Origin of the sequence: Alloyangia mangrovi, assembly GCF_002300555.2 — a bacterium.
Classification (GTDB): Bacteria; Pseudomonadota; Alphaproteobacteria; order Rhodobacterales; family Rhodobacteraceae; genus Salipiger; species Salipiger mangrovi.
In genome coordinates, this window is record NZ_NTHN02000024.1 from 1 (window position 1) to 56,467 (window position 56,467).

Sequence of the window (56,467 nt, forward strand, 5' to 3'; positions counted from 1 at the left end):
CCGCCCGCGATCTTGCCCGCGCCATCCGTGACCGGCGCTCGCGCCGCCGCCGGCAGGCCCGGCGCGGGTCCGAACTCGACATGCGGCGGATCCTGCGGGCCTCGCTGGCGCGGGGTGGTGAGCCCCTGGACCTGCACCGCAGGGCCCGCCCGGAGCGTCCCATGCGCATCGTCGCACTCTGCGACGTGTCAGGCTCGATGACGGTCTATGCGCGGGTCTTCCTGGCCTTCATCAAGGGGTTGGTGGATGCCGACACCACGGCGGACGCCTACCTCTTCCACACCCGGCTGATGCGCATCACGCCCGCCCTGCGCGACCGCGACACGCTGCGCGCCGCCGGGCGGCTCAGCCTCATGGCCGAAGGTTTCGGCGGCGGCACCGACATCGGCGCCTCGCTCGGAACCTTCGTCGAGGCCCATGCCGCCAAGGCGCTGTCGCGGCGGACGGTCGTTCTGATCCTTTCGGACGGGTATTGCACCGGCCGCCCCGAGGCGCTGGCCGCGGCGCTGGCCCGCATCCGCCGCAGGGCGGGGCGGATCGTCTGGCTGAACCCGCTGCTCGGCTGGCAGGGCTACGCGCCGGTCGCCGTCGCGATCGCGGCAGCGCTGCCCCATCTCGACGCGCATCTGCCCGCCAACACGATCGAGGCTCTGGCGGCGCTCGAACCTGAATTCGCAAGGCTCTGACGAGGAGTCTGATTAGGAAAGGGTCTCCGATGGCCGATTTCGACATCTTCGACGTGATTGACCGGCAGCGCCGGGCGGGCCGGCCGTTCTGTGTCGCCACGGTGGTGCGCACCGCGGATGTGACCTCTGCTAAGGCCGGGGCCAAGGCGGTGGTGACCGAGACCGGCGAGCTGCTTGGCCATCTCGGCGGCGCCTGCGTGAAGCGCGCAGTCTTGGCGGCGGGGCAGGAGGCGATTTCCTGCGGCCAAACCCGGCTCATCCGGGTAAAACCCTCGGACAAGGTCGTGGCGCTGACCGATGCCGACGGGGCGCAGGTGTTCAAAAGCGGCTGCCCCTCGGGCGGCACGGTGGACCTGCTTCTCGAGCCCTACGAGTTGCCGCCGCTGCTGGTGATCTTCGGCGACACGCCGATCAGCCGCGCGCTGGCCTCGCATGCGGCGCTGGCGGGCTATCGGCTGGCCCTGCCCGAGGGTGCCGAAGGGCCCGGGAGCGCGACACGCTTTCCCGACGCCGACCTCTCGGCGCTGCCGGTAGGGCCTCGGGATTTCGTCGTGGTCGCCAGCCAGGGCACGCAGGACCTTGCCTGCCTGCGCGCGGCGCTGGAGAGCCCGGCGGCCCGCATCGCCATGGTCGCCTCACGGCGCAAGGCCGAGGCGCTCTGCGCCAAGCTGGCCGATGCGGGCGTGGCGGCCGAGCGGATGGCCCGGCTGAAGTCCCCGGCGGGGCTCGACATTCGCGCCATCGATCCGCAGGAGATAGCACTTTCGGTGCTGGCCGAGATCATCCTGTGGCGCAACACCGACCGTACCCGTGCGCCTCGAGACGCGGAGCACGAGAGCCGGGCCTAGCCGGGCAACGGCGCGGAAAGGGTCATGGACGCGCTCGCCCCTTCGGCTCAGAGTTTCACCGGCTGTCCCGTGCGGATGCTCTCGTCCGCCGCGAGGCAGATGCCGAGCGAGGCGACGGCGTCGCTCATGTGGCGGGTCAGGTCAACGTCGCCCACGATGGCGCGGTAGAGGTAGTCCTGCTCGCGGTCGCAGAGCCCCTGGTGGTCCGGCTCGCCCTCCATGCTCAGCCATTCGTCCTCGCGCAGGAGTTCGCCATTCTCGCCGGTCTCGGCATGGTGGACACGCAGGCGCGAGGTCTGGGTGTGCGAGTTGATGTCCGCCGAGCCGGTCTTTTCCTCCATGACGATCGACACGGCGCCGTTCGGCGACATGACGTCCTTCACGAAATAGGCAGCCTCCGAGATCATCGGCCCCCAGCCGGCTTCGTACCAGCCGACGCTGCCGTCGTCGAAGAGCACCTGGAACTGGCCGTAGTTGTACATGCCCTCTTTCAGCCCCTTGGCGAAGGGCACGCCCATGCCGCGCACCTCGACCGGCTTGCCGTCGGTGATCTGGCACATGACATCGACGTAGTGCACGCCGCAGTCGACGATGGGCGAGGTGGTCTTGAGGATCTCCTGGTGGATCTTCCAGGCGGTGCCGCTCGACTGCTGGTTGAGGTTCATGCGGAAAGCGTAGGGGCCGCCTAGGTCGCGCGCCTCGGAGATCAGGCGCATCCACGAGGGGTGGTGGCGCAGGATGTAGCCGACGACCAGCTTGCTTCCGTGCGCCTTGGCGGCGGCGACGACGCGCTCGGCATCGGCGACATTGGCGGCGAGCGGCTTTTCCACGAAGACATGCGCGCCGGCCTCGATGGCGGTGATGGCGTAATCGGCATGGGTGTCGGTATGGGTGGCGATCGAGACCACGTCGGGCTTCAGCTCGGCCAGCGCCGTCTCGAAGTCATGGTGCAGCGGGTAGTGCGCAAGCTCCTTTGGCAGATCGCGTTTCGAGCGGTTCACCAAGCCGATGATCTCGAAGCCGGGGTGGGCATGGTAGGCGAGGGCGTGGCTCTGTCCCATCTGGCCAAGGCCCACGACCATGACGGAGAGTTTCTTGCTGGCGAGATCGGTCATCGGGTCTGTCGTCTTTCTTGCTGGGCGGCAGGGCGCGCCGCACCCGCGTATGCAGGGCGGCGCGTCAAGGTGGGTCAGGCGTCGGCTTTGGCCACGGCGCGGCGCGCTTCGGCGATCTTCTGCGCGCCGATGCTGGCCAGCGCCACGATGAAGGGCGTGGGGTTGGTGGCGGTCACCGTGGGAATGATGCCGTTGCCCGCGACATGCAGGTTTTCGAAGCCCCAGACCCGGCTGTAGCGGTCGCAGACGCTGGTGCCGTCATCCGTCTCGCCCATGCGCATGGTGCCCTGGTAGTGCAGCGAGTTGCCGGTAGGGATGCGGACCGTGGCGAAGCCGTCGAGCAGCCTGCCCAGCGTGGTGCCGATCTTCTCGGCCATCGCCTTGCCCATCTCGATGCGCTTTTCGTCGACCTCGCTGACTGGCGCGTGGATCGAGAAGCTGGGCAGGCCCTTCCAGTCGAGATTGTCCTCGTCGAAGATGATCCGGTTCTCGGGGCGGGGATCGGCGGCGACGAAGAGTCCCATGCCGACCAGCGTGCCCTCTATTTCCTCGGGGAAGGGAAATTTGGCCGGGTCATTGCCGTGGATGGTGACCGAGAAGGGGAAGTCCTCGGCGTCGACGCGCGGGATCCAGGACATCGAGGTGAGCGGACCTTCGATGTCGGTGATGAAGAAGCGGTTGATCAGGTAGTGATCGTTGATGCCGCGCCCCAGCGCCTCGGGGCGGATGCCCGATCCAAAAAGCAGCTGCGGCCCGTGCAGCGAGTCCGCCGCCACGACCACGGTGCCCGCCTCGACCCGCCAGGTCTCGCCGCTGGTCATGCTGACCAACTCGACGCCGGTGGCGATGCCGTTCTCGTGCAGGATGCGGCGGCAGGCGGTCTCGGGAAGGATGCGGAACATCTCCTCGGGCTCGTTCACCATCTCGCCGAGGATGTGGTCGGTGCCATGGGTTATGACGCCCTCTTCGGTCACCGTGTAAGCCAGCGGCATGGGCTGCACCTTGCGGTCTTCGGGGCGCCCGGGGTTGAACACCTCGCCGAGCCGGCGGCGCATTTCCTCGGAGCCCTTGCAGCCGGGGAAGGGGTGCTTGTTCGAGCCCAGAAGTTCGTCGGCCAACTGCAGCGCGGCTTCCATCTCGGCCTCGTCGATGAAGGGCACGCGCTCGGACTTCGAGGGATGCGGGCAGCCCGAGGTCCATTGCACGCCCATGCCGCCGACCGAAGCTGCGGCGAAGCCGGCAAAGGCGGTCTCGTCGGGCGTGTCGGTATTGGCGAAGAAGAGGCCCGGACGGCGCTGCAGCGAGGCGTCGTGCTTGCCGGCCTTGCGGGCCTCCCATTCGTCGCGGGTCATCGGCGCGTAGGAGATGCCGCGCTTCGGTCCCTGCGCGAGGAGCTGTGCCTCGGTGCGGGCGGCGTCGGGCAGGTTGTCGAGATGCTTGCCGATCTCGGGCGTGGCCTTGGGACCCGCCTCGACCATGAGGATGCGCGCGTCGGGCCAGTCGCGGCGGATGATCCGCGCGTAGGTGGACCCGGTCGGGCCACTGCCCACGATGACGACATCGGCGGCTCGGGTGGTCATGGTCGGAACTCCAGGTGGACGTGATGTGGGCGTGGACTGACGTAAATTCTTTTCACTTTAAGCCGCATGAACGCCGGTGAATGCTGCAAAGTCAATAAGGTTGTGTAAAATATTTTCGGATGTTAGCGTCCCGTGGAAGCCAGCCGCCACTTGCTGCGCGGCGCCTCCGTTCCCACGTGAAAACAAGGATTTGCCATGCAATTCGGCGTCAGTTCCTACAGTTTCCAGCCGCTCCTGCGGCGTCAGGAGATCACCCTCGAAGGGGTGTTCGAGCAGATCGCGGCCTCGGGCGGAACCCATATGGAATTGGCCACTCTGACCATCGGCCAGGGCCTCGAGACCATGCTGGAGTACGAGCTCTATGAGGACGCCGAAACCCGGGCGCGGCTCGAGGCGGCTGGCGCGAATTCGGGCATTGCACTGTCGGGCCTCTGCATCCCGGCAAGCTTCATTGATGAAGACGCGGCCACGCGCCGGGCGCAGATCGACCGGGCCAAGCGCTACGTCGATCTCTGCGCCGACATGGGGGTGGGGTTCCTGCGCACCGACGTCGTCCCCTGGGCGCTGCGGCCTGAGACCTACGCGCAGGTCGAGGCGCTCTTCCCGGTGATCACCGAAGCCTGTCTGGAACTGGCCGAGCACGCGGCGACCCGGGGCGTGGTGACAAGCATCGAGAACCATGGCTTCCTGATGAACTCGAGCGAGCGCTGTCGCCGCCTCGTGCACGCGGTGGGCAGCCCGAACTTCCGCATGACGCTGGATGTCGGCAATTTCCTCTGTGTCGACGAGGACCCGCTGATGGCGACGCGCAACTGCCTCGATATCGCCAGCTTCGTGCACCTGAAGGATTTCCTGCTGCGCAAACGCTATCCGGGGCCGGGCTGGCTCGAGACGCTGGGCGGGCGGCACATCGTCGGCACGGTCTTCGGTTTCGGCGACTTGGAGACGCGGGAGATTGTCCGGGCCATCGTGGGCGCGGGATTCGACGGCTACGTTTCGCTGGAGTTCGAGGGCAACGAGCCGACGCTCATGGGCTGCGACACCGGCCTTGGCAACGTCATCCGGATCTTCGACGAGGTGAAGGCCGAGCTGGTCGCCTGAGCACGGGAGCCGCTAGGCAAAAGGGGCGCGCCGGTTGTCCCGGCGGGCCCCTTCCTGTTGCGTGGGTCCTCAGAGGACGCGCAGCGCCTCTACCCGCGCCCGGATCTCTGCGAGTCGCGCGCGGCCACCGCCGGGCACCTCGACCGAGGCCCACCCGCTGTAGCCGATCCCGCGCAGCGCCGCGTTCACTGCGGGCCAGTCGCAATCGCCCTCGCCAAGCTCGATGTCGAAGCCTTTCCACGGCCCCTCGGCATCCATCTTGCTGCGGCTGTATTCCTTGAGATCGACCCGGCAGATGCGCTCGCCCAGCACCTCGATCCAGTCGGTCGGATAGCCGTTGCGGAGGATATTGCCGATGTCGAGATACCAGCCCAACAGCGGGTGGTCGAAATGGTCGAGAAAGGCCGCGGCCTCGAGCGGGCTGAGCAGGAAGTTGTTCCAGACGTTCTCGATGGCGATGCGCACGCCGGTACGCTCGGCATGGGGCAGCAGCTGCTCGACGCCGGCGATGGCCCGGTCCCAGGCGGCGGCATAGCTGACCTCGGGGCTGACTACGCCGGGCACCAGCAGCACGGTTTCCGCACCGATGGTCCGCGCGGTCTCCAGCGCCGCGACCATCCCATTTACGCCCGCGGCGCGGGTCTCGGCGTCGGGCGAGGAGAGCGGGTGGCTCCAGTGGCGCGCGTTGATCACCCCGGGCAGGGCGACGCCGCTGGCCGTGCTGGCGGCGATCAGGTCGTCCAGCGGCATGTCCGTCGGGGCGTCGATCTCGACCCCGTCGTAACCCAGCTCGGCGAGCATGGCCAAGGTCTCGGCGATGTTCAGCTCTGGGGCTTCGATCATGCTCCACTTGAGGCTGATCCGGGCGAAGGGAAGCGGGCTGGTGGGCGGTTTGGTCATCGAACGGCTCGGTCCTTGTGTCATGCGCCGGGACGGGAGGGCGCGTGTCTTTGTGCGGAGAGTGGAAATTTCTTTCATCAATTTGCGCAAATTCCGAGGAATCTATTGCCTAACTTCGCCGATCACGCCAGAAAAAAAGAAAATCAATTTCTTGGAGCCCCTGCCATGACCATTCCCGGTATCCAACGCCTCGACGCCGCCGACACCCAGGCCGGCGGCCAGGAGCGCCCCTTTTCCAAGGCCGTGCGCGCCGGGGATTTCGTCTTCGTCTCGGGGCAGGTGCCGACGCGCGACGGCGAGGTGGTCGTGGGCAATATCGCCGTGCAGACCGAAGTAGTGATCGAGAACATCAAGGAAGTGCTGGCGCTGGCGGGCTGCGGGCTCGAGCACGTGGTGAAGGTGGGGGTCTGGCTCGATGACGCGCGCGATTTCTCGTCGTTCAACGCCGTCTTCAAGAAGCACTTCAGCATCCACCCGCCCGCGCGTTCGACCGTGGAGTCGCCGCTGATGGTCGACGCCAAGGTCGAGATGGACGTGATCGCCTACAACCCGCTGAAGGGCTGATCCGCGGTGAAGATCCTGATCCTTGGGGATGCGGCGGCGGCGGCGGCGCGCGCGGCCGAGATCATCGCCGCGCAGGTCACCGCCAAGCCCGCCTCGGTGCTGGGCCTCGCGACGGGCGGGACGATGGAGGCGGTCTATGAACAGCTGATCGCGTTGCACCGCGCGGGCAGCGCCTCCTTTGCCGGTGCGCAGAGCTTCAACCTCGACGAATATGTGGGGCTTTCGGGGGATCACCCCTGCTCCTATCGCCGCTACATGGCCGAGAAGCTCTTCGACCAGATCGATATCGCGCCCGGGTCCGCGCATCTGCCCATGGGCGAGGTGGCGGACCCAGAGGCCGAGGCCGCGCGCTACGAGGCCGCCATCGCTGCGGCGGGTGATATTGACCTGCAGCTTCTCGGGCTGGGGCTGAACGGGCACATCGGCTTTAACGAGCCGACCTCGAGCCTCAGCTCTATCACCCGGCTGAAGACGCTGGAGCGCTCCACACGCGAGGCCAACAGCCGCTATTTCCCGGAGGGCGAGGAGCCGCCGCGGCTGGCGATCACCATGGGCATCGGCACGATCATGCGGGCGCGCGAGGTGCTGTTGGTCGCGACCGGCACGGCCAAGGCGCGGGCGGTGGCGCAGGTCATCGAGGGGCCGGTTTCGGCGCGATGGCCGGGCAGCGTGCTGCAGATGCACCGCCATGCGACGCTGGTGCTCGACCGGGCTGCGGCGAGCGAGCTGGAGCTTTTCGACTATTACCTCGACGTGCACCCCGAGTGAGCGGAGCGCCGGTCGAGGTGATAGGGCGGTCCTAGGGCCGCCCTTCGTGGTTCAAGAGCAGGCGCTTCAACCCCGCCACGGTGGCGGCATCGGTGCGTCGCGCGCTCTCGGGCTGGAAACCGAAGCGGGCAATGGCGCCGGTCCCCGGATCGGGTTGCGAGGCGGAGGCATGGACTTCGCTCGGTGCGAGCACCTCGAGCAGGCCGGGCAGGGTGGCGGCGGAGACCCCGGCGCCGGGCATGATGCTCAGCCGACGCCCGGCATGGGCGGTCATCCCTTGCAGCCGGGCCAGACCTTCGGTCGCCGTAGCGGCGCCGCCCGAGCTGAGGATGCGCGAGATGCCAAGTGCCGCCGCTTGATCGAGGGCTTCGAGCGGATCCTCCATGAGGTCGATGCAGCGGTGCAGGGTGAGATCGAGGCCCTTTGCCGCGGCAACCAGCCGCTGCATGACGGGCAGGTCGAGCGTCACAGAGCCCGCCTCGGAGCGCGTCGCACCGATCACCACGCCCGCGAGACCGGCGCGGGCCACGGCGGCGATCTCTACCTCCATGGTGCCGACCTCCTCTTCGCTCCAGTCGAAACCTCCGGCGCGGGGGCGGATCATTGCCATGACCGGGATCGGCGCGCGGGCGGCGAGGGAGATAAGGCCGGGGCTCGGGGTAAGCCCGCCAAGCGCCAGCGCTGCACAGAGCTCGATCCGGTCCGCGCCGCCCTCGATGGCCGCGGCAAGACCGGAGGGGCTGTCGACGCAAATCTCCAGGATGCGGGTCATGACATCTCCTCTGCGCCAAGTGACGGGATTGGGCGCCAGCGTTCCAGTGCCACGAGGCCGAGCGCCCCGGCAAGACCGACGGCAATGCCCATGAAGGCGACCGTGGAATAGCTGCCGATACTGGTGCCGAGGCCGAAGAGCCCGGCGGCGATGGCGCCCGCGAGAAAGAGGTTCAGCGAGATCAGCGAGGCCGAGAGGCCGGGGCGGTCCGCGATCAGCTCTTGCAGGTAGCCCAGCGGCAGGGTGATCAGGGCCGAGGCCGCGGTGCCTCCGAGAAAGGCGCCGGCGATGATCATGCCCGGCGAAGTGGCGAGGGCGATGGTGCCGAGGTAGCCGGTGTAGAGTGCCATGGCGATGGCCAGCGTGGTGACCGTCGAGATGTAGCGGGTGATCCGTGCCCAGGCGAGCAGGAAGACCAGCTCCATGCCGGCGACGATGCCGACGGTGATCCCCACATCGCCGGTGCTGCCTCCGGCGCGGCCGGTCATGATCAACGGCATGACGGCGGCATGCACGTGGATCGCTGAGGTGATTGCCGCGGTGCCGAGCACGCGCATCGTCACCGAGGGGCGGGCCAGCAGCCCGAAGGCGCCGAGCAGCGAGACCTTGGGCGGGCGCTTCGCCGGATCGCCGCTGCCGCCGCGGGGCATGGTCAGCTTCAGCACGATCAGGACCGCGGCGGCAGCCAGCGCCGCCACGAGGAAGGCGGGCAGCATCGAGCCGCGCCCGGCCAGCGCGAAGCCCAGCACCCCGGGCACGAGAATCCATGCCGCCGAGACCATGCCGCGCAGGACCGAGGACATGGCGGCGCGGTCGGCGCTCGGCAGCCCGTCGGAAAACACCCGCCCGGCGGCGAAGAGCATCGGTGTCAGCCCGTTGAAGATCGACACGGGCAACAGCAGGGCGAGCACAAAGACGGCGGGCTGCGGGAAGAGGAAGATCGCCCCGTAGCCGGCGATGCCGATGGCGGCGAGCCACATCAGCAGCTTGCGGTAGCCCGTGTCGCGGTCCGCCAGCATGCCGAGGTAGATCGAGGCCAGCACGTTGATGATCGCCGCAGTCAGGGTGAGCGCGGAGAAAGCGCTGTCCGAGAGACCCAGTTCGCGGATCGCCACCACCGATTTGTAGGGCGCGGTCGAGGCCGCCGCGATGCCGCAGCAGAAGACCGCCGCGGCGCAGGCCCGCAGACCTGGCGAGGCGCGAAGGGACTTGAGGATGTCGAACATCGGGCTCTCGGAGGGGCGCGGCTCGCGGGCCGCGGGGGAACGGAGGGCTCCTCGGCGCGGCTTCGTGCGCCGAGGGGCGTGATGAGCTGTCAGCTCACGCGCGGGCGGAGCGGGCGGGGGCGGGGGTAAAGGTCGCTTCCATATCCCAGGGGTAGAGGCCCGGTGCGCGGTGGCGGCTCTCGAGGCGCGGGATGTCCTGGTTCACCACGCCATCGGTCAACGCCATGAGGTTCGGGTTGGCGATCGGCGCGAGATCCGGCGACAGGTACCCCGATTTCACCACCAGCAGGCCGACCTTGCGCGGGTCGAGGCCGAGGAGATCGAAATCCTCGAAATTGTGGTAGGGCCTGCGCCGCGCTGCGAGCACGACGGTGATCCCGCCGGTCTTCACCACGGCCTGGGCAAAGGCGCCGCCGGCGCCCTCCACGAGGTTCACCACGGTGAAGCGGGCGCTGGCGCTTTCGCCTGCCGGGTCGAGCTTCGCGCCGACGGTCAACTCGAGCTCGGCGCCGAGGCCGGCGGCGAAGCAGGCGGCGACGGCCTCGGGGTCGGTGATCCCGGCGATGAGTGCGTCTTGCCAATCCCGCTCGATCAGCGCCTTCAGCACGAGCCCATTGTCGCCGACCCCGCCGCCGGTGGGGTTGTCGCCGCTCTCGGCGAGGATCACCGGCGCGGTGCCTGCCTTGGCAGCGATCTCCAGCATCTCGTCCAGCGGGCCGGTCACGGGGCCGAAGGCGAAGTCTCCGCGCGCATCCCAGTAGGCCTGCGCCAGTTCGGTCGTAACGGCCTCGGCCTCGGCGGGATCGGTGGCGGTGACGATGGCCGCCGCGGTGCCGCGCGGCTCGTCGGCCCAGACGTAGCCGACCATCTGGTCGGCGGACCAAATACCCGGGCGCAGGTCATGGCCGGGCAGGGCGGCATAGAGTGATTTCGCCGGCTGGTCCTCGGTCGAGGAGCGCTCGCCCGGCATCAGCACGGGGATCTTCGCCCAGGTGACAAAGGGCTTCTCGCCGCTGCGCAGGCAGCGCAGCAGCATCTCCCAGGCGCGCTGCATGGTCTCGGCCACGTCGATATGCGGCGCGGTGCGATAGGCGGCGAACATGTCGATCTGGTCGATGATGCGCTGGCTGACGTTGCCGTGCAGGTCGTAGCTGACCGAGATCGGCACGTCGGGGCCGACGAGATCGCGCACCGCCTTGATCCAGTCGCCTTCGGCGTCCCACATGCCGTCCACGTGCATCGCGCCATGCATGGCGAGATAGATGCCGTCGAGCGGCAGCGCCGCTTCGAGCCGGGACAGCAGGTTGGCCTTGAAGCCGTCGTAGGCGGCGCGATCCACTGGCCCGCCGGGCACGGCGCGGGCGTGCAGCAACGGCAGGATCTCGACGTCCTGCTGCGGCAGGAAGGCGAAGTGGGCCGAGGCGGTGAGTTCGTCTTCGCGCATCACGGTGAAATCCTCAGCCCGGATGAGCACGGGGTTGTAGGTCGAGCATTCGGTGTGGATGCCGCCGACGGCGATCCGTTTCTTCGTGGTCATGGGAGTCTCTGGCCTGTTGGTCTGGCGTTGCGGGGGCGGGCTGCCTTGGGTGCGGCCTCTTGCGGGCTCAGTCGCCCAGGAGCTGGCGGTCGTCGCCATCGCGGTGGCGGATCAGGCTCTCCTTGATCCGGCGCAGGGTGGCGGCGCTTTCCTTGCGGTTGGTGTAGGCGACGAGATTGGCGAGGATGTCGACGACGGCCAGCATGGCGTAGCGGGTCGAGGAGGGGCGGAAGATGTTCTCGCCCTCGGGCAGGTCGACGGCGAGCACCATGTCCGCGGCCTCGGCCACGGGCGAGCCGGACTGGGTGAGGGCGATGGTCTTCGCCCCCTGGTCGCGGGCGAGGCCGAAGGCGCGCACCAGCTCGGCGTTGCGCCCCGAGAAGGACGACCCGATCACCACGTCGCGCGGCGTGACCGCCGAGGCCTGCATCATCTGCATGCCGTGGTCGGTCGAGGTGGTGATCCGTGCGCCGAGGCGGAACAGCCGGTTCTGCATCTCGTTGACGATCATCGACGAATTGCCGCCCGAACCGAAGGCATAGATCATCTCGGCACCCGAGAGAGTCTGGGCGGCGCGCTCCATCGCCGCCATGTCGAGCGCGTCATGCATCATGAAGAGCGCCTTCTGCGCCTTGGTGACGATGTCCTCGGCCACTTCCGAGGGGGTCGAGGATTTCGCCTCGGGGCGCAGGTAGCGCAGCCCGACATAGGAGGACTTGGCCAGCGTGACCTTGAAATCCGAGAAGGAGTTGCAGCCGAGCCGCCTGCAGAAGCGGGTCACGGTGGGGGGGCGACACTTCGGCCCTTGCGGCGAGGTCTGTGATCGAGGCATTGGTGGCGAAGTCGATGTCCTTCAGCACCAAGTCGGCGATGCGCTGTTCGGAGTGCGAGAGTTTCAGCCCCTCCTGCATCAGCGTTGCAAAGATATCCATCGCCCGTCCCCTCCGGCGGCTTCATCGGCCCCTTGAGGTGGCGGAAAACACCTCGGTTCCGAAAATCATTTTCTTATTTTCGTTGACACTTTCGCATGTGACCTCAAGAGTGGCCAGTGTTTTCGGCAATCTACGAAAATAATTTGCAACATGACACGGAAAGAGGCCGCCGAGATGCGTGATCCGATGCAGAACCCCTTTGCGCCCGAGGACAGCGCCCGCCACGCCATCTGGGAGATGCTGGTGCCGCGCGACATCGACGCCTTCATCGGCGCCGACTGGGGGATGATCGAGGGCGATTTCCTCTCCGAGAACTTCATCGGGATGAACGGCAACTTCGATCCTGATCCGCAGAACTGGACGCTTTCCTTCGCCTCGCTGGAGGCTTATCGCGACGAATGGCTGCGGCAGGCCGCGGAGGGGCAGAAGACCGACTATGCCGAGGACCAACGCGCGGGCATCTTCCGCGCGACCAAACTCGAGGAGATCGAGATCGACGGGCCTGTTGCGCTGGTGCGCAAGAAGTTCGACGGCACGATCAAGCGCGCCGATGGCGGCGAGGACAGGCTGCTGTGGCAGACGCTCTATACCTGCCGCGAGACGGCGAACGGCTGGAAGATCGCCGGCTTCGTCGGCTACCTGCCCTACGCGGGGCACTGATGTCGGATCTGGCAAACATCTGGCCCGCGCCGGGCACGCCGCTTTCCGAGCTGCTGACGCCGCTGCCGGTCATCGACGAGGCGCGCATGGCGGCCAACATCGCCCGCGCGCAGACGCATATGGATAGGCTCGGCAGGTCCTTCCGCCCGCATATCAAGACGCACAAGCTGCCCGAGGTCGCGCGCGCGCAGATCGCGGCGGGAGCTGTGGGGATCAACTGCCAGAAGGTGACCGAGGCGGAGGTCTTCGCCGAAGCCGGCTTCGACGACATCCTGATCACCTACAACATCCTCGGGGCGGCCCGTCTGGCGCGACTGGACGCGCTGAACGCGCGGGTGGCGCGCCTGTCGGTGACGGCGGACAGCTCCGAGGTCGTGGCCGGGCTTGCCGCGACCTTCGGCGCGGGTGCCCCGCTGACGGTGCTGGTCGAATGCGACACCGGCGGCAAGCGCTGCGGTGTGCAGACGCCCGAGGCGGCGGCGGCCCTCGCGGCCGAGATCGCGGCGGCGGAGGGGCTGCGCTTCGGCGGGCTGATGACCTACCCGGCACCGGGCGGCGCCGCGGCGGTCGAGCGGTTTGTGACTTCGGCGAAGGCGCTGCTGGACGCGGCGGGGCTCGAGTGCCCGGTGGTGACGGTCGGCGGCACGCCGGATTTCTTTGCCGCCGGGGACATCCCTTCCGCGACCGAGCACCGCGCCGGGACTTATGTCTACAACGACCGCGCGATGGTGCGGGCGGGCCATGCCTCCCTGGAGGATTGCGCCATGCACATTCTGGTCACCGTGGTCTCGCGCCCGACGCCGGACCGTGCAGTGATCGATGCAGGCTCGAAGGCGCTGACCTCGGACCTGCTGGGCTTTCAGGACCACGGGCTCGTCGTTGAATACCCCGGCGCGCGGATCTCCGGCCTGTCGGAAGAGCACGGCGTGGTCGATCTCTCGGGGATCACGGGCGAAGGGCCGAAAGTGGGCGATGTCTTGCGGGTGATCCCGAACCACACCTGCGTCGTCACCAACCTCTTCGACCGGATGGTCTTCCACGATGGCGCGGCGGTGACCCGGGTGCTTGAGGTGGCGGCGCGCGGCACCGTCTGGTGAGAGTGTCTTGAGGCCACGGCGACCTGCTGCCTGTGGCCGCTTCGTGACAGCGTCACTGTCACAAGATAACGCCCCCGCGTGGATCGCGGGGGCGTCCTCTTTGTTTGCTCTCCTGCGCCGAGGGCGCCGCCTCTTTGGCGGGGACTACGCGGTTGCCGCGGCCGGGATCGGCATCGAGCTGTCGACCTTGCGTGTGAGCGCCATGCCCTCGGCATCGAAGAGGTGGCAGTCGGCAGCAAGGAAGGAGAGCGTCGCGGGCGTCTCCGGCGCCACCGGAGAGGAGCCCGGCAGCAGGGCGGAGATCGTGCCCACGCCCTCGAGTTCGGCATAGGCCACGGTGTTTACCCCCAGCCGTTCGACCACGGTCGGAACCACGTCGATCGACAGATCGCCGCCGGCCTGGCTCAGGTGCTCGGGGCGGATGCCGAGCGTGATCGGGTTGCCCTCGAGGCTGCGGGGCGCCTCGACCGGCACGGTGATCGTGCCGCCGGTGACGAGGTTCACCGTGGCGCCCTCGGGGCCGACCGCAGTGCAGGTGCCGGGCAGGAAGTTCATCCGCGGGTTGCCGATGAAGCCCGCGACGAAGAGGTTGTCGGGCTTGTGGTACAGCTCCAGCGGCGCGCCGACCTGGCTGATGCTGCCCCCGTCGAGCACCACGATGCGGTCGGCCATGGTCATCGCCTCGACCTGGTCGTGGGTGACATAGATCATCGTCGCCTTGAGCTTCTGGTGCAGCGCGGTCAACTCGATGCGCATCTCTGCGCGCAGCGCGGCGTCGAGGTTCGACAAGGGCTCGTCGAAGAGGAAGATCGACGGCTGGCGTACGATGGCGCGGCCGATGGCGACGCGCTGGCGTTGGCCGCCCGAGAGGTTCCCCGGTTTCTGCTGCAGTCGGTTTTCCAGTTGCAGCACCCGGGCGGCGCGCATCACGCGCTCCTTGATCTCGGCCTCGGGAAGCTTCTCGACGCGCAGCGGAAAGGCGATGTTCTCGAAGACCGACATATGCGGGTAGAGCGCGTAGGACTGGAACACCATGGCGATGCCGCGCTTGACCGGGGGCAGGTCGTTGACGCGGATCCCGTCGATCGTGCACTCGCCCTCGGTGATCTCTTCCAGCCCGCAGATCATCCGCAGCAGCGTGGACTTGCCGCAGCCCGAAGGCCCGACGAAGACGACGAATTCGCCATCCCGGATGTCGAGATCGATCCCGTGGATGACCTCAAATTTGTTGAAGCGTTTCTTCACACCGCTCAGGGCAAGCTGTCCCAAGGGAAAGTCCTTTCCTATTCAAGCGGTCCGGACCCGAAGGTCCGGACCATGAGAACCCGTGTGGGCTCGGATCATTCAGGCTGCATCACTCGAGCTCGTTGAGCGCGGCGTCGGCCTTGGCCAGCGCGTCGGCGGGCTCGGCTGCGCCGGTCACCACGGATTGCACCATCTCGATCATGACGTTCTGGAAGCCGCGATAGTCGGTGAAGAGCGGTTCCGGACCACCGAACTCGATGCCGTCGATGTAGGGCGCCCAATAGGGGTTCTCGGCGACCAGCGCGTCGATCTTAGCGGAGGGACGCAGCGGGGTGAGGCCCTCGGCAAGGTCATATTCCTCCTGCGCTTCCGGCGCGGTGAGGAACTTGGCCAGCTCCATCGCCTTTTCCTCGTAGCCGGTGCCGGAGAAGACGGCGAGGCTGTCGGTGATCAGCAGCGTGCCGGGGCCTTCGGCTTCCGGGCCGAGCGGCAGGTTGGCCACGCCCCAGTCGATGTCGGTGTCCTGCAGGCGCGAGACGGCGCCGATCGAGGCGTGCATCATCGCCACGCCGCCATCGAGGAAGATCGCGCGGACCTCGTTCTGCTCGTAGGCGGTCGGGCCTTCTTCCGAGTAGGGGACGAGGGCCTTGTAGGCTTCCAGCGCTTCGAGGTTCTGCGGCGAGTTCAGCACGATGTTGCCATCGGCGTCCACGACCTGGCCGTTGTTGGTGTACACCCAGTGCAGGAACTGGTGCATGGTGTTGTCGAAGGTCTTGGCGACGAGGCCGAAACCGGCGCTGTCGGTGTTCTCGGTGACGGCCTTGGCGGCGTCGATGACCTCGGCCCAGGTCTTGGGCGGGCTTTCCGGGTCGAGCCCGGCTTCCTTGAAGAGGTCCTTGTTCCAGTAGAAGGCCTTGGTCGAGAAGGCGACCGGCACGCCCCACTGCTTGCCCTGGTAGGTCACGGTGTCGACCACGTTGGGGAAGTAGGACGCCTTTTCCTCGTCGCTCATCGGCACCGGCTCGATCAGGCCGAACTCGGCGAATTCCTTCAGGGTGCGCGAGCCGACGTAGGCGAGGCCCACGGGGGTGCCGGCGACCGCGAGCGTGGTCACCTTGTCCTGGCACTGGCCCCAGCCGACGACCTCGGGAGCCACGGTCCAGCCTTCGTTCTCGGCTTCCCACTGGTCGATGTACTTCTGCTGGACCGGGTTCATGTTGTCGCCGCAGACGATCATCGTGATCTCTTCGGCCATGGCCGGCATTGCGGCGGTCAGCGCGACGAGCGCGGCGCCGGTGCGAAGAAGGGTCTTGGTCATTTCTGTTCTCTCCTGTTGGTGCCCTGTTGGGGCGGGCCGGTTCTTGCCGCTTGTGCGGCGGGCCTTTCTGGCTCCCCTGTCCCGGGGCGGTCTTCTGCGGCCCCCTTATGCGGAAGCCGCCGGTCACCCCCTCCCTCGGGGGCCGTGGTGGGCTTCCGCGCGCGCGGCGCGGACGCCGGGTCTTGCGCGGCCTACTGCTTCACCGCCCCGGCGGTGAGGCCGGCGACAAGGTAGCGTTGCAGCGCGAAGATCAGGATCATCGCCGGGGCGATGCCGACGAAGCTGGCGGCCATGAGCTCGTTCCAGATCACCTCCTGGCGACCGAAGTAGGCGTAAAGGCCGATCGGAAGCGGCATGAACTCGGTCTTGGAGTTGAAGGTCAGCGCGAAGATGAACTGCTGGGCGTAGGCGCCGATGAAGGTGGTGATGGCGACCACGGTGATGCCAGGCATCGCCAGCGGCAGGATCACCCGGCGCAGGATGTAGAAGTGGCTGGCGCCATCGACATAGGCAGCTTCGTCCAACTCGCGCGGGATGCGGCGCATGTAGGTCGAGAGCAGCCAGATCGCCGTCGGGATCAGGAAGGCCACGCCCGGCACGATCATCGACCAGTAGGTGTTGAGCATGCCGTAGGCGCGCATCAGCCGGAACAGCGGGATCAGCAGCACCGCGCCCGAGAACATGTTCACCGCCAGGAAGGCACCGAGCAGCGTGCCCGAGCCGCGGAAGTTGATCCGGGCGAAGGCGTAGGAGGCGGGCACCACGAGCAGCAGCACCACAACGGTGATCACTGTCGAGATGAAGAAGGAGTTGAAGATGTAGCGGCCGAACTCGGGCACGCTTTCCCACATGGTGAAATAAGCCTTGAACGAGCCGTTCTCGGGCAGGAAGCGGTAGGGTGTCGAGAACAGCAGCCCGAGCGGCTTGAGCGACACCAGGAAGCCCTCGATGAAGGGGGCCAGCACGAAGAACAGGAACACGAAGATGCCGCAATACATCAGGACGACTTCCCACCAGCGATAGCGGTCGATCATGGCGTTTTTCTTCATCATGTCGTCATCCTCTTCGACAGCTTGGTGACGGCGCGGAAGTAGAGCAGGGCAAAGGCCGACAGGAACAGGCAGATCACCACGGCGCGCGCCGCGCCCTCGCCGAACTTCTTGGAGCCGAGCGCGGTCGAATAGGTGTCGATGATCATCGTGGTGGTTGAGCCCGAGGGGCCACCCTGGGTCAGGATCCAGATCGGATCGAACGAGTTGAAGGTCGAGATCAGCGAGATCATCGACATGGTGATCGCCGCCGGGAAGATCATCGGCAAAGTGATCCGGCGCATCCGGTAGAGACGGCTCGCCCCATCGGTCCAGGCGGCCTCGTGCAGGTCCTGCGGCACCGACTGCACGGCGGCGAGCATGTACATCGTCACCATCGGCACGCCGATCCACACGTCGGTGATGATCGTCGCCCAGAAGGCGGTGTGGCCATAGGCGAGGAAAGCGACCGGCCCGTCGACCAGCCCGAAGCGCTGCAGCAGGCCAGAGATCATTCCGAACTGGCCGTTGTACATCCAGCCCCACATGAAGATGCCGATGGCCATGGGCACGATCCACGGCGGCATGGTCAGGATGCGGAAGAGCGCCCGGCCGGGCAGGGCGGCATTGAGCAGCATCGCCCCGGCGGTGCCGATGATCATCTTGATCGAGACCGACAGGAAGGTCCAAAGGAAGGTCCGGCCGATGATCGTGGCGAATTCGGCGTCGAAGATTTTCGCGTAGTTCTCCCAGCCGATGTAATTTGTGGTGCGCCGCAGCGAGGCGTCGGTGAACGACAGGTTCACCGTCTGCAGCAGCGGGTAGACCACAATGGCGGACACATAGGCCAGCGCGGGGATCAGCAGGATCCAGGCAAAGATGACGGCGGACTTCTGCGCGCTCATCAGGCCGGGACCTTCGCGGTCAGGGCCTCGTCATAGAGATCCCAGGTGCGCGACATCTCTATGACCGTGCGCTTGGCGCGCGCCTCGTCCATCGCCATGGCGAGCAGCCCGGCCTCGAGCGCGTCGAGCACCGAGACGGGCTGTTTCGCGCCCGTCAGCACCGAGGCGATGACGCCCTTGGCCATCTCCTCGTCGGCGCCGTAGTGCTGCGAGAGGTCGCTGGCCTGATAGGTCTTGCGCTCGAGCGGCTGACGGGTGTGGCTGTCGGTGACATTGAGGAAGCCGCGGACGAAATCGCCCTCGGCCATGCCGCGCGTGCCGATCACCGCGAAGCGGCGGAAGTCATCGGGCACGTTGAGGTTGGTGTGGAAGTTCAGCGCCGCGCCATTCTCGTATTCGACGATGGCCACCTGGTAGTCGATGATCTCGGCGTCGCTGTCGAAGACCTTGTCGGTGCCGTTCCAGCCCGAGGGTTTCTGGGTGTAGACGCCGAGGTCGTTGATGCCGCGGTGGCGCGGGTCGTTGGCGGGCACGAACGTGCGGCGTCCGCCGAAGCTGCTCACCCGTTCGGGGCGGGCGCCGATGACACCGTTGTAAAGGTCGATGTCGTGACAGCATTTCTCCAGCATGAAGCCGCCGGCCCAGCGGTCGTAGCGCCTCCAGTCGCGCATGAAGAAGGCGCCGTGGTAGGGCGGGATGTGCTCGCTGGCCTCGATCGAGACGACGTCCCCCAATTCGCCCCGCGCCTGCGCCGCGCGCAAGTCTGTGTAGAGCGGCGCGTAGCGCAGCACGAGGCCGATCAGCAGGTTCTCGACACCGTACTTGGCCAGCAGCCGGGCCATTTCGAAGCTGTCTTCCTTGGTGGTGACGACGGGCTTTTCGGAGAAGACCTTCACGCCGGCCTCGAAACCCGCGCGGATGTGTTCGAGGTGCATGCAGTTGGGCGAGCCCACCATCAGCAGGTCGAGGTCTTCCGCCTTCAGAAGCTCTTGCACGGTCTCGTACCGGGTGCCCGCGGAGATGCCCTTTTCCTCCAGCAGGCCCATGCCCGCAGGGGCGGGATCGACGTAGCCGGCGATCTCGAAATCAGGATGCATTTGCGTGAAGACCTGGCTCAGGTAGCCTAGACGATACCCAAGACCGACGATGCCGACTTTCATTCTCGATCCCTGTTCTTCTCTCGGGCGAGGGTGCCTTCCGCGACGGTGGGTGACGCGAAGCTGTCGCTCGAATTACGTAATTTATTTTCGTAGACTGTGGGTCGGTTTCGTGACAGTCAATATAAAAATGCGAAAGACAGCGACTATGGTGAAATTCATTTTCAGTTCCTGCCTCAGGCGCGGGCAGCCGGCTCCGGCCGTTTCCCCCCTGTGCGGCCCTTCGGAGCCTTGGAGCGCATGAGGGCAGGGGTTTCCCCGGTTGCGCGCCGGGTTTTCGACGGTTGGAACTGGCATGAGAACGCCGCGCTGACCCATGCGGGCGGGAAAGTCACCGGGGTGATTCCCGGCGCGACGGCAGAGGTCGAGATGATCGTGCCGGGGCTGGTCGACTTGCAGGTCAACGGCGGCGGCGGGGTGCAGTTCAACGACACCACCAGCGCGGCGGGGCTCGCCGCGATCTGCGCAGCGCACCGGGCGCTGGGGACGACGTCTATCCTTGCCACGCTGATCACCGACACCGCTGAGAAAACGTCCGAGGCGCTGACGGCCTGCGCCGAGGCGCGCGCGGCGGGGCAGGTGGGGCTGGCGGGCCTTCACCTTGAGGGGCCGCATCTCGATCCGCGCCGCAAGGGCACCCATGCCGAGGAGCTGGTGCGCCCGATGGAGGAGGCCGACCTTCAGCGCATCCTCGCGGCGGGCGGCAACTGCGGCCACTTGCTGGTGACACTGGCGCCCGAGGCGGCGACGGTCGAGCAGGTGGCGCGGCTGGCGGCCGGGGGTGTGCAGGTCTCGCTTGGCCACAGCGATTGCAGCGCCGAGACTGCCGCGGGCTATTTCGCTGCCGGGGCGAGCATGGCGACGCATCTTTTCAACGCGATGAGCCAGATGGGCCACCGCGCCCCGGGCCTTGTCGGCGCGGTGCTGGACACGGGCTCGGTAAGCTGCGGGCTGATCGCCGATGGCCACCACGTCAGCGACGTGGCCATGCGGGTCGCACTGCGCGGCAAGCGCGGGCCGGGCCATGTTTTCCTCGTCTCGGACGCCATGGCGGCGACCGGCTCGGAGCTCACCGAGCTCACCCTCAACGGCCGCACCATCTACCGCGCGGGCGGACGGCTGACGCTGGCCAACGGCACGCTGGCGGGGGCGGATATCTCGATGCTCGAGGCGCTGCGCTACTGCGTCACCACGCTCAACCTGCCGCTCGACGAGGCGCTGCGCATGGCGACGCTCTACCCGGCGCAGGCTGCGGGACTTGCGGGGGTCGGACGTCTGACCGAGGGCGCTCAGGCGGACTTCCTTGTCCTCGATCAAGACCTAGGCTTGCAGGGCGTCTGGATCGGCGGCTCCCGGTCCGGCGATGAGGAGGCGGCATGATCGTCTGTTTCGACATCGGCGGCACCTCGGTGAAAAGCGCCGTGGCCACCAGCGTCCACGACGTGCGTGCACTGTCGCGCCGTCCGACGCCGGGGGATGATTTCGAGGCCTTCGTCGCCACCCTTGCCGAGGCCATCGCCGAGGCCGGTGGCCGGGCGGAGCGGGTCGCGATCTCGATCGCCGGCGTGGTCGATCCGAAAACCGGCCGCGCCACCGTCGCCAATATCCCCTGCCTGACCGGGCGCCGGCTGGCGCCGGACCTCACGGCGCTGTTGGGGATCGAGGTGCTTGTCGCCAATGACGCCGACTGCTTCGCCCTGGCCGAGGCCGCGGTGGGTGCCGGGCGTGGGCATGACGTCGTCTTCGGCGCGATCATCGGCACCGGTGTCGGCGGCGGGCTGGTGGCGGGCGGCAGGCTGATCGGTGCGGGCAGCGGCTACGCGGGCGAATGGGGGCATGGTCCGGTGGCGAAACGCCTGCTCGACTGCCTCGACGCGCCGCTGCCGTCGTACCAATGCGGCTGCGGCCTCAAGGGCTGCCTCGATGCCACCTGCTCGGCGCGTGGCATCGAGCGGCTGCACCGTGACATTGCCGGGGCCGAGTTGCCCTCGACCGAAATCCTCGCGCTCTGGCACAGGGGCGACGCGGGCGCGTCGAAAACGGTCGCCGCCTGGTTGGAGCTGCTTTCGGGGCCGCTGGCCATGGTGGTCAACATGACCGGCGCGACGGTGGTGGCCGCGGGCGGCGGGCTGTCGAACGATGCCGCGCTGATGGCGGCGCTCGACGAGGCCACCCGGCCGCTGACGCTGGCGAAACCTGCCGAGCCTCTGGTGGTGCAGGCGCAATGCCGTACCGAGCCGGGGCTGGTGGGGGCCGCCATCCTCGCCCTGCGCGCGCCGTCGCGCGACGCGGCCTGAGCGGATGACCCGGCGCGCGGCGACAGGATTTCACGAAGGCGGGCCCGCGCCGGTCCGCCGCAACGCAAGGAGGGTCGCCGCGTGAGGGTGTTTACCGCGTCTCTAGCCACCGAAACGAATACCTTTTCGCCGCTGCCGACCGATCGCGCGGCCTTCGAGGCGGCCTTCTACGCCGGACCGGGGGAACACCCCGAGACGCCGACGCTCTGCTCCTCGCCGGTGCCGATCCTGCGCCAGCGCGGCCGCGACGAGGGGTTCACGGTGATCGAGGGCAGCTCGACCTGGGCCGAACCTGCGGGGCTCATCAAGAAGGAGACCTTCGAGGAGTTGCGCGACGAGATCCTCGACCAGCTGCGCGCGGCTTTGCCGGTGGATGGCGTGATCCTCGGCCTGCATGGCGCGATGGTTGCGCAAGGCTACGACGATTGCGAAGGCGATTTCCTCGAGCGCGTCCGCGCCATCGTTGGCCCCGACGTATTGGTTGCCGCCGAGTTCGACCCGCACAGCCATCTCACGCGCAAGCGCGTGGCGCAGCTCGACCTCGCCGCCACCTTCCTCGAGTTTCCGCATACCGATTTCCAGGAACGCGGCGCGCATGTGGTGGACCTTGCGCTCAGGACGCTGCGCGGCGAGCTGCGCCCGGTCATCTCGACCTTCGACTGCAAGATGATCGACATCTACCCGACCAGCCAGCAGCCCATGCGCGGCTTCGTTGATCGCATGAAGCTGCTTGAGGGGCAGGGGAGGATCCTCTCATGCTCTGTCATCCACGGCTTCATGGCGGGCGACGTGCCGGAGATGGGCACGAAGATCATGGTGGTCACCGACAATGCGCCCGAGGAAGGCGCGGCGCTGGCCCGCAAGCTGGGCGAGGAACTCTACGCCCTGCGCGGCAAGACCGCGATGCCGATCGTCGGCTACGAGGAGGGCATCGATCTCGCGCTCGCAGTGCGTGAGGCCGAGCCCTCGAGGCCCGTGACCATCGCCGACACCTGGGACAACCCCGGCGGCGGCTGCGCCGGGGATGGGACCTATGTGCTGCTCTCGCTGATCGCGCGCGGTATCGACAAGGTTGCAGTCGGCGCGATCTGGGATCCGGTGGCGGTGAGCTTCTGCCATGCGGCGGGACTCGGCGCGACGCTGCGCCTGCGCTTCGGCGGCAAGGCCGGGGCCGAGGCGGGGCCGCCGATCGACGCCGAGATCAAGGTCATCCACCTCGCGCAGGAGGGCCACCAGAGCTTCCGCGCCAGCCGGGTGACGCTGGGCCGCTCGGCCACCGTCCGCATCCTCGGCACCGAGATCGACATCGTGCTGATCTCCAGCCGGACGCAGACCTACGAGCCGACACTCTTTTCCAACCAGGGCGTCGATTTCGCGGGCAAGGAGATCCTGCTGGTCAAGTCCACCAACCATTTCCATGCCGGGTTCGATCCGGTGTCCTCGCGGATCATCCACGTCGACAGCCCGTCGTCCTACCCGACGAAACCGGCGCTGACCGCCTACCAGAAGGCGGGCAGCGATTTCTGGCCCAAGGTGGCGGACCCGCTGGGGCTCGACGCCGTGACCGCCGAAGACGAGGAAGCCTGACCATGTTGCTGAGCGGAAAACGCGTTGTCCTGACCGGGGCGGGGGGGCGGCATCGGCACGGCCATGGTCGCGGCGCTGAAGGAGGCGGGCGCGCATGTGGTCGCCTGCGACCGCGCAGGCAGCGGGCTGCAGGCCGATGAGCTGGTCGAATTCGACATCACCGACATGACGCAGACCGAGGGGGCGGCGGCGAAGATCGCGCAATCGCCGGTGGATGTGCTGATCTCCAATGCCGGGGGCACCCGGGTCGACCTGATGGAGCACACCGACACGGCGGCGATCCAGCACGACCTGCAGCTCAACTTCACCGGCGCGGCGGTGTTCAGCCGCGCGCTCTTGCCGGGGATGCGCGGACGTCCCGAGGGGGCGGCGGCGGTCTTTGTCGCCTCGGTCAACGGGCTGAGCCATTTCGGCAGCCCGGCCTATTCCGCGGCGAAGGCCGGGATCATCGCCTGGGCCAAGGCGCTGGCGACCGAGGAGGGCAAGCACGGTCTGCGCGCCAACGTGGTGGCGCCGGGCTCGGTGCATACCCCCGCATGGGACGACCGCAGGGCCCGACAGCCGGACATCTTCGCAAAGGTCACCGCGCTTTACCCGCTGGGTCGGCTGGTGAGCCCCGAGGAGGTGGCGAAGGCGGCGATCTTCCTCGCTTCGCCGATGGCCAGCGGCATCACCGGCACGGTGCTGCCCGTCGATGCCGGGCTGACCGCGGGCAACCTGCCGTTCATCGACATCATCACCGCCTAAACCATTCGGCGCGCGGGAGAGGAGACACCCCATCGGAGCCGTATTCCGCCAGGGCAAAGCGGCGGCGGGGGCTTTGCCCTCCTGCGCGGCTGTGGCATTCTGGGTCTCTCCGTTTTTCTCCCGCAGCGGGACACCTCATGGTCCGTGACTACTCAGCTTTCCTTCCCGGCAAGGGCGATGCCCCGGAGCCGGCCAGCCGCGCGCTCTCGGCGCTCGAGGCGCTTGGTTGGAAGAATTTCTTCGCCCAGCAGATCGACGCCGAGGCCTTGGCCGAGACGCCGCCCGTCCGGGTGCTCTCGGTGCACCGCGGCGGGCTGCACGTCGCAGGAGACGGCATCGACATGCTGATCCCGACGGGACCCGAGGCGACGGTGGGCGACTGGCTGCTGCTCGACCGTGTTCTGCCGAAGTCGAGCCGGGTGCTCGAGCGCGCCTCGTTGATCAAGCGCCGCGCCGCGGGGCACGACCGGCGGGTGCAGCTCATTGCCGCCAATATCGATACGCTCTTCGTGGTCACTTCCTGCAACCAGGATTTCAACCTCGCGCGGCTGGAACGCTACCTCGCGCTGGCCTTCGATGCCGAAATCGAGCCGGTGATCTTGCTGACCAAGACCGACCTCGTGGACGACCCCGCGCCCTATGTGGAGGAGGCGCGGAGCCTCTCGGACCGGGTGCAGGTGGTCGCGCTGGATGCCCGCGGCGGCGAGCCCGCGCAGGCGCTGGCCGACTGGTGCAAGCCGGGGCGGACGGTGGCCTTCGTCGGCTCCTCTGGGGTGGGCAAGTCAACGCTGACCAATGCGCTCTCGGGCGCGCGGGCCGTCGCAACGCAGGGCATCCGCGAGGATGATGCCAAGGGCCGCCACACCACCACCCACCGTGAACTGCACCCGGTGCCGGGCGGCTGCATGCTGCTCGACACCCCGGGGATGCGCGAGCTGCAGCTGACCGATGTCGCGGCCGGGATCGCCGAGCTCTTCGAGGACATCGAGGAATTGGCGGCGGGTTGCCGGTTTCGCGACTGCGGGCATGAGACCGAGCCGGGCTGCGCGGTTCGCGCGGCACTCGACGAAGGCCGGATCGACGCGCCTCGCCTTGCCCGCTGGCGCAAGCTGAAGGCCGAGGATGAGTTCAACTCCGCCAGCCTGCAGCAGCGGCGCGGGAAGGACAAAGCCTTTGGCAAGATGGTCCGTGGGGTGATGAAGGACAAGGCCCGCCAGAAGCGCTGAGCGCCGGGCGGGCCGGTTGCGATGCGTTTCGGGAGGCGGCACCGAGGCGCAGGCCGCTATTCGTCGCCGACGAAGAACGAGGGGCGGATGACCCGCAGGGTGATCGCGCCGACGCCGGTGAGGACCATGGCCAGCACGAAGAGCCAGCCGAAGAAGGGAATGAGCCCGATGATGCCCGCGGCAAGCGCGCCGAGGCCCGCTGCAAGAGAGCGCGCGCCGATGCTGAGCGGCTCGCCCCGGCCAAAGGCGAGAAAGAGCCCGACGCCGAAGGCATAGGCCGCGACGACGTAGCCCGCGAAGCCCCCCGCAAGGGCCAGCAGGACCATCGCCGGGGTGAGCAGCAGGCCGATGAGCGTCAGCGCAAAGAGCACGCCCGCGCCGATCACCGCCGATTGGGTCAGAAAGCCGAGCCAGAGCGTGTGAAAGGGCCGGTCGAGGATCTGCCGCCGCATCTCGGCGAGCCGTTCGGGCACCAGCACGGCAATCAGCGCGCCGAGCGCGGCGATGCCCAGCACACCGAGCAAGAAGCCGAGGATCGCCCGCCGCCAACTCGGCGGCTTCGGCCCCTCCCAGGCCTCAATCTCGCGACGTTCGATACGGTTTTCTGGCGCCACCCGGTCGGGCACGTCGAGATCGCCCGGCGTCTCTTCGTAAACGATCAGCCGCCCGCCGATCCGCGCGGCATCCCCCCCACTCCACGCGTTCGGCGGCGAGGCTCACGTCGCCCGCGACCGCCGCGTCGAAACTGACCTCTTCGCCGGCCAGCATCGCATAGCCGGCGACCGGGCCGGAGAGGTGCAATTCCGATCCGGCGATGCGCAAGTCGCCATCAATGGCCAAGACCGAAAGCGCCCTGCCGAAGAGGGTGACATCTCCGGCAACCGGCCCGCGAAGGGTGACCTCGTCGCCCGCCGCATACACATCGCCGCCGACGGAGCCCTCGACCGTCACCTCGCGTCCGGCAAGATGCGCGGAGCCGGTGATATCGCCCCTCACCGCGACGGTCTCTCCGGCAAGGAACAGATCGTCCGAGCCCGCGCCCCCGGCCTGCACCGATCGTCCGGCGCGGAAGACATCGGGCCCGATCGCGAAACTTGCCATCTCGCTCTCGGCCCATGCGGGCAGCGCCAATAGGCAGGCGGCCACTGTCAAGCATATCCTCAGCATGGGTGCCTCTCTCCCCTGATTGATATGGGCGAGCGTAGGGCCACCCGGGCGGCTGCGCCTTGCGGCAAATCAATCCGGCGCGGGGACACCTCGGATGGGACCAACTTTGACGCCTCGGGCTTGTGCATTAGGTTGACTGGAAATCATCGTCCGGTCTTTGCAGCGGGCACGCGTGCGCCGCTCTTCTGTGGCTTGTGCCGCTCCCGCTGCCTCGGGAGCCGCCGGGGTACCTACCGGCCGGACCGACGTCCACAAAGGGAGCAAGGCTTCATGCAGCACTCGCAGCGACGCGCACCCCAGACGCAGCACGACCCGGACAAGACCGGCACCCCTTCTGGGTTCAGGCCGGTTCTCGGCGAGCTCGACATCCATCTCATCGCGGAGGGCCGCCACGGTCGGCTGTGGGAGGCACTCGGCGCCCATGTGATGGCGCATGAGGGGGTTCAAGGCACGCATTTCGCCGTCTGGGCGCCGCATGCGCAGCGGGTCTCTGTGGTCGGGCCGTTCAACGACTGGCAGGGCGGGGCGGACCTGATGCAGCCGCGCGGTGCAGGCCTTTGGGAGCTGTTCCTGCCGGACCTCGGCGAGGGCACGCTCTACAAGTACGAGATCGTCGATGCATCCGGGAACACCCTGCCGCTGAAGGCCGACCCGCTGGGTTTCGGAGCTCAGCACCGGCCGGAGAACGCCAGCCTGGTGCGCGACATCAGCGGCTACGGCTGGCACGACGCCGACTGGATGGAAGACCGCGCCGCCCGCAATGCGCCGGAGGCGCCGGTGTCGATCTACGAGGTGCACCTCGGGTCGTGGAAGCGGGATCACACGCAGAACGGTCGCCCGATTTCCTACAAGGAGGCGGCGCAGGAGCTGGTCGACTACGTGGCGGACATGGGCTTCACGCATATCGAGCTGCTCCCCATCGCCGAATATCCCTTCGACGGCTCCTGGGGCTATCAGCCCACGGGCCTCTACGCGCCCACCGTGCGCCACGGTCCGCCGCACGAGTTCCGCGATCTCGTGGATGCCGCGCACCGCAAGGGGCTGGGCGTGCTGCTTGATTGGGTGCCTGCGCATTTCCCGTCCGACGCGCATGGGCTCGGACAGTTCGATGGCACCGCGCTTTACGAATACGCCGATCCGCGCGAGGGCTTTCACCGCGACTGGAACACGCTGATCTATGATTTCGGCAAGCCGGCGGTGGTCAATTTTCTCACCGCCAACGCCCTCTACTGGCTCGAGGAGTATCACGCCGACGGGCTGCGTGTGGACGCGGTCGCCTCGATGCTCTACCGCGACTACTCGCGCCCCGGCGGCGAATGGGTGGCCAACAAGGACGGCGGGCGCGAGAATTACGAGGCGATCGATCTCTTGCGGCGGATGAACCGCGAGACCCACGAGGCGATGCCCGGCATCATGACCGTGGCCGAGGAGAGCACCGCCTTTCCCGGCGTCTCGCGCCCCGTCGATCAGGGGGGGGCTCGGTTTCGGCTTCAAGTGGAACATGGGCTGGATGCACGACACGCTGAGCTATGTCGCGACGGACCCGATCTACCGGCAGCACCACCACAACCAGATGACCTTCGGCCTTACTTACGCGTTCTCAGAGAACTTTATCCTCGCGATCAGCCACGACGAGGTTGTGCACGGCAAGGGCTCGCTCTTGGGCAAGATGCCGGGCAGCGACTGGGAAAAATTCGCCAACCTGCGCGCCTACTACGGCTTCATGTGGGGGCATCCGGGCAAGAAGCTTCTGTTCATGGGGCAGGAGTTCGCGCAACCCACCGAATGGGCCTTCGAGGGCGAGCTGCCCTGGGAGCTGCTGAAGGAGGCGAAGCACGCCGGGGTGCAATCCCTCGTACGCGACCTCAACCGGCTCTACCGCGATCTGCCCGCGCTACACCGGCGCGACTGCGACGGGCAGGGCTTCGAGTGGATCCTCGCCGATGCTGCCGCCGAGAATGTCTTTGCCTGGGTCCGCAAGGGGGGCGAGGGGGATGATCCAGTGGTCATCGTCTGCAATTTTTCCTCTGTTACCCGCAGCGATTTCGAGTTGGGCTTGCCCCGCGCGGGTGTCTGGCGCGAAGTTCTGAATACCGATGCCGGGATCTACGGCGGCTCGGGCGCCGGCAACATGGGGCAGGTCGAGGCCAGCGCGCCGGGCGCGCAGAGTCAGCCCGCCTCGGTGCGCATGACATTGCCGCCGCTGTCCACCGTCATGCTTACCCCGGCGCGCTGACCCCACACCCGACGCAAGGGCCGAGGTGCCCGCAGATCAAACAGGAGACCCGGACGTGTACGACCGCATGGAAAGCCTGTCCTACGACGCAGAGGCAACCCTCGAACTCTCGCGCTGGTGCGAGCGCATTCTGACCACCGCCGAAGACCGTTTCACCGCCGGGCGCAGCATCGCGCGCAGGCTCGGCGCGCAGGTCGAGGGGGACCGTGTCGTCTTCGGCTTCTGGGCGCCCGAGCTGCAGGACTGGAGCGTCTCGGATGGCGACATCTTCGTCGAGATCCTGCGCCCGGAGGGCGAGCTTGACCTGACCCTGTCGCAGAGCGAGACCAGCTTCGACCGGGTGCTGTTGCCGGTGGAGCGCTGCGAGGCCTTCGTGTTTTCCATCGCCGCGGGGGTGAAGGCGGGAAACCGCGCTGAGACCGGAGATTTCTATGCGCTCGTCTGGCGCGACTCCGAGGGCAAGATGACCCGCATCCTCGATCCGCTCGCCATGTCGGTGCCCTTCGGCGCGCTGGCCCCGGCCGAGGTCTATGACGTCGCCTCGATGCAGGAGGACCGCCCCGACAAGACCTATTTCGAGGCCCTGAGACGCGATGGCCCGCACAAGTTCGGCGCCCCCACCTCTATTCTGCAGCTGCATATCCCCACAGCCACCGCGGGTGGCACCATCGCCAGTCTGACCAGGCAGATCCACCGCCTCGGCGAGCGCGTGGCCAATGGCCTGCCGCTCGAGCCGGCCGACGAGCTTTTCATGGGCTATGACGCGGTGCAGCCGTTGCCGCTGGAGCCGACCACCGTCTACGAGGCGGGGCCGGACTTCTGGACCGAGAGCCTGACCGAGGAAGGGCGCATCGAGGCCACCCTCATGCGGCCCAACACAACGAACTGGGGCTATGACATCGTCATCGCCGGCATGGCGACGGTGAACCCGGTGCTGCTGGAAAGCGCCCGCCCGGACGAGCTGGTGGATTTCGCCGCGGCACTGCACAATTTCCCCGGCACGCCCAAGAAGCTGATCCTCGACGTGGTCTTCGGCCATTCCGACAACCAGGGGCTCAACGCGCTGTCGAGTCACTATTTTGCCGGGCCCAACATGTACGGCCAGAACCTCGACTACCTGAACCCCTACGTGCGAGCGATCCTGCTGGAAATGCAGCGTCGCAAGGTGAACTTTGGCGCCGACGGGGTGCGGGTCGATGGCGCGCAGGACTTCAAGTGGTGGGACTGGGCGGCGCAGACGCTGCGCCACGACGACGACTACCTGCGCGAGATGTCCGGCCTTGTGCAGGAGGTGGCGGGCACCGAGTACTTGCCGTGGTTCGTCTTCGAGGACGGCCGTCCTTGGCCGGACGAGGACTGGGAGCTGAGCTCGACCTACCGTGCGGTGATCGAGGAGCAGACCCATGACCCCGACGTCTTCCAGTGGGGTCCGCTGACCTTTGCCCACAACACGCCCTTCATCTACACCTTCTGGCTGTCGAAATACTGGCGGATCAAGGAAATCCTCGCGCATGGGGCGAACTGGATCTCGGGAACCGCGAACCACGACACGCTGCGCCGTGGCACGCAGGTCAACCCGAGCAAGCTGAACATCAACACCCGGCTCGGCGACACCAAGATGGAGATCCTCGACAAGGCGTATGACAACCCGGCGGTGTCGATCCTCACCTACGCAGTCTTTCCGGGCGTGCCGATGGACTTCCTCAATGCCACGGCGCGGGCGAGTTGGGGCTTCATCCGTAATCAGGATGACAAATACGGGGTCAAGGTCGTGGCCGAAGAGGCGATCAGCCTCAAATGGCAGGTCGACACCTACAGCTATTCAATCCCGGGCAATTTCCGGCGTCTCAAGGAGATGGGCTTCGAGACCCGCGAGGATCTGGCCCGCTTCTTCGAGTTCCTGCCTGCGCTGGTCGAGGTGACGGACTACGATCTCAACACCATCGCTGCACTGCTTGGCGCGGTCGAGCCGCCGCTGGCCGGACCGACGCGTTACACCGTCGGGGAGCTCAAGCGGATCGCCTGCGCCTGGATGGATGACATGCACGAGTATTGCAACGTCTCGCATTACCTGTCGTGGCTCGACCCGAACCAGACCGGCTTCATGCGCAAGCTGAGGGACTTCCGGCAGCAGAACCCCTGGTTGCGCGGCAACTTCGGCACTGGCGACAGCTTCCGCTACCTCGAGCCCATAGACGGTCGCACGATTTTCGCCGCTCTGCGCCATGCGCCGGACGGGCGGCGCATCTTTTCCGTCTGCCACATGGAAGGCCGCGAGACCGAGGAGATCGATCCGCTCGACTTGCTGCCCGAGGGCGCGCGCGGCGGCGACTGGCGGCTGATCCTGCGCAGCCCGGGCATTGGCGAGGACTACCTTGGCGGGCCGATCACCCTGCGCGACTCCATGGGGCTGGTCTTCGAGGCAGGCTGAGCGTGCTCGGGGCGTGGAAAAGGGGCCGCAACGGAGTGCGGCCCCTTTCGTGTGCTTGCGCGGAAGCAGGGATCACCGGGTGGACAAGGCTCGGATCATGCCCCGCTTTTGCACTTCGGGCCGGCTCGAATGGGCGATCGCCAAGGCGTCGCCGATGTGCTGGCCGGACATGCGGGACAGCTCTTCATCGGTGACATAATCGCCCACGAGATCGAGTTGCGACTGCGAGTAGGTGCGCGGTGCCGCGCCGCTGGTGGCGATATAGGCGATCCGTGACGCTTTTTTGTGCGTCGGTCTCGCGGCTTGTCGACATGCTGAAAGCGGTCAGGATTTCGGACTCGCTCAGCAGCGACAGCACGGAGTCGGGCACATATTGCGAAAGGGTGTCAACCAGGCTCTGTTGCGCCGTGGCCGGGGAGGTGGAGGCCAGGGCGAGGGAGAGGGAGGAAATGGCGAGAAAGAACTTCATGGCTATTCCTTTCAGGATACAGAAATCGTCTCTGACAAGGAATTCACTCAACAAGGTCCGAAAATTTCGAACCCTGGGACGGTGGGGAAAATCAGGCGGGAGAGGCGAGAGAGCCGCCGGAGGCGCTCCGGCTTTCTCACTTGGGAGGTGGGGAAAACCGAAGGTGTCCCAGAACCTCACATTAACATAAATCCGCTGTGGATAATATGGGTCTCGGAGAGGTTTCACGAAAATGAGATCGCTTCCGAGCCCCGGAGCGGCGGCGGCGAACGCGCGTTCAAGCGGCGCTCGCCGGGTCAGACGCCCAGCCAGCGCCGTCCTGCCATGCGTCCGGCAAGCCCGCAGAGCATGATTGCAAGCCCATACCACAAAAGGAAAAACGCCGCGCTGTCCTCGTCGCAATGCACCGCGTAGACCGCCGCCGCCGCGCCGCCCGAGAAGAGCCCCGCCAGCAGGCCACTGCGCGCCGGGCGGGGCTCGACCCGGTGTCTCAGGCCGCGGAACAGGGCCAGGGCGATGGGCAGGGCCAGCGCCGGGATCGACAGCAGGCAGGCCCAGAGTGTCTGGCCCAGGATGTCGCCGCCGCCGAGGACCGAGAGCGCCCAGCCGGCGGCACTGGCACCGGCCAGCAGCCAGAGCGGCCAGAGCGGCGCCTGCGCCTCGGGATCGCTCCGGCGCAGCAGCGGCCAAGCGGCAAGTGCCACGAGGATCGGCAGGCTCTGCTTGACCAGCAGCGGTGCCATCATCAACACGCCCGGCCAGCCCGGGCGCATGCCCCAGAACACCAGCATCAGAACCAGCGACACCGCAAGGCCGAAGGCAACGCGCCACAGCAGGCGCGGGCGCTTGGCGGGCACGTCATCGGCGGCCAGGGCGGCGATCAGCTCATCGGTGTCCATTCTTCCTCCTTCCTGGCGGCATCGGCCAGTCGTCTCAGGGCCCGGTGCAGGGCGACGCGCAGGGCGCCAGGGCTGAGATCGAAATCCTTCGAAAGCGTCTCGGGGTCGGCGCCGCCGAGCGCGTGTTCCCGCACCAGCGCCGCATCCCGCGGCGAGAGCCGCGACAGCGCCTGCTCGAGGTGCAGCCCCGCCAGCGGATCGACCTCCGGGGCGTCGAGCCCGGGGTGATCCTCGACCGGCTCGTGCGGTGCGCTTGGGGTCTTGCGCAGGGCGTCGATCGCCTTGTGCTTCACGATCACCCGCACCCATGGCAGCAGCGGCCGGTTTCGGTCCCAACTGCCGCGCTTGAGGTGGATCGACAGCAGCGCCTCTTGCACCACGTCCTCGGCCAGATGCCCATGCTGCGCCGGAAGATCGTGCGAGGCCATGGCGCGCATGCGCGGTACCAGAAGCTGCAGGCAGGCCGCATAGGCCCGCCGGTCGCCATCCAGCGCCTTGCGCATCAGCGCCTCGATCTCGTCATCGCGTCCGGTCATCTGGGTTCGGCCATGGTGTCGGCTCATGTCCACCTGCAGGGAATGTACCTGCGCATACGAGCGCGCGGGGCCGCCCGTTACAGCGGTGCGCGAATATTTCGTCTCTATCACACAAGCGCGAGCCGCGTAACAAAGCCGGTCCCCCGCCCGAATACCTCGGTGCAGACGCGATGATCTGCGTGTCACACTGGAGAGACGAAAATGACCCTTCACAGCAAACATCTCGCCCTCGCCGGAGCCTTTGCCGCCGGTCTTGCCCAATTTGCCGGTGCCGCCCAGGCCCAGGAGCAGGAGAAGTGCTTCGGCGTTGCCATGGCAGGCCAGAACGGCTGTGCCGCAGGCCCCGGCACCACCTGCGCCGGCACCGCCTCGGTCGACTACCAAGGCAATTCCTGGACGCTGGTGCCCGCCGGCACCTGCGCCGAGATCGATCTTCCGGCCATGGCCGACGGCACCCCGCGCATGGGCTCGCTCGAGCCGCTGATGCGCGATCTGCCGAAGGGCTGAGGCCGTCGGCTAATCCCGCGCGCGGCGGCCCGTCGGTCGCCGTGCGCGCCCCACCCCCGCCCGATCACAGGGAGAGACCCCATGCAGAGCAGAACGCTTCCGAACACCGCCGGTGTCGGCTTCAAGTCTGTGCATTTTGAAGATCTCGCCGATCCCGGCGCAGTGAGTTGGCTGGAAATCCACGCCGAGAACTATATGGTCGAGGGCGGCCCGCGCCTTGCCATGCTGGACGATCTGCGCACGCGCTTTCCCATCTCGGTGCATGGCGTCGGCCTGTCGATCGGCGGCGAGGGCCCGCTTGATCCGGCGCATCTGGCGCGCCTGAGGCGGCTGATCGAGCGGGTGCGCCCGGCGCAGTTTTCCGAGCATCTCGCCTGGTCCACCCATGAGGGCGCCTATTTCAGCGACCTGCTGCCGTTGCCCTACACCGCAGCCACGCTCGACCGCGTCGCCGCCCACGTAGACGAGGTGCAGCAGCACCTTGGCCTGCGCATGCTGCTGGAGAACCCGTCGAGCTATCTCGTCTTCGAGGAGAGCACGCTTTCGGAGACCGCCTTTCTCGATGAGGTTTCCCGCCGCACCGGCTGCGGGCTGCTTCTCGACATCAACAACGTATTTATCTCGGCCAGCAACCTTGGCACCTCGGCGCAGGGTTACCTCGCCGATTACCCGGTTGAGCTGGTCGGGGAAATCCACCTTGCGGGCTACGCCGAGGAGGACGACGGGCAGGGCGGGCCGCTGCTCATCGACACCCATGGCGCGCCGGTGGCCGACCCGGTCTGGGAGCTCTACGCCGAGGTCATCTCCCGCATCGGGCCGCGCCCGACGCTGATCGAATGGGACAACGACGTGCCCGAATTCCGTACCCTCGAAGTCGAGGCCGCGCGCGCCGCGCGGGTCATGGCACGACGGAGGGCGGCATGAACGGGCAGGGCGCATTCGCCGGTGCTTTGCTCTCCCCCGAGATGCCCTGCCCCGAGCAGCTGCGCGGCCCGGCGGGCCGCCACGCCACGCGCCGTTTTGACGTTTATCGCAACAACGTCACCGTCGCCCTGACCGAGGCGCTGGCCGCCGCCTTCCCGGTGGTGCAGCGGTTGGTAGGCGAGGCCTATTTCGCCGCCATGGCGCGAGATTTTATTCGCGAGCACCCGCCGCGCAGCCCGGTCATGGCGCTCTACGGTGCGGGACTGCCGGGCTGGATCGAGCGCTTCCCGCCGCTTGCCGCGCTGCCCTATCTGCCGGAGGTCGCCTGCCTCGAGCAGGCGCGGCGCGAAGCGAGTTTGTCAGCCGACGCCGCCCCTCTCGATCCTCAAGCGCTGGCGGGGCTCTCGCCCGAGGCGCTGGCCGCAAGTGCCCCGCGCCCGCACCCCGCCGCGCGGTTCCTGCGGACCCGCCACCCGGCCCTCGCCATCTGGGCGCGCAATGCGGGTCGACCGGATCTGGTGCAGAGGCCGGCTGGCGAGGTGCTGGTCACCCGCCCAAAGCTCTCGGTGCTGACCTGCGCCGCCCCGATCGGAACCGCCGCGACGCTGGAGGCACTGGCGCGCGGCCTGCCACTCGGAGCCGCACTTCCGGCGGGGGCCGACCATTCCGCGATCTTTGCCTGCCTGTTCAGCGCCGGCGCCGTGATTTCCGAGGGAGACCCCAAGCCATGACCGATCTTGCCCCTTCCGCTGCCAGCACCACGGCACTGCTCGCCCAGCTCGACCGCGCCGAACGCGCCGTGACCCGATGCGCGCCCGCCGTGCTCGGTCTCACCGGCCGCGTCGTCTTTGCGGCAACGCTCGCCGGGTTCTTCTGGACCTCGGCATTGACCAAGATCGACGGCTTCGGCCTGTCGTTGAACGCCTATGCGCAGATCTTCCCCCGCGCCATGGAGGCCGTCGGCTATGATGCCAGCCAGCTTGGCCTTTTCGCGCACCTCGTTGTCGCCGCCGGCACCGCCGCCGAGGTCCTTCTGCCACTCTTGCTGATCCTCGGGCTTTTCACCCGGCTCGGGGCGCTTGGCATGATTGGCCTCCTGCTGGTCGTGAGCCTGACCGACATTTTCGGCCACGGTGTGGATGCCACGGCCATCGGCGCGCTCTTCGACCGCCAGCCCGATGCGCCGATCCTCGACCAGCGGCTGCTCTGGGGGTTCCTGATGCTGGTGCTGGTCTTCACCGGCGGCGGGGCGCTCTCGCTCGACCGCTGGCTGCGCCGTCGCCTGCGCGATTGAGCCGCCTCAGCCCTGCACGGAGGTCCAGCGTGCCTCGAGTTGTTCGAGCGCCGCGATGCGCTCCGAGGTCTTGGGGTGCGACAGCAGCCAGGCGGGCATGCCGCGCCCGCCGCCACCGCTCAGTCTTTCAAGCTTGGCAAAGAGTGACTTCTGCGGCGCGACGCCGATCCCTGCCTTGTGCAGCAGCGCCGCGGCATAGGCATCCGCTTCGTACTCGTCGCCGCGCGACAGCCGCGCCGCCAGGAGCGAGGTCAGCGCATTGGCGATCAGCGGCCCGAGACCCGGCACCAGCCGGGCCAGCACCATGACCAGGACGGTGCGGATGGCGTTCTGGCCGGAAAAATCGATCATCCGTCGCCGAGAGTGCCCCAGTGCCACGTGGCCGAGCTCATGCGCGATCACCGAGGAGAGCTCCTCGGCGCTCACCTCGCCGGACTTATAACGGTTGTAGAAGCCGCGGGTGATGAAGATGCGCCCGTCCGGCGCTGCCAGCCCGTTCACCGGCTCGATCTCGTAGATGTTCACCCGGATGCGCTGCAGGTCCAGCGCGGCTGCCATGCGGTCGGTCAGCGCCCTGAGCTTGGGATCGGCAAGCTCGGTCGAGCGCGCGTCCAGTTCCCGCGCCGTGCGCCAAGCCGAGAAGCGGTAGGCGATGAGTGCATAGGCGATGGCGAGAAGGATCGGGGTGAGCTTGAGCATGGGCGGAATATGGGGCCGCGTGTGCGGCGTGCCAAGGCTTGACGCGCGGCCGGGGCCCCGCTGCGGCGAAAGAACCGCCCCGTCCTTCTTCTCTTTCGAAGTACGCAATTGAAAACGCCCGCCCCAAGCGGGACGGGCGTCGATTTCAGCCGCGGGCCGGGATCACTCTTCGGCGGAGCCTTCGCCCGTCTCACCCTCGGCGACGTCGGTCTCCTCGTCGTCCTGGTCGGCGATCCAGGCCACCGAGACCACGGTCTCGCCATCGCGGGTGTTGAACACCTTCACCCCGCCGGCGCTGCGCGAGCGGAAGGAGATGCCCTCGACCGGAACCCGGATCGACTGGCCGGTGGAGGTGGCGAGCATGATCTGATCGCCCATCTCGACCGGGAAGGAGGCCACGATCTCGCCGCCGCGCATGGATTTCTCCCAGGCGGTGACGCCCATGCCGCCACGTCCGCGGATCGGGTAGTCATGGCTCGACGAGAGCTTGCCGAGGCCGCGCGCCGTCACCGTCAGGATCAGGTTCTCGACCGCCGACATCTCGGCGTAGCGCTCGGCCGGCAGCAGGCTGTCGGCGTTGCCCTCTTCCTCGTCCGAGGCGGTGGCTTCCGCGTCATCGGCGATGCCGGCCATGGCACGGCGCATCTTGAGGTAGGAGGCGCGCTCGTCCGAATCTGCCTCGAAGTGGCGGATCACCGACATCGACACGACCTCGTCGCCGTTGGTCAGCTTGACGCCGCGCACGCCGGTGGAGTTGCGCGAGTTGAACACCCGCACGTCGGTCACCGGGAAGCGGATGGCGCGGCCCGAGTTGGTGACCAGCATCACGTCGTCGTCTTCCGAGCAGATGCGGGCGTTGATCAGGCGGGTGTTCTCGTCCTCGCCCTCGAACTTCATCGCGATCTTGCCGTTACGCATGACGTTGGTGAAATCCGACAGCCGGTTGCGGCGCACCGAGCCCTTGGAGGTGGCGAAGACGATCTGCAGGTCGTCCCAGTCGCTCTCGTCGCGGTCCACCGGCATGATCGCCGCCACCGACACGCCCGCCGGGATCGGCAGGATGTTGACGATCGCCTTGCCCTTGGAGGTGCGGCCACCCTGCGGCAGGCGCCAGCACTTGAGCTTGTAGGCCATGCCGTCGGTGGTGAAGAACAGCAGCTGGGTGTGGGTGTTGGCCACGAAGAGCTGGGTGACCACGTCGTCCTCTTTCAGGCCGCCACCCGACAGCCCCTTGCCGCCGCGCTTCTGGGCGCGGAAATCGGCCAGCGGGGTGCGCTTGATCCAGCCGGACTGGGTGACGGTGACCACCATGTCCTCGCGTTCGATCAAGTCCTCGTCGTCCATGTCGCCGGCCCAGTCGACGATCTCGGTGCGGCGGGGCACGGCGAACTGATCCTTCACCGTGATCATCTCGTTCGAGATGATCTCGAGGATGCGCTCGCGCGAGCCGAGAATCTCAAGGTATTCCTTGATCTTGCCGGCCAGCTCTTCGAGCTCGTCGGTGACCTCCTTGACGCCGAGCTGGGTCAGGCGCTGCAGGCGCAGCTCGAGGATGGCACGGGCCTGGGTCTCGGACAGGTTGTAGGTCCCGTCGTCGTTCATCTTGTGGGTCGGATCGTCGATCAGCCGGATGAAGGGCGCGATCTCCTCCGCCGGCCAGCGCCGGGTCATCAGCTTCTCGCGTGCCTCGGCGGCATCGGCCGAACTGCGGATCGTCGCCACGACCTCGTCGACGTTGGCCACCGCCACGGCGAGGCCGCAGAGCACGTGGCTGCGCTCGCGCGCCTTGTTCAGCAGGTAGGCGGTGCGCCGCGCGATCACATCCTCGCGGAAATCGAGGAAGGCGGTCAGGAAGGTGCGCAGCGTCAATTGCTCGGGCTTGCCGCCGTTCAGCGCCAGCATGTTGCAGCCGAAGCTGACCTGCATCGGGGTGAAGCGGAAGAGCTGGTTGAGCACCACCTCGGCGGTGGCGTCGCGCTTGAGCTCGATCACCACGCGCACGCCGGACCGGTCCGACTCGTCCTGCACGTGGGCGATGCCCTCGATCTTCTTGTCGCGCACGCATTCGGCGATGCGCTCGATCATCGTCGCCTTGTTCACCTGGTAGGGGATCTCGTCGATGACGATGGCAAAGCGGTCGCGGCGCAGCTCCTCGATGCGGGTCTTGGCGCGGATGATCACCGAGCCGCGGCCCTCGAGATAGGCCTTGCGCGCGCCGGAGCGGCCAAGGATCACGCCGCCCGTCGGGAAGTCGGGGGCAGGGATGAACTCGATCAGCTGCTCGGAGGTCAGATCGGGGTTCTCGATCAGCGCCAGCGTGGCGTCGATCACCTCGCCGAGGTTGTGCGGCGGGATGCGGGTCGCCATGCCGACGGCGATGCCCTCGGCGCCGTTGACCAGCACGTTGGGATAGCGCGCCGGCAGAACAACGGGCTCGTTGCGCTCGTTGGCATAGTTCGGCACGAAGTCCACCGTGCCCTTCTCGATGTCCTCGAGCAGGGCCTCGGCGGTGCGGTCGAGACGCGCCTCGGTGTAACGGTAGGCGGCGGGCGGATCGCCGTCCATCGAGCCGAAGTTGCCCTGACCGTCGATCAGCGGCAGCGACATGGAGAAGTCCTGCGCCATGCGCACCAGCGCGTCATAGACAGCCGAGTCGCCATGCGGGTGATAGCGGCCCATCACGTCGCCGACGGCGGTGGCGCACTTGCGGTAGTTCTTGGACTTGGTCTGCCCGTTCTCCCACAGCGTGTAGAGAATGCGCCGATGCACAGGTTTTAGGCCGTCGCGCAGATCGGGAATCGCGCGGCTGACGATGACGCTCATGGCATAGTCGAGGTAGCTCGACTTCATCTCATCGATGATCGAGATCACCGGGCCACCATGACCGCTCCGCTCGGGACGCGGAGTTTCTTCTTCGTTTTCGGGGGTTTCCGGCGTGTCGGTCACGTTGCTCGCCTGTCCGTGCTGTCTCTATATGTAGTTGGGACTACCTATATCAGAGGCTAGGTGTGGGGCGCAATGCCGGCGGGTTGCTTATTCTGGCAGCCACCCTGGGTCGTGGCTAACATACTGTTTTATTTGAAAACTAACCCGTCTTTCGGCAGCCTTGTTACATGGACGTCATGTGAGGTAAAGCGATGGACGAAACTCCCACCGAACTCATGCTGAAGGGCTACGGGCTGACCACGGCGGAACTCTTCTACCGGATGCCCGATTACCAGCATGTGCTGAACACCTTCGTCTGGCAGGAGTATGACCTCGCGCCCGACCATCCACGGCTGTTCCGCTTCATCGAGTTCTGGCAGGACGAGATCGAGGGCCCTCTGCACTCGGTGCGCTTCACCCATCGCAAGATGATCTCGGCGGGGGAGTGGCGGCAGGTGGTGGGCGAATTCCACTATCACTGACGCCCCGCGGAGGGCACCGCCGGTGCCTGCGTATTTGCAAAGAGAAGAAGCCGCGGGGCCCTGCGAGGCTGCCTTTCTTCTAGGCGAAAATATCCCGGGGGTCAGGGGGGCAGCGCCCCCCCTGCGTTGGATCAGGGAATGATCCGCGTGTATTTCACGCCTTCCAGCGTCGCGCCCATGTGCAGGCCGGACTTGCCGAAGATGACCGCGATGATCGGCGCGAGCGAGGTGGTGGTCTCCGCCGCCAGCGTCTCGCCCCCCTCGGGGATCGCGTATTCGATGTTCGCGCCCGCGGCCCAGCCCGGCGAGCGGCGGAAGTTGGAGAGCGCGTCCTGGGTCATGAAGAACAGCACATGCGCGTATTGCTGCGCGCCGATCTGCAGACCGCCCGAGCCCTTGACCACCGAGTAGTAATCCACCGTGGCGTTGTTCACCTTGAGCGCGCCGCGGCCATAGGCGCCGCCAAGGCCGAGGCCGGCCTCGGTGATCAGCGGCATGACCAGCATGCCGGCGGATTTCGCCGCAAGGTCGCGGGTGCCGGGATATTGCGCGTACATCTGGTTGACCGTGGCGTTCACCCGCGCGTCGATGGTCTGTGCGCCGCTGCCGCCCACGCCATTGCCGCAGGCGGCCAGCGCGCCCGTGGCGCCAAGGGCGCCGATTGTCAGGAGGAGTCCCCGTCGATTAAAGGTCATTCTGCTCAATCCTCGTAGATGTCCGGTCGTCTGGACCGGCCCAAGCCTGTTGCCCGGCTGTCCCGCCGGTTGTCCTTTCACAGTATAGGCAGGCCGTCCCGGCCTGTCACTAGATCATGCGGGCCATGCCGAATACGCCCGCTAGCCGTTGAGCAGCCGTGCCGCGGCGGGCGCGAAATAGGTCAGCACCCCGTCGCAGCCAGCGCGCTTGAAGGCGGTGAGGCTCTCGAGCATGACCTTGTCGCGGTCAAGCCAGCCGTTCTCGAAGGCCCCTGCAAGCATCGCGTATTCGCCCGACACCTGGTAGGCGAAGGTCGGCGCGCCGAACATCTCCTTGGCGCGGCGGCAGATGTCGAGATAGGGCATGCCGGGCTTGACCATGATCATGTCGGCGCCCTCCTGCAGGTCGCGCTCGATCAGCCGCATCGCCTCGTCGGAATTGCCCGGCTGCATCTGGTAGGTCTGCTTGTCGCCGCCCATGGTGCCCTTGAGCGCGCCCGAGGCGCCCACCGCGTCGCGGAACGGACCGTAGAAACCGCTGGCGTATTTCGCCGCGTAGCTCAGCAGCAGGACATTGTGGAAGCCCTCGGCCTCCAGCGCCGCGCGGATCGCGCCGATGCGCCCATCCATCATGTCCGATGGGCCGATGATGTCCGCCCCGGCGCGGGCCTGGCTCAGCGCCTGCTTGACCAGGGCCTCGACGGTGCGGTCGTTGACGATCTGGCCGTTCTCGATAAAGCCGTCATGGCCGGTGATGTTGTAGGGGTCGAGTGCCACGTCGGTCATCACCGCGATCCCGGGCACCGCCTCCTTGATGGCGCGGGTGGCGCGGTTGGAAAGGTTCTCGGGGTTCCAAGCCTCGGCGCAATCCTCGGTCTTCAGCGACGCGTCGGTGTAGGGGAAAAGGCAGATCGCCGGGATGCCGAGCGCATGCGCCTCCAGCGCCGCCTCGACCACCTTGTCCACCGACAGCCGGTTCACCCCGGGCATCGAGGCGATGGGCTCGACGATCCCTTCGCCGTCGCGCACGAAAACCGGCCAGATGAAATCGCCCGGGGTCAGCAACGTCTGCTGGGTCAGGGCCCGGATCGCGGGGGAGCTGCGCAGCCGGCGCAGGCGTGTGGCAGGAAAGGCGGCAATCACGGGTTTCATCGGGCGTGTCCTTCGTATCCCTTGTCAAGGTTTCCCTTGGGTGGCATGGAAAGACGCCTGTCACAAGGGCTCCCGCCGGGGACCCCGGCCTGCGGTCGACGCTGGGCCGGACGGACGAAGGGCCGGGACGGGCCGCAAGTGAGAGGGCCGCAGCGGCCCCGAAGGAAAGAGTGGGAACGCCGTGGACTGGACCGGGCTCGTTTTCGAAACCATCGACATGCGGTCGTTTTCCAACCTCTGGTTCTGGATCGCCCTCGCGGTGTTCTGGTCGAGCAACAGCCATTGGGTGCTAGGCGTGCCCTTCGACATGGTCGGTCGCGCCCGCCGGCAGGGCGGGCAGGCGGCGCAGGACCTCGAGGATATGGTGCGCATTCAGGTGAACCGACGCCTCTTCATCGTCGAGCAGGCGGGGCTGTGGTTGGTCGCCATCGTGTCGGCGCTGCTGGCGATGCTGGCGAGCCTCGGCTTCTGGTACGACATCGAGCTGGCACAGGCGCTCTTCCTGCTGGGCTTTCCCATGTCGCTCGTCGGGGGTCTCAGCATCGCCGCCGCCGAGCGCATTCGCGGCCAGGGGCTGACCGGCGAGGCGCTGTGTCACAAGCTGGCGGTGCTGCGATTCTGGGTGCAGGTGATCGGCATGATCGCGATCTTCGTCACCGCGATGTGGGGCATGTACCAGAACCTCGCGCACGGCGTTCTCGGTTGACGTAGGCGCGGTGGCAAGCCATTGAGCGGCATGTCCCAGTCGCTTACCAAATCGGCCCGTATCACCAAGGGCGGCGCACCCGAGGGGTTCGACGCCAGGCTCCTTCTTGCCGAGGTCGAACAGACCGGCGGGCCGGTGCTGCACATCGCCCGCGACGACAAGCGCCTTGCTGCGCTGCGCGAGGCGCTGGCCTTCTTCGATCCCGGCATGCCGGTGGTCACCTTCCCGGGCTGGGACTGCCTGCCTTATGACCGGGTCTCGCCCAATCCCGACATCTCGGCCACCCGCATGTCGACGCTTGCGGGGCTGGTGCACGGCATGCCGCAGCGCTTCGTGCTGCTCACCACGCTTTCGGCCGCCATGCAGCGCATCCCCGCGCGCGAGGTGCTGCGCGAGGCGGCCTTTGCCGCGCGCGTCGGCGACCGGGTGGACGAGGCGGCGCTGCGCAATTTCCTCGTGCGCATGGGCTTTTCCAATGCGCCCACGGTGCATGAGCCCGGCGATTACGCGATCCGCGGCGGCATCATCGACATCTTCCCGCCGGGCGAGGGCGGGCCGGTGCGGCTCGATCTTTTCGGCGACGTGCTAGACGGCGCGCGGCGTTTCGATCCGGTCTCGCAGCGCACCACGGAAAAGCTCGACGTGGTCGAGCTGGCGCCGGTTTCGGAGGTCATTCTCGACGAGGCGGCGATCACCCGTTTCCGGCAGAACTACCGCATCGAGTTCGGCACCGCGGGCTCGGACGATCCGCTCTATGAGGCGGTGAGCGCGGGGCGCAAGACGCAGGGCATGGAACACTGGCTGCCGTTCTTCCACGAAAAGCTGGAAACGCTCTTCGACTACATGCCCGGCGCGCCGGTGCTGATGGATGACCAGATCACCCCGGCGCGGCTCGCCCGATGGGAGAGCATCGAGGACCAGTACCAGACCCGCCGCCACGCGATGACCCAGAAGGGGCGGCTCGACTCGGTCTACAAACCGGTGCCGCCGCACCTGCTGTACCTCGACGAGGCGCATTGGGACGCTGCCGTCGCAGATCGCCGGGTGGTGCAATTCTCGCCGCTGCCGCAGGCCAGCGGGCCGGGCGTGGTGGATGCGGGCGGGCGCATCGGGCGCAGCTTTGCCCCCGAGCGCCAGCAGGAAAGCATCAGCCTTTTCGCCGCCCTCGCCGATCACGTGAAAAAGCAGATGGCCGAGGGGCCGGTGCTCATCGCCTCTTGGTCCGAGGGCGCGCGCGAGCGCCTCACCGGGCTCATCGAGGACGAGGGGCTGGCCGAGGCGATCCCGGTCATGGACGGCACGCGCATCGGCAAGCGCGGGCTGCATCTGGCGGTCTGGGGGCTGGAGCAGGGCTTCGTCGCGCCTTGGGGCGATCCCAAGAGCGGTCTGAAGCTCACCGTGATCTCCGAACAGGACGTGCTGGGCGACCGGCTGATCCGCGCTCCGAAGAAGCGCCGCAAGGCCGAGAATTTCCTGACCGAGGCGCAGTCTCTCAGCCCGGGTGACCTGGTGGTGCACGTCGATTTCGGAATTGGCCGCTACCAGGGGCTGGAGGTGATCACCGCCGCCGGCGCGGCGCACGAATGCCTGCTGCTGGAATATGCCGAGAGCGCGCGGCTCTACCTGCCGGTGGAAAACATCGAGCTTCTGTCGCGCTACGGCCATGACGAGGGGCTGCTCGACAAGCTTGGCGGCGGCGCCTGGCAGGCAAAGAAGGCGCGGCTCAAGGAGCGCATCCGCGAGATGGCGGACAAGCTCATCCGCGTGGCGGCCGAGCGCGCGCTGCGCAAGGCGCCGATCATCGACCCGCCGCCCGGTGCCTGGGAGAGCTTCTGCGCCCGCTTCCCCTATACCGAGACCGACGACCAGATGGGGGCCATCGAGGACGTGCTGGGCGACATGACCAGCGGCCAGCCGATGGACCGGCTGATCTGTGGCGACGTCGGCTTTGGCAAGACCGAGGTGGCGATGCGCGCCGCCTTCGTCGCCGCCATGTCCGGCGTGCAGGTGGCGGTGATTGCTCCCACGACGCTGCTTGCCCGCCAGCACTACAAGAGCTTCGCCGAGCGCTTCCGCGGCTTCCCGATCAACGTCGCGCCCCTTTCGCGTTTCGTCTCTTCGGGCGATGCGGCGAAGACCCGAGACGGCATCTCCAAGGGCTCGGTCGACATCGCGGTCGGCACCCACGCGTTGCTGGCCAAGGGTATCCGGTTCAACAATCTCGGGCTGCTGATCATCGACGAGGAACAGCACTTCGGCGTCGGCCACAAGGAGCGGCTGAAGCAGCTGCGCTCCGACATCCACGTGCTGACGCTGACCGCGACGCCGATCCCGCGCACCTTGCAATTGTCGCTCTCGGGCGTGCGGGACCTGTCGATCATCGGCACGCCGCCCGTCGACCGGCTGTCGATCCGCACCTATGTCTCGGAGTTCGACGCGATCACCATCCGCGAGGCGCTCCTGCGCGAGCACTACCGTGGCGGACAAAGTTTCTACGTGGTCCCGCGTCTTTCGGATCTTCCCGAAATAGAGCAGTTCCTGCGCGAACAGGTGCCCGAGGTGTCCTTTGTCGTGGCGCATGGCCAGATGGCGGCGGGCGAGCTCGATGACCGGATGAACGCCTTCTACGACGGCAAATACGACGTGCTGCTGGCGACCACCATCGTCGAGTCCGGCCTCGACATCCCCACCGCCAACACGATGATCGTGCACCGTGCCGACATGTTCGGCCTTGCCCAGCTCTACCAGATCCGCGGACGGGTCGGGCGCTCCAAGACCCGCGCCTATGCCTATCTGACCACCAAGCCGCGTACCAAGCTCACCGACACCGCGGAAAAGCGGCTGCGGGTGCTGGGCTCGCTCGACACGCTGGGGGCGGGCTTCACGCTGGCCTCTCAGGACCTCGACATCCGCGGCGCGGGCAACCTCTTGGGCGAGGAACAGTCGGGCCAGATGCGCGATGTGGGCTACGAGCTTTACCAGTCGATGCTGGAAGAGGCGATTGCCAAGATCAAGTCGGGCGAGCTGGAAGGGCTCACCGACGACGACGGGCAATGGGCGCCGCAGATCAACCTCGGCGTGCCGGTGCTGATTCCCGAGGAGTACGTGCCCGATCTCGACGTGCGGCTCGGCCTCTACCGGCGCCTATCGGAGCTGACCACCAAGGTCGAGCTCGAAGGGTTCGCCGCCGAGCTGATCGACCGTTTCGGCAAGCTGCCGAAGGAGGTCAACACGCTGATGCTGGTGGTCCGGATCAAGGCGATGTGCAAGCACGCCGGGATCGCCAAGCTCGACGGCGGGCCGAAGGGTGCGACGGTGCAGTTTCACAACGACAAGTTCGCCAAGCCCGAGGGTCTGGTGGAATTCATCCAGGCGCAGAATGGGCTGGCGAAAATCAAGGACAACAAGATCATCGTCCGCCGCGACTGGAAGAGCGACGCCGACAAGATCAAAGGTGCCTTCGCCATCGCCCGCGACCTCGCCGAGAAGGCCGGGGCGATCAAGGTCCGCAAGGACAAGGGCTGACCCCAGTTGGGAGAGGGCGCCGGAAGGCTGCCTCTCCCTGCTGTCTCAGAGGGTCTCGATCGTCGACAGAAGCTCGGCTTCCGAGATCGGCTTCGACAGTCGCGGCACGCCGGTGCGCACCTCGCCATCGTAGCCCGAGATGATCACCACTGGCACGCCTTTGGCGAGCAGGTGGTCAAGCAGCGGCGTGGATTTCTCGCCGCCGAGGTTCTCGTCGAGCAGAACGAGGTCGGGCAGGCTCTCAGCGGTGCCGGAGAGCCCGGCGGCGACCGAGGCGAACTGGCCGAAGATGGCATAGCCCGCATGTTCCATCATTCCCACAAGGTCCATCGCGATGATCGGCTCGTCCTCGACGATCATCACCGCGCGGCGCTCCCGGACGGCGCCCGGATCACCGCTCTCCGGCTGCGGCTCTGCGGCCTGCGCCGACCAGGCACCGCGGGGCAGGGTGATCTCGTAGCGCAGGTGGCCCGGGCCGATCGTCCGCTCGATCCGCCCGCCGAAATGGTCCTGCGCGATGCGCGTCAGCAGCTGCGTGCCGAAGCCGCCACCCTGCGAGACCATCTCGGGGGCGCTCTCCCCCGGGAAGTTCTCGTCCCAGTGCAGCGACAGGACCCCCTCGGTCCCGAGAACCCAGCGCAGCCGTAGCGTGCCTTCGGTTGTGCGCAGCGCGCCGTGTTTCATCGCATTGGTGGTCAGCTCGTGGACGAGCATGGCGATCATCTGCGCGTCGTTTGGATCGAGCGGCACGCAGGGGCCGTCGAGGGTGACCCGGTCGTGGATGTCGGCGCCGTAGGGAGAGAACTCCTCGTCGACCACCTCGCGCAGCCGCACGTCCCCCCCACTTCTTGCGCGACAGCAGCCCGTGGGTTCGGGAAAGCGATGTGATCCGCTCGTCCAGCTTCTCGCGGAACTCGGCGACCGTATCGGCCCGGATCAGCCGCGCGGTGGACCGCAGGATCGCCAGCATGTTGCGGGCGCGGTGGTCGATCTCCTGTGCCATGACCGCCTCGCGGGCGAGGGTCTTCTCACGCGAGACCCAACCCATGACGATATCCAGCACCCGCTCGACCAGCGACACGTCGAGCGCGCTGTAGGCGCGGGGCCGGGTCCAATGCAGGAGCAACGCCTGCTCCAGCCGCCCGCCGGTGATCCAGGGTACGAAGATCGCGTTGGAAATGCGCCGGGCCTCGAGATAGGCGCGGCACTGCGGATCGAGCTCCGGGTCGCGCCGGGTCAGGAAGAGTGTCTTGCCATGGCGCAGTTCTGCCTCTGCGGCAGCGCTGATCCAGGGCGGGCTGGAGGCGTCGGGAAGACGCGCTTGCGGGGCGGCCCAGGACTGGGCGACGTCGAACCCCGCGCCGGGCTTGCCGGGGATGGCAAGGCGCACCCCCGCGGCAGAGAGGTGCACGCCGAGCCGCTCGACCGCGATCCTCAGCCCCTCCTGCGCCGAGCCAGCGCTACGCAGCGCCTCGTTGAGCTTGAGTAGAAACTCGGCGTTGCGCCGCTGGATGACGTTGTCGGTGGTCTCGCTGCCGGTGTTCCAGACGCCGACGATATTGCCCTGCTCGCCGCGTAGCGGGGTGAAACTGTAGCTCCAGTAGGTTTCTTCCTCGAAGCCATAGCGCTGCATCGGCAGCATGTGGTCCTGCAGGAAGAGCCCCTTGCCAGAGCGGATCACCTCGGAGAACTGGGGCTCGATGATCGACCAGATGTCGCTCCAGACCTCCTTGGCCGGGGCGCCGAGCGCCGTTGGGTGGCGCGGGCCGGGGATGGGGGCCCAGGCGTCATTGTAGAGCAGGCGCAGCTCTGAGCCCCAGTAGATTGCCGTTGGGAAGGCGGAGTTCAGGCAGATCGCGAGGGCCGAGCGCAGCGATTGTGGCCACTCCTCGGAGGGGCCGAAGGAATGCTCGCTCCAATCCGTATTGCGGATCAGACTGGCCATCTCGCCGTCCCCGGCAAGAAAATCCATGGGCCCGAAGACCGGGCTCTGTTGACGAAGCATGCGCGCCTTCCAGCAAGAGGATGAAGCACGAGGATAGCACTGAATGTCGATGTGACGACTAGGCGAAAGTGTAGTTCCGAAAATATCTTAGGGTTGTTTGCACTTTTGCCGACGCGCTGATGCGGACGTGACGGGACCAGGCCGCTTGGGCGCGGCTTCATGTGGAAGGGCCCCGCCGCATCCGCGGCGGGGCCCAGAGATCAGTCGCCTTCGTGGCGCGGCTTTACTCCGCGGGCAACCCCTTTGCCTCGGCACATCCCGTGTTGGGCTGCCCCGAGAGCTTCCAGAGCAGCCCACCGACCAGCCCGCCTGCCAGGGTCGGCAGCAGCCAGGCGAAGCCCGCGGAGGACAGCGGGATGGTGTCGTGCATCTGCCGGAGCGCTTGCGGCATGGTGCCGCCCATCTTGCCGGCAAGGCTCGCGACAAGGTCATAGACCCCCATCACGATCGCCAGGATTGTCGCCCCCTTCCAGACGCCGTCATTCAGCCAGGCGCGCGGCAGCAGCCCGAGGATCACGATCGCGATGCCCACCGGGTAGAGCAGCAGGAAGATCGGCTCGGCCAGCGCGACGATGTAGTCGACGCCGCCAAAGGCCTGCACCAGCGAGGTGAGCGAGACCGCGAGCACGCCTGCCTTGTAGCTGACCCGGCCCCGGGACCACTTCTGAATGTATTCGCCCAGCACCGCCGTCGCCCCGACCGCCGTGGTCAGGCAGGCGAGCAGCACCGCGACGGCCAGCGTGTTGGCACCGACCTTGCCGGCGAGCTGCCCGACGAGTGCGGTCAGCAGCCCTGCCTGGGGCACGTCCGAGCCGAGCACGCCGCTGCCGGTGGCGCCGAGGTACTCCAGTCCGCCGTAGACGAAAAAGAGCCCGAGGAATGTGACCAGGGCCATGCCCCAGAGCGCGCCCGTGTATCGCGGGCCGGGGGTGTAGCCGCGATCGCGGAAGGCCTCGATGAAGATGATGCCGAACATGATGCCGCCGAAGACGTCGCCGGTCTGGTAGCCGGTCAGCAGCCCGAGCCGGAAGGGCGCAGCCTCGCCGGTGTCGGCAGGAACGCCGAGCGGCGAGAGGACCGACCAGATCACGATGATCCCCAGGAGCCCCAGCAGCAGCGGCGTCAGCACCCGGCCGATGCGATCGATCACCCGCGAGCGGTCAAGGGCGAAATAGGTCGAGACCACGAAAAAAGAGCGGCACGAAGACCCAGATGCCGAGCTTGGGCTCTAGGGCCGGGGCAAGCGTGCGGAAGCCGGTCTCGAAGGCGACGCTGGCGGTGCGCGGTACGGCGATCAACCAGGCGAGGCCGAGCATGGTGACAAAGAGCAGCGCCGAGCCGAACCAGGGCGCGATGGGGGCGCAGAGCCGCTCGACGGTGCCGCCGCGCAGCCCGAGCGCGACCACAGAGAGCACCGGCAGGACCATGCCGGTGATCAGCAGGCCGGTCAGCGCCGCGCTCCAGCCGTCACCCGCAAGGAAGCCGATCTGCGGCGGGAAGATCAGGTTGCCCGCCCCGAAGAAGACGGCGAACATCGCCAGCCCCACGATCACGGAATCCCGTATCACCCGTTGTTGTCCGGCCTGCGCCATTGCGACTTCTTCCATTCGTTTTGAGTTCTGGATGGGCACCCGGCGCGGCCCGAACGGCGGCACCTGAACTGGAAAAAACAGCGGCCCGCGATGTTGTCCCAATAGACGTTCGGCCGGGGGACCGGCACTCTTGGCGTCAGGCGGAAACGGTTGGGGCCTGCAGGCGGGTCCTCGGCCGGGCCGGGAACGGGCTGCGTGGGCGCCGCTATAGAGAAGCGGGCGATCAAAGGGAACCCCGGCGGGGCGCGGGCATGTGCGACCTAACGTCCCTCCGCCAGAGCGCAGGCTGCCTGCGGCCAAGCGCCAGTATCTTCGCATCGGGGGTGTCCCATGCGGGCTTGTCAGCGGGGGCTGGATGGAGGTATTTATAAGTCTATACAAATAGAGAGGGGGATCATGACTTCACAGGTTTTCGCCGGACAGGCGCTGCTGCCGGAGGGTTGGGCGCGGGACGTGGTGATCGGCTTTGATGCGGCCGGGACCATCGCGCGGGTCGAGACCGGTGCCGAGCAGGCGCCGGGGATGGAGCGCGTCGAGATCATGGTGCCGGCGCTGAGCAACCTGCACTCGCACGCCTTCCAGCGCGCCATGGCGGGTCTCGCCGAGGTCGCGGGCCCCAGCGCCGACAGCTTCTGGACCTGGCGCGACCGCATGTACCGCTGCGTCGGGAGCATGACGCCGGACGACATCGAGACCGTGGCGCTCTATTTGCAGATCGAGTTGCTGAAAGGCGGCTTCGGGCATCTCGTCGAGTTCCACTACCAGCACCACAGCGGCACTGGCGTGCCCTACGCCAACCCCGCCGAGACCTCGCTGCGCCAGTTCGAGGCGGCGCGGCAGAGCGGTATCGGCCTCACCCAGCTGCCGGTCTTCTACGCGCAGTCCGACTTCGGCGGCCTGCCGCCGGTCGCGGGCCAGCGCCCCTTCCTGCATGACGTCGACGGCTACCTGCGCCTGATGGAGACGGTACGCGCCCGCGCTGCCGAAGATGGGCAGCTTGCCGGTTGCGCCATCCACTCGCTGCGCGCCGCCACGCCCGAGCAGATGCGCGCGATCCTTGCAGAGCTGCCCGAAGAGGCTCCCATACACATCCACGTCGCCGAGCAGATGCGCGAGGTCGAGGCCTCCATCGCATGGTCCGGGCGCCGCCCGGTCGAATGGCTGCTGGACGAGATGCCGGTGGACGCGCGCTGGTGTCTCATCCACGCGACCCACCTGACGGACAGCGAAGTCACCCGCATGGCGCAAAGCGGCGCGGTTGCGGGGCTCTGCCCGGCGACCGAGGCCAACCTTGGCGACGGCATCTTCGAGGCCCGCGATTTCCTCGCCCAGGGCGGGCGCTTCGGCGTCGGCACCGACAGCCACGTGGCGACCTCGGTGGCCGAGGAGCTGCGGCTACTGGAATACAGCCAACGCCTGCGCGACCGCGCCCGCAACTGCCTCGCGGCGGGCGAAGGCAGCTCGACCGGGCGCCGCCTGCTGGGCGGTGCGCTGGCGGGTGGGCACCAGGCGGCGGGGATCGCCAAGGCGGGCCTGCAGGTCGGTGCCGCGGCAAGCTGGCTGGTGATGGACCATGAGCATCCGTTCGTCGGTACCGCCAGCGGAGATACCTTGATCGACCGTTGGATCTTTGCCCTCGGCGATCAGGCCATCCGGGATGTGATTGTGCGCGGCAAGAAGGTCATCGAGAACCGGCGCCACGCCCTCGACGAGGAGATCGCACCGCGCTTTGCCGAGGTGCTTCGGAAAATCCAGGCATGAACCTCTTTGCGGAAGTCCACCGAGCGGCAGCGCGCCGTTTCACCCCGTGGAAGAATGGCGGCGGCGAGACGGCGGAGATCCTCTGCGTGCCGGAGGCCGCGGGCTTCGATGCCTTCGACTGGCGGATCAGCACGGCCAAGGTCGCGCAATCTGGCCCCTTCTCGAACTTTCCCGGGGTGATGCGGAACCTGACGGTGATCGAAGGCGGGCCGATGCGCCTGAGTTTCCCGAACGGAACCATACACGAGTTGGGAGCGCAAGCCGCTCCCTTTGCCTTCAGCGGCGAGGTGGGTTGCGGCTGCGATCTGCTGGGACCGGAGCTGCTAGACCTCAACGTCATGGTGCGCCCGCCTTACCGTGCCGAGGTCGTTCGCGGCGCGCCGCGTCGGGGGAGCGGTATGGGGCTGACCTGTCTCGTCTTCGCGCTCGGGGAGTTGGCGGAGGTCGGCCTTGCGCGCCATGACCTCGCCGTGCTGGCTGACGGGGCAGAGGTCGCCGCATTGGCTCCTCACCCAGAGCATCTCATCACCATCGAGATCAGCGCGGGCTGAGCCCTCGGAGCCTCAGGCGAGCCTGTCGCGCAGGCTCTCCACCATCAGCTTCGTCGCCGGGTGGCGCTCCCAGTTCGGGCGTAGGGCAATCTGGAACCGGGCCTTGTAGGAAAACAGGTCCGGCCGGATCACCCGCAGCCGCACCGTGTGCGACAGGCTTTGCGCCATGTGGTCGGGCAGGTAGCCGAGATAGCGCGCCGAGAGGATCAGATGCGCCTCGGCCTCCATGTCGACCACCGTGGCGTGCGGCGCGGTGATCGCGAAGATGCGCGTGTCGCGCGAGCCCCAGTAGCCGCGCGAAATGATGCGGTGATCGCGGATGGTCTCGATGCCGATCTCGGCGTCGGGCACATCAAAGAGCGGATGACCCTCGGCGCAGTAGAAATTGTGCTGCTCCTCGAAGAGATCGATGTAGTCGAGCCCCAGCGCCACCTTGGGGAAGCTGCCCACCACCATGTCGACCCGGCGCGCGAGCACCTCGCTCAAGAGCTCGGAGGGGTTCAGCGTGACCAGCTTGAGATGCACCTCAGGGGCTCGGTCGGCGAAATCGGCGATGGCCCCCGACACGCCGTTGTTCGGGTAGGAGATCATGTTGTCGACCAGCCCGAGCGTGAAGTTGCGCGGCATCCGCGAGCCGAGCGCCATGGTGCGTTGCCCGAACTGGTCGAGCGCCGAGACCAGCCGCTCGCATTCCTGGTAGAACTGCTCGCCTGCCTCGGTGAGGGCAAAGCCGGTGCGGCCGCGGCGGCAGAGGCGCACGCCGAAGCGCTTCTCGAGCGAGGAGATTTTCTCGGAGACGGTGGAGAGCGCCAGATTCAGCTCGCCTTGCGCGGCGGTCATGCCGCCGGCCTCAACCACGGTCATGAAGATCCGGATCAGCCGGATGTCGATGCTCTCGACGGAGAAGTTGACGCGCCGCCCGAGCGCGGCATTCGGGGTCTCGCGTTTCACCATGGGTCCGGCCTTGGATTGGGTTGGGCGATTTTGGCGCTTTCCCGGGGAAAGGCCAAGGGGTGACGGGCCGGCAGTCGCGGCCCGTCCCTTTGATCAGAGCGCCGCGTCTTCGTGGGTGATCCGGCCATCGCAGATGGTCAGCAGGGCGCGAACGCCCGCCATGTCGTTGGCGGCGGTTTCAGAGAGGTCACGGTCGAGCAGCACCACGTCGGCGAGGTATCCTTCGCGCAGCATACCCTTCTGACCTTCGGCGAACTCGGCATAGGCGGCGGTGGTCGTATAGGCCATCAGCGCCTCGTCCAGCGTCTGGCGGTTGTCGGGCAGGCACTCGTGCCAGGGCTGGCGGGTCATTGCCGCGTGGATCGACGCCCAGGGATCGACCGAGGACACCGGCCAGTCGGACGAGAGGATCAGCGGGATGCCCTCGTCGCGCATCCGCCGCCAGGCATAGGCGCGCGGCCAGTTGGCGCGGCCGATGCGGGTGATCGTCGGCTCGAACGGCAACCCGCATTGCCCCGGGGGATGCGGCGGCTGCATCGAGGCGATGACGCCAAGATCCCTCAGTCGGGCGAAATCCTCCTCGCGCACCACTTCGAGGTGCTCGATCCGGTGGCGGCTGTCGCGCGCGCCGTTCCGCGCACGGGCGGCGGCGAAGGCGTCGAGCACGATCTGGGTCGCGCGATCGCCGATGGAGTGGACCGCGATCTGCAGGCCGCGGGCGTCGGCCTGCGCGCAGACGGACTTGAAGAACTCGGGCTCGAAGCGCGGCTCGCCGGACCAGTCGGGGCGACCCTCGTAGGGGGCGCTCATCACCGCGGTGTAGCTGTCGAGCACACCGTCGATGAAGAACTTCACCGCGCCGGAGCTCAGCATCGGGGTGGCGAAGGCGTCGCGCATCTCCTCGGCGCGGTTCAGCGCGTCCCCAACGCTGCCCGAGACGTAGCGCGCGGGCACGCGGCCGCGGCAGAGCAGGCGGCCCTCGCGCTCCAGCTCGGCCAGCAGCTCGAGAGTGTAGCGGTTGCCGTCCATGTTCTGGAAACTGGTGATGCCGAAGGAGGCGAGGTGCCGCAGCCCGCGCTCGAGCACCTCCTTGTCGGCAGCGCGTTCCTCGGGTGAGGGCGGGGTCGCGGGGTCGAGGCCCGACACCATGCCCAGCTTGTCGCGGCCGCCGCTGGCGGTCAGCTCGTAGATCGGGCCGAAGGCCTCGGCTTCCTGCAGCTCGCCGGTGGCGAGACCGTCGTCGCCCATCACCACCTCGTTGCCCGGCGCGAGCTTGCGCCCGTGCAGCAGCCCGGCCTTGCCGAGCGCGGCGGTGTTGGCCCAGACCGTGTGGTGGTCGGGCGACATGAGGGCGAGGGGGCGATCCGGCAGGATGTCGTCGAGCACGTGACGGTCGAGGCTGCGGCCACCCCCGAGGATGGTGTAGTCGGCGCTGCCGCAGAGCACGATGGGCAGGCCCGGGTTCTCGGCGGCATAGGCACGGATCAGGCGCTTGATGGTCTCGAAGCCCGACTGCTCGAAGAGCGAGAGCTGCGAAAGTTCGACCGCGCCGACGAAGAGGTGGATGTGGCTCTCGTTGAGCCCGGGCATCACGGTGCGGCCCTTGGCGTCGATCAGCTGGGTGGAGGGGCCCCGCAGGGCCAGGACCTCCGCATCCTCCCCGAGTGCCACGATCTTCCCGCCTTCGATCGCCAGGGCCGTCGCGCGGGGGCGCGCGGGATCCATGGTGAGCAGGGCGGCATTGAACAGGATCGTGTCGGCGCTCGGCGTCATGTCGGGTCTCCTCCGGGTCTCATGGTCGCGGTCAGGCGGCGACGAAGTAGAACTTGCGCAGCGTCTCGGTGACTTCGAAGGTGCCGGTGAAGCCCTTCTCCATCAGGTAGGTCTCGCCGGGGCCGAAGCTCTGCGCCTCCCCGCCCTCGGGGGTGATGATGACGCGGCCCGAGATCACATGCGCCATCTCGTGGAACGGGTAGTTGTCGAAACGCTCGGCATAGGGCGTGGCTTCCCAGATGCCGCCGGTGGTCTCGCCGTCCGACAGCTCGACGGCGCCGCGCTCGACGGGCTGTTCGGAGCCGGGCAGCAGCGCCTCGGCAGGCACGACGGCGCAGGGCTGGAGGCCTTTGCTGCCCTCGGGGGCAAGGCGGATGAGTTTGCTCATTGGTCTGTCCTTGGAAGGTCCGGCCTACGCCGGGGTGGTGATGTGCTTGAGTGCGGCGTAGCCCTGCAGCCCGCCGAAACCGAGCTCGCGGCCGATGCCGCTGGCCTTGAAGCCGCCCCACGACGTTTCGGGGAAGATGATCTGCATGGTGTTCACCCAGACGTGGCCCGCGTCGATGCGGTCCGCCACGGCATTGGCACGCGCGGGATCGCCGCCCACCACGGTCGCCGCCAGCCCGTAGTCGGTGGCATTGGCGAGCGCGATGGCGGCCTCGTCGCCCTTGACGCGGCGGACGGAGAGGACCGGGCCGAAAATCTCTTCGCGCCAGAGCGCGCTGGTCTCGGGTACGTCGAGATAGACCGTGGGCTCGATGAAGAAGCCGGGGCCAAGCGCGCCGGTGCCGCCGCAGAGGCAGTCGAGCCCCTCGGAGCGCGCCGCCAGCAGGTAGCCCAGCACCTTGTCGCGCTGCGCCATGGTGGTCAGCGGGCCCATGTCGATCTCGCCGCGCGGGTCGCCCACGGCCATCTTGCGGATGCGCGCGCGCAGGGCGGCGATGAGGTCGTCGGCAATCGCCTCGTCGACGATCAGCCGCGAGGTGGCCGAGCAGATCTGCCCCGCGTTGAAGAAGATGCCGCCGCAGACCAGTTCCGCCGCCGTCTCGATGTCGGCATCCGAAAGCACAACGATGGGGGACTTGCCGCCGAGCTCCAGCGAGACCGGCAGCAGGCGGTTGGCCGCCGCGCCCATGATGCGGGCGCCGGTGGCGTTGGAGCCGGTGAAGGAGGCCTTGCGGACTTGCGGCGCGTCCAGCATCGCGGCGCCGATGGCGCCCTCGCCGGGCAGGATCGACAGCACGCCGTCGGGCAGGCCGATCTCCTGTGCGATCTCGCCGTAGACAAGCTCGGCGAGGGTGGTGAACTCCGAGGGTTTCAGCAGCGCGGTGCAGCCCGCCGCCAGCGCCGGGGCGAGCTTCCAGGCGGTGGTGACCAGCGGGAAGTTCCACGGCACGATCAGCGCCGCGGGGCCGTAGGGTTCCAGCACCTGGCGGCCTGTAAAGCCGTCATCGGGCAGCACGACGCGGTCACGGTCGAGGGCTCCGCCCTCGATGAGATCCGCGTAGTAGCGGAAGCAGGCGGCGGCATCGCCGAGGTCGATCTCGGCCTCGAAGCGCGGCTTGCCGTTGTTGCGCATCTGTAGCTCGATCAGCGCGTCGCGGCGTGCGTCGAGCCCTTCAGCGAAGCCGCGCAGGAAGCGTGCACGCTCGGCGACTGGCAGGCGGCGCCACGTGCCGAAGGCGCGCTCGGCGCTTTCGGCGGCAGCGGTCACGTCGCCCGGCGTCGCGGTGGCGAAGCGGGCGAAGGCCTCGCCCGTCGCCGGGTTCACCGCGTCGCGCAGCGCGCCCTTGCCGGCGTGGAAGCGGCCGTTCAGGAAGACGGCATCGGTGCGGGTCTCGATCATTTCTGCAACGCTCACAGCGGGAACCCCATCGCATGCACCATC

Annotated in this window: 52 protein-coding genes and 2 pseudogenes (1 of these 54 cut by a window edge); 23 read left to right on the plus strand and 31 right to left on the minus strand. The window is 67.5% G+C overall.

From position 1 onward, the window contains the following. Both CLG85_RS13900 and CLG85_RS13905 read left to right on the plus strand, forming a co-directional pair. A partial coding sequence (locus CLG85_RS13900; RefSeq protein ID WP_260349144.1) for a VWA domain-containing protein occupies positions 1–686 on the plus strand: 686 nt, incomplete at its 5' end. Between the two features lie 29 nt (positions 687–715). Continuing rightward, on the plus strand, positions 716–1,534 hold the full coding sequence (locus tag CLG85_RS13905; RefSeq protein WP_260349146.1) for an XdhC family protein: 819 nt from the start codon (positions 716–718) through the stop codon (positions 1,532–1,534). Positions 1,535–1,581: 47 nt separating this feature from the next. Here CLG85_RS13905 and CLG85_RS13910 read toward each other — a convergent pair whose 3' ends face one another. Next, positions 1,582–2,649 (minus strand): Gfo/Idh/MocA family protein, encoded by a 1,068-nt coding sequence (locus CLG85_RS13910; RefSeq protein ID WP_095881060.1) that lies wholly within the window; start codon positions 2,647–2,649, stop codon positions 1,582–1,584. Positions 2,650–2,723: 74 nt separating this feature from the next. After that, entirely contained in the window at positions 2,724–4,229 is a 1,506-nt protein-coding gene (locus tag CLG85_RS13915; RefSeq protein WP_095881059.1) for a GMC oxidoreductase, read from the minus strand. 195 nt (positions 4,230–4,424) lie between these two features. Between CLG85_RS13915 and CLG85_RS13920 the strand changes: the two genes are divergently transcribed. Continuing rightward, positions 4,425–5,330, plus strand: a complete 906-nt coding sequence (locus CLG85_RS13920) for a sugar phosphate isomerase/epimerase family protein (RefSeq protein ID WP_095881058.1) — start codon at positions 4,425–4,427, stop codon at positions 5,328–5,330. 69 nt (positions 5,331–5,399) lie between these two features. Here CLG85_RS13920 and CLG85_RS13925 read toward each other — a convergent pair whose 3' ends face one another. Further along, complete coding sequence (locus CLG85_RS13925) at positions 5,400–6,230, minus strand: sugar phosphate isomerase/epimerase family protein (protein WP_217989696.1); 831 nt, start codon at positions 6,228–6,230, stop codon at positions 5,400–5,402. Positions 6,231–6,395: 165 nt separating this feature from the next. Between CLG85_RS13925 and CLG85_RS13930 the strand changes: the two genes are divergently transcribed. Beyond that, the gene (locus tag CLG85_RS13930) at positions 6,396–6,794 is read left to right on the plus strand and encodes a RidA family protein (RefSeq protein ID WP_095881057.1); all 399 of its coding nucleotides are present in this window, start codon (positions 6,396–6,398) and stop codon (positions 6,792–6,794) included. A gap of 6 nt (positions 6,795–6,800) precedes the next feature. Next, complete coding sequence (gene nagB, locus CLG85_RS13935) at positions 6,801–7,562, plus strand: glucosamine-6-phosphate deaminase (RefSeq protein ID WP_095881056.1); 762 nt, start codon at positions 6,801–6,803, stop codon at positions 7,560–7,562. 31 nt (positions 7,563–7,593) lie between these two features. Here the strand turns inward: nagB and CLG85_RS13940 are convergent, their stop codons facing one another. The 5 genes and pseudogenes from CLG85_RS13940 to CLG85_RS27755 all read right to left on the minus strand — a co-directional run. Next, positions 7,594–8,334 carry a copper homeostasis protein CutC gene (locus tag CLG85_RS13940; RefSeq protein ID WP_095881055.1) on the minus strand — a complete coding sequence of 247 codons (741 nt, stop codon included), beginning with the start codon at positions 8,332–8,334 and terminating at the stop codon, positions 7,594–7,596. After that, on the minus strand, positions 8,331–9,560 hold the full coding sequence (locus CLG85_RS13945; RefSeq protein ID WP_260349179.1) for an MFS transporter: 1,230 nt from the start codon (positions 9,558–9,560) through the stop codon (positions 8,331–8,333). The genes CLG85_RS13940 and CLG85_RS13945 overlap by 4 nt, the downstream gene beginning before the upstream one ends. 94 nt (positions 9,561–9,654) lie before the next feature. Beyond that, positions 9,655–11,097 carry a M81 family metallopeptidase gene (locus CLG85_RS13950; RefSeq protein WP_095883803.1) on the minus strand — a complete coding sequence of 481 codons (1,443 nt, stop codon included), beginning with the start codon at positions 11,095–11,097 and terminating at the stop codon, positions 9,655–9,657. 67 nt (positions 11,098–11,164) lie between these two features. Next, entirely contained in the window at positions 11,165–11,878 is a 714-nt protein-coding gene (locus tag CLG85_RS13955; protein ID WP_260349184.1) for a MurR/RpiR family transcriptional regulator, read from the minus strand. Positions 11,879–11,942: 64 nt separating this feature from the next. Continuing rightward, a pseudogene (locus tag CLG85_RS27755) lies at positions 11,943–12,029 on the minus strand (RpiR family transcriptional regulator); the annotation flags it as partial. Between the two features lie 150 nt (positions 12,030–12,179). Here CLG85_RS27755 and CLG85_RS13960 point away from each other — a divergent pair. Beyond that, positions 12,180–12,689: a hypothetical protein gene (locus tag CLG85_RS13960; RefSeq protein WP_260349186.1), complete on the plus strand. Its 510-nt coding sequence runs from the start codon at positions 12,180–12,182 to the stop codon at positions 12,687–12,689. After that, a complete protein-coding gene (locus CLG85_RS13965; RefSeq protein WP_260349191.1) occupies positions 12,689–13,786 on the plus strand; it encodes a D-TA family PLP-dependent enzyme in 1,098 nt (365 codons plus the stop codon). Before CLG85_RS13960 ends, CLG85_RS13965 begins: the two co-directional genes overlap by 1 nt. 144 nt (positions 13,787–13,930) lie before the next feature. Here the strand turns inward: CLG85_RS13965 and CLG85_RS13970 are convergent, their stop codons facing one another. The 5 genes from CLG85_RS13970 to CLG85_RS13990 form a co-directional block, all read right to left on the minus strand. Next, positions 13,931–15,055 (minus strand): ABC transporter ATP-binding protein, encoded by a 1,125-nt coding sequence (locus tag CLG85_RS13970; RefSeq protein WP_095883382.1) that lies wholly within the window; start codon positions 15,053–15,055, stop codon positions 13,931–13,933. An 85-nt stretch (positions 15,056–15,140) separates the two neighbouring features. Further along, entirely contained in the window at positions 15,141–16,349 is a 1,209-nt protein-coding gene (locus CLG85_RS13975; protein WP_095883381.1) for an ABC transporter substrate-binding protein, read from the minus strand. A 191-nt stretch (positions 16,350–16,540) separates the two neighbouring features. Beyond that, positions 16,541–17,401: a carbohydrate ABC transporter permease gene (locus CLG85_RS13980; RefSeq protein WP_217989793.1), complete on the minus strand. Its 861-nt coding sequence runs from the start codon at positions 17,399–17,401 to the stop codon at positions 16,541–16,543. Next, complete coding sequence (locus tag CLG85_RS13985; protein ID WP_095883380.1) at positions 17,398–18,282, minus strand: carbohydrate ABC transporter permease; 885 nt, start codon at positions 18,280–18,282, stop codon at positions 17,398–17,400. The genes CLG85_RS13980 and CLG85_RS13985 overlap by 4 nt, the downstream gene beginning before the upstream one ends. Next, positions 18,282–19,442 (minus strand): Gfo/Idh/MocA family protein, encoded by a 1,161-nt coding sequence (locus tag CLG85_RS13990; protein WP_260349201.1) that lies wholly within the window; start codon positions 19,440–19,442, stop codon positions 18,282–18,284. Before CLG85_RS13990 ends, CLG85_RS13985 begins: the two co-directional genes overlap by 1 nt. A 237-nt stretch (positions 19,443–19,679) precedes the next feature. Here CLG85_RS13990 and nagA point away from each other — a divergent pair, with 237 nt between their 5' ends. From nagA to rsgA, 5 genes are all read left to right on the plus strand, one after another. Next, entirely contained in the window at positions 19,680–20,819 is a 1,140-nt protein-coding gene (gene nagA / locus CLG85_RS13995) for an N-acetylglucosamine-6-phosphate deacetylase (protein ID WP_260349206.1), read from the plus strand. Continuing rightward, positions 20,816–21,736: an ROK family protein gene (locus CLG85_RS14000; RefSeq protein ID WP_260349208.1), complete on the plus strand. Its 921-nt coding sequence runs from the start codon at positions 20,816–20,818 to the stop codon at positions 21,734–21,736. Before nagA ends, CLG85_RS14000 begins: the two co-directional genes overlap by 4 nt. 81 nt (positions 21,737–21,817) lie before the next feature. Further along, complete coding sequence (locus CLG85_RS14005) at positions 21,818–23,323, plus strand: M81 family metallopeptidase (RefSeq protein WP_260349210.1); 1,506 nt, start codon at positions 21,818–21,820, stop codon at positions 23,321–23,323. A 63-nt stretch (positions 23,324–23,386) separates the two neighbouring features. Next, on the plus strand, positions 23,387–24,070 hold the full coding sequence (locus CLG85_RS14010) for an SDR family oxidoreductase (protein WP_260349212.1): 684 nt from the start codon (positions 23,387–23,389) through the stop codon (positions 24,068–24,070). Positions 24,071–24,207: 137 nt separating this feature from the next. After that, positions 24,208–25,296 (plus strand): ribosome small subunit-dependent GTPase A, encoded by a 1,089-nt coding sequence (gene rsgA, locus CLG85_RS14015; protein WP_095882733.1) that lies wholly within the window; start codon positions 24,208–24,210, stop codon positions 25,294–25,296. Between the two features lie 56 nt (positions 25,297–25,352). Here rsgA and CLG85_RS14020 read toward each other — a convergent pair whose 3' ends face one another. Together CLG85_RS14020 and CLG85_RS14025 are read right to left on the minus strand one after the other, a co-directional pair. Continuing rightward, positions 25,353–25,922, minus strand: a complete 570-nt coding sequence (locus CLG85_RS14020) for a DUF8173 domain-containing protein (protein WP_260349220.1) — start codon at positions 25,920–25,922, stop codon at positions 25,353–25,355. Then, complete coding sequence (locus tag CLG85_RS14025; protein WP_260349227.1) at positions 25,873–26,397, minus strand: hypothetical protein; 525 nt, start codon at positions 26,395–26,397, stop codon at positions 25,873–25,875. The genes CLG85_RS14020 and CLG85_RS14025 overlap by 50 nt, the downstream gene beginning before the upstream one ends. 396 nt (positions 26,398–26,793) lie before the next feature. Between CLG85_RS14025 and glgB the strand changes: the two are divergent. Beyond that, positions 26,794–28,699 (plus strand): annotated as a pseudogene (glgB, locus tag CLG85_RS14030) (1,4-alpha-glucan branching protein GlgB); the annotation flags it as partial. A gap of 55 nt (positions 28,700–28,754) precedes the next feature. After that, positions 28,755–31,130, plus strand: coding sequence for a glucosylglycerol hydrolase (gghA, locus tag CLG85_RS14035; protein WP_235865420.1), 2,376 nt, complete (start codon positions 28,755–28,757; stop codon positions 31,128–31,130). Between the two features lie 184 nt (positions 31,131–31,314). Here gghA and CLG85_RS14040 read toward each other — a convergent pair whose 3' ends face one another. From CLG85_RS14040 to CLG85_RS14050, 3 genes are all read right to left on the minus strand, one after another. Next, complete coding sequence (locus CLG85_RS14040; protein WP_260349231.1) at positions 31,315–31,599, minus strand: hypothetical protein; 285 nt, start codon at positions 31,597–31,599, stop codon at positions 31,315–31,317. A 296-nt stretch (positions 31,600–31,895) separates the two neighbouring features. After that, positions 31,896–32,498, minus strand: coding sequence for an NrsF family protein (locus CLG85_RS14045; protein WP_260349233.1), 603 nt, complete (start codon positions 32,496–32,498; stop codon positions 31,896–31,898). After that, positions 32,480–33,034, minus strand: coding sequence for a sigma-70 family RNA polymerase sigma factor (locus CLG85_RS14050; RefSeq protein WP_260349241.1), 555 nt, complete (start codon positions 33,032–33,034; stop codon positions 32,480–32,482). Before CLG85_RS14050 ends, CLG85_RS14045 begins: the two co-directional genes overlap by 19 nt. Positions 33,035–33,235: 201 nt before the next feature. On the opposite strand from CLG85_RS14050, the gene CLG85_RS14055 reads away from it, so the two are divergent. The 4 genes from CLG85_RS14055 (at position 33,236) to CLG85_RS14070 (ending at position 35,759) form a co-directional block, all read left to right on the plus strand. Further along, positions 33,236–33,541, plus strand: coding sequence for a BufA1 family periplasmic bufferin-type metallophore (locus tag CLG85_RS14055; protein ID WP_224843339.1), 306 nt, complete (start codon positions 33,236–33,238; stop codon positions 33,539–33,541). Positions 33,542–33,622: 81 nt separating this feature from the next. Beyond that, positions 33,623–34,465: an MNIO family bufferin maturase gene (bufB, locus tag CLG85_RS14060; protein WP_260349244.1), complete on the plus strand. Its 843-nt coding sequence runs from the start codon at positions 33,623–33,625 to the stop codon at positions 34,463–34,465. After that, positions 34,462–35,196 carry an HvfC/BufC N-terminal domain-containing protein gene (locus tag CLG85_RS14065; protein WP_260349245.1) on the plus strand — a complete coding sequence of 245 codons (735 nt, stop codon included), beginning with the start codon at positions 34,462–34,464 and terminating at the stop codon, positions 35,194–35,196. The genes bufB and CLG85_RS14065 overlap by 4 nt, the downstream gene beginning before the upstream one ends. After that, the gene (locus tag CLG85_RS14070; protein WP_095881700.1) at positions 35,193–35,759 is read left to right on the plus strand and encodes a DoxX family membrane protein; all 567 of its coding nucleotides are present in this window, start codon (positions 35,193–35,195) and stop codon (positions 35,757–35,759) included. The genes CLG85_RS14065 and CLG85_RS14070 overlap by 4 nt, the downstream gene beginning before the upstream one ends. A 6-nt stretch (positions 35,760–35,765) precedes the next feature. Here the strand turns inward: CLG85_RS14070 and CLG85_RS14075 are convergent, their stop codons facing one another. Together CLG85_RS14075 and gyrA are read right to left on the minus strand one after the other, a co-directional pair. Beyond that, entirely contained in the window at positions 35,766–36,458 is a 693-nt protein-coding gene (locus tag CLG85_RS14075) for a M48 family metalloprotease (RefSeq protein ID WP_095881699.1), read from the minus strand. Positions 36,459–36,620: 162 nt separating this feature from the next. After that, entirely contained in the window at positions 36,621–39,404 is a 2,784-nt protein-coding gene (gene gyrA, locus CLG85_RS14080) for a DNA gyrase subunit A (RefSeq protein ID WP_260349249.1), read from the minus strand. Positions 39,405–39,595: 191 nt separating this feature from the next. Here gyrA and CLG85_RS14085 point away from each other — a divergent pair, with 191 nt between their 5' ends. Continuing rightward, positions 39,596–39,865 (plus strand): usg protein, encoded by a 270-nt coding sequence (locus CLG85_RS14085; RefSeq protein ID WP_095881698.1) that lies wholly within the window; start codon positions 39,596–39,598, stop codon positions 39,863–39,865. Positions 39,866–39,996: 131 nt separating this feature from the next. Here CLG85_RS14085 and CLG85_RS14090 read toward each other — a convergent pair whose 3' ends face one another. Next, positions 39,997–40,560, minus strand: a complete 564-nt coding sequence (locus tag CLG85_RS14090) for a lipid-binding SYLF domain-containing protein (protein WP_176476543.1) — start codon at positions 40,558–40,560, stop codon at positions 39,997–39,999. 141 nt (positions 40,561–40,701) lie between these two features. Next, positions 40,702–41,712: a porphobilinogen synthase gene (gene hemB / locus CLG85_RS14095; RefSeq protein WP_095881696.1), complete on the minus strand. Its 1,011-nt coding sequence runs from the start codon at positions 41,710–41,712 to the stop codon at positions 40,702–40,704. Between the two features lie 181 nt (positions 41,713–41,893). Here hemB and CLG85_RS14100 point away from each other — a divergent pair, with 181 nt between their 5' ends. Together CLG85_RS14100 and mfd are read left to right on the plus strand one after the other, a co-directional pair. Beyond that, positions 41,894–42,418: a component of SufBCD complex gene (locus CLG85_RS14100; protein WP_176476542.1), complete on the plus strand. Its 525-nt coding sequence runs from the start codon at positions 41,894–41,896 to the stop codon at positions 42,416–42,418. Positions 42,419–42,448: 30 nt separating this feature from the next. Then, a complete protein-coding gene (mfd, locus tag CLG85_RS14105) occupies positions 42,449–45,943 on the plus strand; it encodes a transcription-repair coupling factor (protein ID WP_095881695.1) in 3,495 nt (1,164 codons plus the stop codon). Between the two features lie 45 nt (positions 45,944–45,988). Here the strand turns inward: mfd and CLG85_RS14110 are convergent, their stop codons facing one another. The 4 genes from CLG85_RS14110 to CLG85_RS14125 form a co-directional block, all read right to left on the minus strand. Further along, positions 45,989–46,303, minus strand: coding sequence for a response regulator (locus CLG85_RS14110; RefSeq protein ID WP_260349365.1), 315 nt, complete (start codon positions 46,301–46,303; stop codon positions 45,989–45,991). 31 nt (positions 46,304–46,334) lie between these two features. Further along, the gene (locus CLG85_RS14115; protein ID WP_260349284.1) at positions 46,335–47,948 is read right to left on the minus strand and encodes an HWE histidine kinase domain-containing protein; all 1,614 of its coding nucleotides are present in this window, start codon (positions 47,946–47,948) and stop codon (positions 46,335–46,337) included. A 223-nt stretch (positions 47,949–48,171) separates the two neighbouring features. Continuing rightward, positions 48,172–49,134: a branched-chain amino acid transport system II carrier protein gene (locus CLG85_RS14120; RefSeq protein ID WP_260349286.1), complete on the minus strand. Its 963-nt coding sequence runs from the start codon at positions 49,132–49,134 to the stop codon at positions 48,172–48,174. After that, positions 49,109–49,555: a branched-chain amino acid transport system II carrier protein gene (locus tag CLG85_RS14125; RefSeq protein ID WP_260349289.1), complete on the minus strand. Its 447-nt coding sequence runs from the start codon at positions 49,553–49,555 to the stop codon at positions 49,109–49,111. Before CLG85_RS14125 ends, CLG85_RS14120 begins: the two co-directional genes overlap by 26 nt. Before the next feature lie 381 nt (positions 49,556–49,936). Between CLG85_RS14125 and hutF the strand changes: the two genes are divergently transcribed. Further along, positions 49,937–51,301: a formimidoylglutamate deiminase gene (gene hutF, locus CLG85_RS14130; RefSeq protein WP_260349294.1), complete on the plus strand. Its 1,365-nt coding sequence runs from the start codon at positions 49,937–49,939 to the stop codon at positions 51,299–51,301. Continuing rightward, positions 51,298–51,852 (plus strand): HutD/Ves family protein, encoded by a 555-nt coding sequence (locus CLG85_RS14135; RefSeq protein WP_095884144.1) that lies wholly within the window; start codon positions 51,298–51,300, stop codon positions 51,850–51,852. The genes hutF and CLG85_RS14135 overlap by 4 nt, the downstream gene beginning before the upstream one ends. Positions 51,853–51,864: 12 nt before the next feature. On the opposite strand, the gene CLG85_RS14140 is transcribed toward CLG85_RS14135, so the two are convergent. The 5 genes from CLG85_RS14140 to CLG85_RS14160 all read right to left on the minus strand — a co-directional run. Next, on the minus strand, positions 51,865–52,806 hold the full coding sequence (locus CLG85_RS14140) for a LysR family transcriptional regulator (RefSeq protein WP_095884145.1): 942 nt from the start codon (positions 52,804–52,806) through the stop codon (positions 51,865–51,867). Between the two features lie 93 nt (positions 52,807–52,899). Then, entirely contained in the window at positions 52,900–54,579 is a 1,680-nt protein-coding gene (locus CLG85_RS14145; RefSeq protein ID WP_095884146.1) for an amidohydrolase, read from the minus strand. Positions 54,580–54,610: 31 nt separating this feature from the next. Continuing rightward, positions 54,611–54,967, minus strand: a complete 357-nt coding sequence (locus CLG85_RS14150; RefSeq protein WP_095884147.1) for a cupin domain-containing protein — start codon at positions 54,965–54,967, stop codon at positions 54,611–54,613. Between the two features lie 24 nt (positions 54,968–54,991). Next, positions 54,992–56,440, minus strand: a complete 1,449-nt coding sequence (locus tag CLG85_RS14155; protein WP_260349307.1) for an aldehyde dehydrogenase family protein — start codon at positions 56,438–56,440, stop codon at positions 54,992–54,994. Next, on the minus strand, positions 56,437–56,467 hold the 3' portion of the coding sequence (locus CLG85_RS14160; RefSeq protein ID WP_260349309.1) for an NAD(P)/FAD-dependent oxidoreductase. 956 nt of this gene lie beyond the right edge of the window; the window shows 31 of its 987 coding nt (coding positions 957–987); the start codon falls outside the window, past its right edge — the gene reads right to left on this strand; it ends in the stop codon at positions 56,437–56,439. Before CLG85_RS14160 ends, CLG85_RS14155 begins: the two co-directional genes overlap by 4 nt.

Coding starts and splice junctions, on each gene's coding strand:
- CLG85_RS13905 (WP_260349146.1), top strand. CDS start 716: ATGGCCGATTTCGACATCTTCGACGTGATTGACCGGCAGCGCCGGGCG.
- CLG85_RS13910 (WP_095881060.1), bottom strand. CDS start 2,649: ATGACCGATCTCGCCAGCAAGAAACTCTCCGTCATGGTCGTGGGCCTT.
- CLG85_RS13915 (WP_095881059.1), bottom strand. CDS start 4,229: ATGACCACCCGAGCCGCCGATGTCGTCATCGTGGGCAGTGGCCCGACC.
- CLG85_RS13920 (WP_095881058.1), top strand. CDS start 4,425: ATGCAATTCGGCGTCAGTTCCTACAGTTTCCAGCCGCTCCTGCGGCGT.
- CLG85_RS13925 (WP_217989696.1), bottom strand. CDS start 6,230: ATGACCAAACCGCCCACCAGCCCGCTTCCCTTCGCCCGGATCAGCCTC.
- CLG85_RS13930 (WP_095881057.1), top strand. CDS start 6,396: ATGACCATTCCCGGTATCCAACGCCTCGACGCCGCCGACACCCAGGCC.
- CLG85_RS13940 (WP_095881055.1), bottom strand. CDS start 8,334: ATGACCCGCATCCTGGAGATTTGCGTCGACAGCCCCTCCGGTCTTGCC.
- CLG85_RS13945 (WP_260349179.1), bottom strand. CDS start 9,560: ATGTTCGACATCCTCAAGTCCCTTCGCGCCTCGCCAGGTCTGCGGGCC.
- CLG85_RS13950 (WP_095883803.1), bottom strand. CDS start 11,097: ATGACCACGAAGAAACGGATCGCCGTCGGCGGCATCCACACCGAATGC.
- CLG85_RS13960 (WP_260349186.1), top strand. CDS start 12,180: ATGACACGGAAAGAGGCCGCCGAGATGCGTGATCCGATGCAGAACCCC.
- CLG85_RS13965 (WP_260349191.1), top strand. CDS start 12,689: ATGTCGGATCTGGCAAACATCTGGCCCGCGCCGGGCACGCCGCTTTCC.
- CLG85_RS13975 (WP_095883381.1), bottom strand. CDS start 16,349: ATGACCAAGACCCTTCTTCGCACCGGCGCCGCGCTCGTCGCGCTGACC.
- CLG85_RS13980 (WP_217989793.1), bottom strand. CDS start 17,401: ATGATGAAGAAAAACGCCATGATCGACCGCTATCGCTGGTGGGAAGTC.
- CLG85_RS13985 (WP_095883380.1), bottom strand. CDS start 18,282: ATGAGCGCGCAGAAGTCCGCCGTCATCTTTGCCTGGATCCTGCTGATC.
- CLG85_RS13990 (WP_260349201.1), bottom strand. CDS start 19,442: ATGAAAGTCGGCATCGTCGGTCTTGGGTATCGTCTAGGCTACCTGAGC.
- nagA (WP_260349206.1), top strand. CDS start 19,680: ATGAGGGCAGGGGTTTCCCCGGTTGCGCGCCGGGTTTTCGACGGTTGG.
- CLG85_RS14000 (WP_260349208.1), top strand. CDS start 20,816: ATGATCGTCTGTTTCGACATCGGCGGCACCTCGGTGAAAAGCGCCGTG.
- CLG85_RS14010 (WP_260349212.1), top strand. CDS start 23,387: ATGGTCGCGGCGCTGAAGGAGGCGGGCGCGCATGTGGTCGCCTGCGAC.
- rsgA (WP_095882733.1), top strand. CDS start 24,208: ATGGTCCGTGACTACTCAGCTTTCCTTCCCGGCAAGGGCGATGCCCCG.
- CLG85_RS14025 (WP_260349227.1), bottom strand. CDS start 26,397: ATGGCAAGTTTCGCGATCGGGCCCGATGTCTTCCGCGCCGGACGATCG.
- CLG85_RS14040 (WP_260349231.1), bottom strand. CDS start 31,599: ATGAAGTTCTTTCTCGCCATTTCCTCCCTCTCCCTCGCCCTGGCCTCC.
- CLG85_RS14045 (WP_260349233.1), bottom strand. CDS start 32,498: ATGGACACCGATGAGCTGATCGCCGCCCTGGCCGCCGATGACGTGCCC.
- CLG85_RS14050 (WP_260349241.1), bottom strand. CDS start 33,034: ATGACCGGACGCGATGACGAGATCGAGGCGCTGATGCGCAAGGCGCTG.
- CLG85_RS14055 (WP_224843339.1), top strand. CDS start 33,236: ATGACCCTTCACAGCAAACATCTCGCCCTCGCCGGAGCCTTTGCCGCC.
- bufB (WP_260349244.1), top strand. CDS start 33,623: ATGCAGAGCAGAACGCTTCCGAACACCGCCGGTGTCGGCTTCAAGTCT.
- CLG85_RS14065 (WP_260349245.1), top strand. CDS start 34,462: ATGAACGGGCAGGGCGCATTCGCCGGTGCTTTGCTCTCCCCCGAGATG.
- CLG85_RS14070 (WP_095881700.1), top strand. CDS start 35,193: ATGACCGATCTTGCCCCTTCCGCTGCCAGCACCACGGCACTGCTCGCC.
- CLG85_RS14075 (WP_095881699.1), bottom strand. CDS start 36,458: ATGCTCAAGCTCACCCCGATCCTTCTCGCCATCGCCTATGCACTCATC.
- CLG85_RS14085 (WP_095881698.1), top strand. CDS start 39,596: ATGGACGAAACTCCCACCGAACTCATGCTGAAGGGCTACGGGCTGACC.
- CLG85_RS14090 (WP_176476543.1), bottom strand. CDS start 40,560: ATGACCTTTAATCGACGGGGACTCCTCCTGACAATCGGCGCCCTTGGC.
- hemB (WP_095881696.1), bottom strand. CDS start 41,712: ATGAAACCCGTGATTGCCGCCTTTCCTGCCACACGCCTGCGCCGGCTG.
- mfd (WP_095881695.1), top strand. CDS start 42,449: ATGTCCCAGTCGCTTACCAAATCGGCCCGTATCACCAAGGGCGGCGCA.
- CLG85_RS14110 (WP_260349365.1), bottom strand. CDS start 46,303: ATGATCGTCGAGGACGAGCCGATCATCGCGATGGACCTTGTGGGAATG.
- CLG85_RS14115 (WP_260349284.1), bottom strand. CDS start 47,948: ATGCTTCGTCAACAGAGCCCGGTCTTCGGGCCCATGGATTTTCTTGCC.
- CLG85_RS14125 (WP_260349289.1), bottom strand. CDS start 49,555: ATGGAAGAAGTCGCAATGGCGCAGGCCGGACAACAACGGGTGATACGG.
- hutF (WP_260349294.1), top strand. CDS start 49,937: ATGACTTCACAGGTTTTCGCCGGACAGGCGCTGCTGCCGGAGGGTTGG.
- CLG85_RS14135 (WP_095884144.1), top strand. CDS start 51,298: ATGAACCTCTTTGCGGAAGTCCACCGAGCGGCAGCGCGCCGTTTCACC.
- CLG85_RS14140 (WP_095884145.1), bottom strand. CDS start 52,806: ATGGTGAAACGCGAGACCCCGAATGCCGCGCTCGGGCGGCGCGTCAAC.
- CLG85_RS14145 (WP_095884146.1), bottom strand. CDS start 54,579: ATGACGCCGAGCGCCGACACGATCCTGTTCAATGCCGCCCTGCTCACC.
- CLG85_RS14150 (WP_095884147.1), bottom strand. CDS start 54,967: ATGAGCAAACTCATCCGCCTTGCCCCCGAGGGCAGCAAAGGCCTCCAG.